The following is a 49,896-nucleotide window of genomic DNA, read 5'->3' on the forward strand; positions in this document are numbered from 1 at the left end:
CCCACAAGCCCCTGTTCGTTATAGGCCGCCTGAAGCGGGCCCTTGCTGATAATCTGATAGCCGAGCCCCGCAGTGTGCGTCAGCAGCTGGCGGATCGTGATCGGCCGGTCTGCGGGCACCGTGTTCTGAAGGTCGCCTGCCGGATCGACCAGCACCCTCATGTCACGGAACGCGGGCAGGATCTCTGCGACCGGCTGATCGAGGCCTAGCTTGCCTTCGTCGATCAGGATCATCGTCGCCATGCCGGTGATCGGCTTCGACATCGAATAGATGCGATAGAGCGAGTTTTCATCCACCGCCCCCGGCTTGGCGAGCGACAGGTTGCCGCCGCCGACGGTGTGGGCGTGATCCTCCTGCCCCCAGCCGAAGGTCAGGAGCAGGTTCGCCAGCTTGCGTTCCGACACATAACGGTTCGCCATCGCCGCGACATTCGGCCAGTTTTCCGCCACATCATGGGCGAGCAGCTGACGGCCAAACGGCAGGCTGGCCAGCGCCGCCCCACCAGCGAGCAGCGCGCTATGACGAAACAGGGCGCGGCGCGAGAGAGCGGTCGAGGCGATGTCGTGAACAGGCATGAAGGAGAATCTCCGAAGCGAGGTTTGGTGCAGTGTCTGCGGCAGGTGGCGGCGCCGGTCAATCGTGGGGTCAATCGGAAGGGTTGCAATCGCAAGGTGTCTTGCGCATATAAGACACATGTTCAATGTTCTTGCCTATCTCATCGGCCTCGTCAGCCTGATCATCGTCATTCCGGCACAGATTCCTCTGCTCGGCTGGGCCAACTGGTTCGCGCTGCCGCTGATCGTGGTCGGGATCATCCTTGGCGCCTTGTCGTCCAAGGATGGTGGTCGCAATTTCTGCCTCGTGGTGCTGCTGATTGCCGCCGTGCGTCTGACGCTGGGCGGCGGCCTCATCTAGGCTGCGGCGAGCGCAAGCTGCGCAGCCTTGGCGAACAGGGTCGCGAGGCCCGCATCGCCAATCTGACTGACCGGCCACCAGACGCCCTCGCCGTCCGGTTCCTGTGCTGTTTCCAGAGCCATCACCGTCAGCGTCAATTGCGCATGGGTGAAACCATGCCTTACCGCGCCAAGGCTGCGCCATTCGCCTGCGAGCGGTCCCGCGCCTGATCCATCCGCGCGCGCGGTCCAGCCATCATCGGGCAGTGCGCGCATCCCGCCAAGCATCCCGGTGCCGGGCCGGGTGACGAGCCACACCTCGGAGCCGCTGGCGCGGGTGATCCAGAACGCCATGCCCTGACGCTCAGGCACAGCCTTTTTCGCAGGCTTGACCGGCAAGCGCTCCGGCTCGCCCGCCTTGCGGCCCGCGCAGGCTTCGGCCAGCGGGCAGAGCAGGCAGCGCGGCGCGCGGCTGGTGCAGATATGAGAACCGAGGTCCATCATCGCTTGCGCAAAGTCGCTCGACCGCGCGTCCGGCATGATCGTGTCGGCGGCGGCGCGAATGGCCTTGCGCGCCTTGGGCAGCGGTTCGTCGATCGCGAACAGTCGCGCCACCACCCGCTCGACATTGGCGTCCACCACCACCGCGCGCCGCCCGAAAGCAATCGCTGCAATGGCGGCGGCGGTATAATCGCCCAATCCGGGGAGCTTCCGCAGTTCCGCCTCGGTGTCCGGGAAGCGGCCCAACTCGGCCACGGCGCGGGCGCATTTGAGCAGGTTGCGGGCGCGCGAATAATACCCCAGCCCGGCCCAAGCCGCCATGACCTCCTCCTCAGAGGCCGATGCCAGCGCCTCGACCGTGGGCCAGGTCGCGGTGAATTTCGCGAAGTACGGCTTTACTGCGGCTACCGTGGTCTGCTGGAGCATCACCTCGGACAGCCACACGCGGTAGGGGAAGGCAGGGTCATTCGGCGCCGCGCTGCCCGGCGGCACGCGCCACGGCAGATCGCGGGCGTGCTTGTCATACCATGCGAGCAGGTTGTCGGAGATGCTGGCAGTCACGCGCGGCCTATGGCATGGGGCAAGCACACATGGGAAGCTCGAAGAAAACCACGCCCAAACCCTACGCCCGCCCGCGCGGGACAGGCGCGCGCGCGATCGGTGATCTGATGCCCGAAATCGGCCGCACCGCCTTCCGCCGCTTCGGCTTTGTGCAAAGCTCGGTCGTCACCCGCTGGCCCGAGATCGTCGGCCCCAATCACGCCCGCGTGTGCAGCCCCGAAGCGATCCGCTTTCCTCCCGGCGAGAAGGCGGAAGGCATCCTCGATCTGGTGGTGGTCCCGGCCCATGCGCCGCTCATCACGCAGGTCATCCCCGAGATTATCGAGCGGGTGAACCGCTTCTTCGGCTACCGCGCCGTCGCCCGCGTCAAGCTGCGCCAGGGCGCGGTCACGCCGCCGCCCGATGGCCGCCCCGCCAAGCCTCCGCCCTCATTGAAGCCGATCCCGCTGGAATTGGGCGACAGCTTGCGCGATATCGGCGATCCCGAACTGCGCACCGTGCTCGAATCGCTCGCCCGCAGTCTCGGCAATAGCGAACCTGCCCCCTCACAGGAAAACGACCCGCAATGATCAAGCCCCTCCTCCTTGCCGCTGCTGCGCTGGCTTTGACGACCGGCCCCGCGCTCGCGCAGCAAGACCTTTCGCGCCCGGACAGCAGCTTCCAGTCAAAGGACAATCCCGGCAACTGGCAAAGCACGATTGCGCGCACGGATCGTGGGCACCTGATCGGCGATCCCAAGGCGGATACGAAGCTGGTCGAATTCATCAGCTATACCTGCCCGCACTGCGCCGATTTTGCCGCGCGCGGCGAACCGGCGCTGGAGCTGGTGCTGCTGATGCCGGGTAAGATCAGCCTGGAAGTGCGCCCGGTGATCCGCAACGCGCTCGACCTGACCGTCACTTTGCTCGCCCAATGCGGCGATCCGTCCGGGTTCAAGGGCCGCCATCAGGCGCTGATGCTGGCGCAGGCCGATTGGCTCGGCAAGGCGCGTGGCGCGCCTGAAAGCCAACGCGCGGCCTGGCTGCGGGGCGACAAGGCGGGCCGGATGAACGCGGCCAGCGCGCTCGGGCTGACGACGATGCTCGTCAACCGCGGCCAGTCGCAATCCGAGCTCGATGCCTGCGTGATGAATGATGCCGCCGCCAAGCAATTGCTCGACAATGGCCGCGCGGATTTCAACGAGCTTGGCGTCAACAGCACGCCCAGTTTCGCGCTCGATGGCAAGCTGCTTAATGAGGTTCACAGCTGGGAAGATCTCTACCCGGTGCTCTCGGCCAAATTCAGCCCCGCGACCGGCTGAGCGAATTGTTCACAGCCTCACTGCTGGGTGCTTGCTGCATCGGGGCGTAAGGGGCTAGGTTCTCCCTCTTAGACATCCCAAGGATTGGTGCCACGATGACTGTCTCCCGCCTGTTTTCGCTCCCCCTGCTTGCGCTTGCACCGCTGATGCTGGCCGCCTGCGACGATGCCGCCACCGCCGACGGCGCCGCGAATGGCGAGCCGCTGCCCGCAATCGCCGCTCCGGCCGGCACCAAGTGGACCGAGACGGTCACCGTCACACCGGAGGGCGGCTTCCTGCTCGGCAACCCCGATGCGCCCTTGAAGCTGGTGGAATATGCCTCGCACACCTGTTCGCACTGCGCCGAATTCGCCAAGACCGGCAAGGAAACGCTCAAGAACCAGTATGTCGCCAGCGGCGTTGTCAGCTTCGAACAGCGCGAGGCGTTTCTCAATCCCTTCGACGTGGTGATCGCCGGCCTCGCCCAGTGCGGAGCCAAGGAGCAGATGCAGCCGCTCTCGGATGAAGTGTGGCAGAACCTCGATGCGGTGTTCGCCAGGCTGCAGGGCAATCCGCAAGCCGTGCAGGCCGCCGGGCAATTGCCGCTCAATCAGCGCTTTGTCGCAATTGCCGAGGCGACCGGGCTGCTCGAATTCTTCGCCGCGCGCGGGCTCTCCGCCGATCAGGGCCGCGCCTGTCTGGCCGATACCGCCAAGATCGAAGCGCTGGTGAAGACCGTCGAAGCCAACAACACCAACGACAAGATCGAGGGCACTCCGACCTTCTTCCTCAACGGCAAGAAGATCGACGGCACGACCTGGGAAGTGGTCGAGCCGCTGCTCAAGAGCGCGGGCGCGCGCTAAGGCCGACGGGCGGGGGCGAACGTCAGCCTGATGCAGATCCACCGGCTCAAGCTCAGCGGTTTCAAGAGCTTCGTCGAGCCGGCGGAATTGCGCATTGAACCCGGCCTGACCGGCGTTGTCGGTCCCAATGGCTGCGGCAAATCCAATCTGCTCGAAGCGATCCGCTGGGTCATGGGGGAAACCTCGGCCAAGTCGATGCGCTCGGGCGGAATGGAGGATGTGATCTTCGCGGGCACCTCGACCCGCCCCCCGCGCGATTTTGCCGAAGTGGTGCTCCACGCGCAGGATGATGCGGGGGAGGAGCTGGTTGTCACCCGCCGGATCGAGCGCGGCGCGGGCTCCGCCTACCGGGTCAACGGCCGCGATGTCCGGGCCAAGGATGTCGCGCTGACCTTCGCCGATGCCGCCACCGGGGCGCATTCCCCCGCGCTGGTCAGTCAGGGCAAAATCGCACAGGTGATCGCCGCCAAGCCGGCCGAACGCCGCGCGATGCTGGAGGAGGCCGCCGGAATTGCGGGCCTCCACGTCCGGCGCAAGGATGCCGAGAGCAAGCTGAGGGCAGCCGAAGCGAACCTCGCCCGCTTGGAAGACCTGATGGCCGGGCTCGACGCGCAGATCGCATCGCTGCGGCGGCAGGCCAAGCAGGCCGAACGCTACACCGAACTCACCCACAAGATCCAGGCCGCCGAAGCCCGTCTGCTGTTCGCCCGCTGGCGCGAGGCAGCGGCCGCGGCAAAAGCGGCGCGCGCTGCGGCCGAGACCGCCACCGCGCAGGTCACCGAGGCGCAGAGCGCGGTCGAAGTGGCTCAGAAAGAACAGGCCGCCGCCGCCCATGCTCTGGCCGAAGCGCGCGATGAGTTGGCCGACCGGCGCGATGATGCCAGTGCGCATGGGCACCGCATGGCAGCACTCGCCGAGAAAATGGAGGCCGCCGAAACGCGCCTCGCCGATCTCGCCCGCCAGCAGAAGCGGCTGGAGGAAGACCGCGCCGATGCCGACCGGCTGACCTCGGCAGCGGTCGAAGCGCTTGGGCGGCTGACAGGTGAACTCGCCGCCAGCCGTGCCGCTGTGAGCGACGCCGAAGCCGCGCGCCCTGCCCTTGCCGAAAAGGCCGAAGACCGCGAACGCGCGCACCGCGCCGCCGAACTCGCCTTGGCGAAAGCCACCGCCGATCACGCGGGGGTCGAGGCCGAATGGCGCGTGGCCGAAGCGGCGGTGGAGCAGGCGGATCAGCGCCTCGCCCGCATCGAAGGGGAAGCGGCGCGCATTGCCCGCGCACGCAGCGATCTTGCCGCCAGCTGCGACCCGGAGGCCGACGTGATCGCCGCGCGCGAAGCTGCTGAGGACGCGGCGAGCGAAGTCGTTCGCCTGCGCGCCCGGCTGACCGCCGATCAGGCGCGCAAGGGCGAATTGCAGGCGCAGCGCGATGACGCCGCCAGCGCGCTCGCTGCGGCCCGCGCTGAACTCGCCGGGATCGAACGAGAGCATACGGCGCTGGCCCGCGACCGCGAAGCCCGCGCCAAGCGCGAAGCCGGGCGGCAGGGCATGGCCACCGCGCTCGACCGGGTGAGCGTCGCGCAGGGCTACGAACGCGCGCTCGCCGCCGTGCTGGGCCGCGATGGCAAGTCGCCGCTGGGCGCGCCTGCCGCTGCGCAGGACGGACGGTTCTGGACGGGGGCCGCCGCGACGCCCCCTGCGGTCGCCGACAGCCTGCTCTCGCACCTCAAGGAATGCCCCGCCGAGCTCGCTGCCCGCCTTGCACTGGTGCATTGCGTCGAGGCGGATGATGGCCGCGCCCTCTCCCGCGGCGAATGGCTGGTGACCCGCGCCGGGCACCTGCGCCGCTGGGACGGCTTCGTCGCGCGCGGTGAAGGGGCTGCTGAAGCCGCACAGCTCGAAGCCGCCAATCGCTTTGCGGAATTGGATGCCGCCCTACCGCCCTTGCGCGAAGCGGCCGCCCGTGCCGAGGCCGAAGACAAGGCGTTGCGCGAGGAACTCAGCCACTTGCAGACCGCGTTGGTCGCGCAGGAGCGCGGCATCGCGGGCGGAATCGAAGCCGAGCGCCACGCGCTTCGCCGGCTCGATCAGGCCGAAGCCGCCAAGGAACGCCTCGCCGCCCGCCTCGCCGAACTGGCCGCCAGCGCCAGCGAGATCGAGGCGCAGATTGCCGCGGCCAAGGCCGACGTGACAGCCGCCCGCAATGCCCGCGAACGTCTGCCCGCCCGCGATGCCGAGCGCGCCGCGCTCGAAGCCGCGCAGGCCAAGAACGCTGCCGCCCGCGCCGCAGTGCAGGCCGCGCTTGCCGAACTCGCCGCGCAGGATCAGGCGCTGGCAGTCGCGCGCGAACGGCTCGCCGCGCAAGCCGCCGATCACGCCGGCTGGCAGGCGCGCTCCTCCGACGCCGAGCGGCGCATGGCCGAGACCACCCGCCGCCTCGCGGAAATCGCCGAGGATCACGCCGTCCACGCGGCCAAGCCCGCCGCGCTCACAGCGGAAATCGAAGCAGGCGAAGAAGCGCGCGCGCGGATCACCGCCGATCTCGCCGCAGCCGAAGCCGTGATGCGCGAGGCCGAAGCCCGTCAGCGCGCCGCCGACATGGCACTGGCCGCGCGAACCGAAACCCTCGCCCAAGCCCGCGAAAGCCGCGCCAGCCTCGCCGCCCGCGCCGAGAACGAGGAACTGCGCCGCGCCGAAATGGCGCGCATCTCGGGCGAGCGCTTCCAATGCCCGCCGCCTTTGCTGGGCGAACGTTTCGGCTTTGCAGAGGGCGATCTCGCCCCCGCAGCGGATGAATCCGCTGAACTGGAAAAGCTGACCGCCGCGCGCGAACGCATCGGGCCGGTCAATCTGGTCGCTGCCGACGAACTCGCCCGGATCGAGACCGAGCACGGCACCAGCGCCGAGGAACAGGCGGAATTGGTCGAAGCCATCGCTCGGCTGCGTGGCTCAATCGGCAGCCTCAACCGCGAAGGCAGAGAACGGCTGCGCGCCGCGTTCGAGGAGGTCGACGGCCATTTCCGCGTGCTGTTCACCCGCCTGTTCGAAGGCGGAGCCGCGCATCTCGCATTGATCGACAGCGACGATCCACTGGAAGCTGGCCTCGAAATCTACGCCCAGCCGCCCGGCAAGCGGTTGCAATCGCTATCCCTGCTGTCCGGCGGCGAGCAGGCGCTGACGGCGACGGCGCTGATCTTCGCGCTGTTCCTCACCAACCCCGCGCCGATCTGCGTCCTCGACGAAGTCGATGCGCCTTTGGATGACGCCAATGTCGAACGCTTCTGCGATCTGCTCGACTCGATGGTCCGCGCTGCCACCACCCGCTACCTGATTGTCACGCACAACGCGGTGACAATGAGCCGGATGCACCGCCTGTTCGGCGTAACAATGGCGGAAAAGGGCGTCTCGCGCCTCGTCAGCGTCGATCTGGGAGAAGCCGCGCTGCTCGCGGCGGAGTAGGGCTCAAGCCTCCAGCGCCGCCGCCAACCGAGCGCGGATCGACTTCAGGGCGGCGATGGTTTCGGCCATATCGGGGCTCTCGGTCACCATCAGCCGTACGCCGAGTGCGCCATCAGGATCACCGTCGACCCTGCGATCCCCGCTGCGGCGGTCATCCCTGCGGCGGTCGAGATCGGATTTGCTCGCTGACCGCAGCACCGCTTCGGCGCCCTTGAGGGTATAGCCTTCGCGGTTGACCAGCCGGTTGATGGTTTCGACCAGCGCGACATCTGTGGGGCGGTAATAGCGCCGCCCTCCGCTGCGCTTCAGCGGCTTGAGCAGCGGGAACTGTGCTTCCCAATAGCGCAGGACGTGAGGTTTGATGCCCAGCGCCTCGCTGACTTCGCCGATGGTGCGCAGGGCGCTATCGTCTTTGCCGTCGTCGAAAGCGGTCATCAAACCTCACCTGTTCGCATGATTCCCTGGCCCGTTAGCCTTTGGAAATGCGTTCCTTGAGCAGCTGGCTAGCGCGGAAGGTCATCACCCGGCGCGGCGTGATCGGCACTTCGATCCCGGTCTTGGGATTGCGGCCGATCCGCTCATTCTTGTCACGCAGCACGAAGCTGCCAAAGCCAGAAATCTTGACGTTCTCTCCCCGCGAGAGCGCATCGCTCATCTTGTCGAGGATCGCTTCAACCATATCGAGCGATTCAGCGCGGCTGAATCCCATCTTGCGATTGATAGTCTCCGCCAGATCGGCGCGAGTCAAAGTGCCAACGGAACGCATCATGCGTATTCTCCTTCGCGGCGCGACCCGAAAGAAGACGTAAAGCTTACAAATTTCCTGCGATTTTGCAACGCGATGCCCCGCGTAATGTAGAGTTTTCAGCAATAGTGTTAGTGAACGGGACAGTGTGCGCCCGCGCAGCTTACATCCGGATCAGGCTCGCACCCCAGGTAAAGCCGCCGCCCATCGCTTCGAGCATCACCAGATCGCCCGCCTTGATCCGCCCGTCCTTGCGGGCGACGTCCAGCGCCAGCGGCACGGATGCGGCCGAGGTGTTGGCGTGGCGGTCGACCGTGATGACCACCTTGTCGGGCGCAATGCCGAGCTTTTTCGCCGTCGCATCAAGGATCCGGGCATTGGCCTGGTGCGGCACGACCCAGTCGATCGCGTCGACAGAAACACCGGCTTCGTCAATCACTTCCCGTAAAACAGCGGCCAGGTTCACCACCGCGTGGCGGAATACTTCGGGGCCTTTCATGCGGACATGGCCCACAGTCTGCGTGGTCGAAGGTCCGCCATCGACATAGAGCAGGTCATGCTGCGCACCATCGGCATGGAGCCGGCTGCACAGGATCCCGGGCGCATCCTTGCCCGCATTGTCGGTGCCGGGCGCGTCGAGCACCACGGCCCCTGCCCCGTCACCGAACAGCACGCAGGTGGTGCGGTCTTCCCAATCGAGGATACGGCTGAAAGTTTCCGCGCCGATCACCAGCGCGCGCTTCGCCATCCCGGTCTTGAGCAGCGAATCGGCGACGCTCAGGGCATAGAGAAAGCCCGAGCAGACCGCGGCGACATCGAAGGCGATCCCGCCATTGCAACCCAGCGAGTCCTGCACCTTGGTGGCGGTGGCGGGGAAGGTGTTGTCGGGCGTCGCGGTGGCGAGCACGATCAGGTCGATGCTGGTCGCGTCCACACCCGCATCGGCGAGCGCCGCCCGGGCGGCGGCTGTCGCCAGCGTGGCGGTGGTCTCATCGGGTCCGGCAACGTGGCGCTGGCGGATGCCGGTGCGCGCAGTGATCCATTCATCCGAGGTGTCGACTCGCTCAGCGAGTTCGGCATTGGTGACCACCCTGCGGGGAAGCGCCGACCCCGTTCCGAGTATCCGCGAACCGTTCACGCAGGAGTCTCGCTGTCCTTGGACGCGGCACCGCGACCGTTCTTGCGCAGGGTTTCCTCGCCCAGTTGCGACAAGTCATGCGCGATCCGCTCGGTCAGCTTGTTTTCGAGCAGGCGCGCGGTCACCGCAACCGCATGGGCCACGCCCTTGGCCGTCGCGCTGCCGTGGCTCTTCACCACCACACCATTGAGGCCGAGGAACACCGCGCCATTGTGGTTGTTCGGATCGAGGTGGTGCTTCAAAAGCTCGGTCGCCGGGCGCGAGACCAAAAAGCCGATCTTGGAGCGCAGCGAGGACGTAAAGGCCTGGCGCAGCAGATCGGTGACGAAGCGCGCCGAACCCTCGATCGCCTTCAGCGCGATATTGCCGGAAAAGCCGTCGGTCACCACCACGTGGGTTTCGCCGCGGTTGATCTTGTCGCTTTCGACAAAGCCGTCGAATTGCAGCGCCAGCGTTCCGCCCAGCGAAGCGGCGGTGAGCATCGCGGCCGCATCGCGCAGTTCTTCGGTGCCCTTGATCTCTTCGGTGCCGATGTTGAGCAGCCGGACGACCGGCTTCTCAAAGCCGGTGACGATCCGCGAATAGGCCGCGCCCATCACGGCATATTGTACGAGGTTGCGGGCATCCGCCTCGGTGTTGGCGCCCAGATCCAGCATCACCACATCATGCGCCTGCAAGGTCGGCATGATCGCGGCGAGCGCGGGGCGATCAATCCCCGGCATGGTGCGCAGCGCGAGCTTGCTCATCGCCATCAGCGCGCCGGTATTGCCTGCGCTGACCGCGGCGCCGGCATCGCCGGTCTTCACCGCATTGACCGCAAGGCCCATGCTGGTCGTTTTGGCGCGGCGAATCGCCTTGCTGGGCAGCTCATCGCCGCCCACCACATCATCGCAATGGAGGATTTCGGAGGCCGCCCGCAGATTGGGGTGGTTTTCCAGCGCCGCCTCGATCCGCTGGCCGTCACCAACCAGCAGGAAATTGAAGCTGTCATGATCGCGGCGGGCGAGCGCCGCACCTTCGATCATCACGCGCACGCCTTCATCGCCCCCCATCGCATCGACAGCGATACGCGGGAGGCTCATGATGCGTTGCTCCGGTCTATGGTTCGGGCCACCGGCAATCAGCCGACGGCGACGACCTGACGCCCGTTGTAGTGGCCGCAGTGGCCGCAGATGTTGTGCGGGCGCTTCAGCTCACCGCAGTTGCCGCATTCATGAAATGCTTCAACCTTGAGTGCGTCGTGCGAACGACGCATGCCGCGACGGGAAGGCGATACTTTTCTCTTGGGGACAGCCATGGTGGCACCAATTCCTCAAATAATACGTGTGTTCGCGCCACCGGCGCCATGATTCTCGAAGGCCGCCCTTAGGGCAAGGAAGCCGCCCGCACAAGCATCAGCACGTGCGCGCATTCCTTGGCCAGCAGTGGCGGGAAGGCGCGCGCTATAGCGGAAAAATCGCACGTTGCAACCCGCGCTGGCGCGCCCTAGCACCGTGGTCACATAAATGAGGGGATCTCAACATGACCGTGCTTCCTGTAACGCTCGCCGCAGCGGCGGCGGCTGCTGTGCTCAACATCTGGCTGGGGATTCGCATCGGCGCGCTGCGCACCGCGCTCCAGATCAGCGTCGGCGACGGCGGGAGCGAGGCGCTGCAACGCCGGATGCGGGCGCAATTGAACTATGTCGAGAACACCGGCTTCGTGCTGGTGCTGATCGCCGCCATCGAGCTGGCCGGCCGCGGCAGCTGGTGGTTGGCCTATGTCGCGGCGGCCTATTTCCTGGGCCGGATCGCGCACGGCTTCGGCATGGACGGCGGCAAGGCGCAGGTTGGCCGGATGATCGGCACGCTGACGACGATGCTGGTGCAGCTTGGCCTTGCGGTGGTCGCGGTGCTGGTGGCAGCGGGGGTGATGTAACTCGCTCGTCCCTCCCCGTTCGCTCGCGAATGGGGAGGTGGCAGCCCGCAGGGCTGACGGAGGGGGAGAAGGCGGCAACGGATTACCCCTCCGTCACCGCTACGCGGCGACACCTCCCCATCCTTTCAGGACGGGGAGGGACTTTCATCAGCTCAGCGCGTAATCGCTGACAAACGCATTCGTCTTCCGCTCGCGCCCGAAGGTGCTCGTCGGGCCGTGGCCGGGGATGAACATCACGTCCTCGCCAAGCGGCCAGAGACGCTGGGTGATCGAGTCGATCAGGTCTTGATGGTTGCCCTTGGGAAAGTCGGTGCGGCCGATGCTCCCCTGGAACAGCACATCGCCCACGATCGCGAAGCGGCTGGGTTCGTGGAAGAACACCACATGGCCGGGCGTGTGGCCGGGGCAGTGGATCACGTCGAGCGTCAACTCGCCCACCGTCACTGTATCGCCGTGTTTGAGCCAGCGGGTCGGGGTAAAGCTTTTCGCGACCATCCCCCAGCGCGGCCCGTCATCGTCCAACTGGTCGATCCAGAAGCGGTCATCTTCATGCGGGCCTTCGATATCGAGGCCCAGCTCCTCCGCCAGCATCCCCGCCTGCCCGCAATGGTCGAGATGCCCGTGGGTGACGAGGATCTTCTCCAGCGTGACACCCGCCTTGGCGACGCCCTCCTTGAGCTTGTCGAGATCCCCGCCCGGATCGACCAACGCGCCTTTCATGGTAGCGGTGCACCAGATCAGCGAGCAGTTCTGCTGAAGCGGCGTCACCGGGATGATCGCGGCGCGCATGGGGGGCGTGGGCTTAGGGGTGTCGGTCATGGGCGAGGGATGGCGAGAGCCGAAGCCAATTGCAAGACCCGCCATCGCTCCCCTGCCTCGGGCCTGACCCAGGATGGGGGAGCGATGGAGAGCGACATCACACCCGCCCCCCTTTCCAAACAACCCGGCCGATAATCGCCACCTCATCCGCCGCCACCTCGACCGGCGGGTAGGCAAAGTTCTGCGAGAGCAGCGCCAGTCGCCCTGCCCCCGCGCTCGCCACGCGCTTTACCATCAGGGTTTCGCCCAGCCGCACCACATGGATGCCGTCACGAAACGGAAGCGGGCTGCAATCGACGAGGATTTCGTCCCCGTCATTCAGCAGCGGCTCCATCGAGTCCCCCTCGACCCGGATCGCGGAGAGCTGCGCGCGGGCGAGGCCCTGTTCTTCCAGCCAGCGGCGCGAGAAGCGGAAGGTGTCGAAGGCGGCCTCACCGCCCGCGATCCGCCCCGGCCCCGCTGACGCGCCGAGATCAAGCCGGGGCACCTCGAGCCAGTCGCCGGCCCCACGGCGCATAGGGGCTTTCGCGTAGGAATTTTCCTGCGCCTCCCGCAGCTCCTCTTCCCCGATGCCGAGGAAGCGGGCCAGCGTCGCCCGGTCCTGCTCCTCCAGCTTTCGGGGGCTACCTTTGCGGATAAACTGCTGAAGATAGCTGGGATTGCGTCCAAGAAGCTCGGACAGAGCTGCCAAGCTCACCCCCCTCGCCTGTGACAATTCGAGCAGCCGCGCACGCGGGCCAGTTATCGCATCACGTGACTTCTGTCGGGTTTCCTGCATGCGATTATCCTACACGAAGGATTTTTCCTAGACAAGTAGGAAATGGGGTGGAACAAATAAAGAACATCAGGCGAATCGCCCGGTGAATGCCAACCCAAACAGCACTATAAAAGGGACGCGACACCATGCTGCTTCGGACCATAGAAACCTTCCTGCGGACCCATGCCATGCCCGCCACCAAGTTCGGGCGGCTCGCGGCCCATGACCCGCGCTTTGTGCTCGACCTGCGGATGGGGCGCATCCCCCGCCCCGATACCGAATTGCGCATTCGCGCATGGATGCAGGGCTATGCCGATCGCGCCACTGCCTGCACGCGGGAGGCTGCATGATGCTGACCGAAAGCTTGCGCGATCCGTTCGCGCACATCTTCGCCGATTGCGATTCCCTTGAGGTCAAATCGGTCGCCGCCCTGCGCCCCCGCCGCACCTTGGCTGACCGCGTCCGGGCCGCGCTGTTGGGCCTCACGGGCGGGAGCGGGACGGTGCTTGCCCATACGGAAACCGCTTGGGCTTCGATCACCTTCGCGGGCACGCGCCACGAGGTGGTGATAGAGTTCTGCGGCGCGGACACCGTCGCAGCGGGAGAGGCGTTGATCGAGCAGCTACCCGATCACGAATTCACCCTCCCCGGCCAACTGGTCGCCGATGCGACAATCAGCGCGGTCGATCACCGCTTCGGCGCGATGGAGCGGTTGGAAGTGACAGCGGTGCTGCTGCTGCTGGAGGAGGGGTGAGTATCCTCCCACACCGGGGGAGGACTAAGTCCGCCGCACCACCAGATTGCGGATCTCGCTCATGTCCTCCATCGCGAAGCGCACACCTTCGCGGCCAAGACCTGAGTCCTTCACCCCGCCATAGGGCATGTTGTCGACCCGGTAGCTCGGCACATCGTTGATCACCACGCCGCCAACCTCAAGCCGGTCCCACGCGTCGAACATCTGGAACAGGTCGCGGGTGAAGATGCCCGCCTGGAGGCCGAACTTCGAATTGTTCACCTCATCCAGCGCTGCATCGAAATGGGTGAAGCGTTGCAGGATGGCGAGCGGGCCGAAAGCTTCCTCGTTCTTGGCCTTGGCATCATCGGGCACGCTTTCGAGCAGGGTCGCTTCGAGCATATTGCCACGGCTCAGCCCGCCGCCGCACAGCAAGGTCGCACCGGCCTCCACCGCCTCGTCGATCCAACCCTTGAGGCGCTTGGCCTCGCCGTCGGAAATCATCGGGCCGATAAAGGTGTCGCGGTCCTTGGGATCGCCCGCGACCAGCGTTTTGGCCTTGGCGACCAACATCGCCTTGAAGGCATCGTAAACCTGATCGTGGATCAGGATGCGCTGCACCCCGATGCACGACTGGCCCGATTGATAGAACGCACCGAAGATCACCCGCTCCAAAGCGTCCGCCAGATCGGCGTCCTTGTCGATGATCACCGCCGCATTGCCGCCGAGTTCGAGCACGACCTTCTTCTTGCCGGCCTTGGCCTTCAGATCCCAGCCCACGCCGGGCGAGCCGGTGAAGCTGAGCAGCTTCAGCCGCTCGTCCTGCGTGAACATATCCGCCCCGTCGCGGCTGGCTGGAAGGATCGAGAACGCACCCTCCGGCAGCACATCGCATTCGGCTAGTACCTCGCCCATGATGATCGCGCCCAGCGGGGTCTTGGACGCGGGCTTCATCACGAAGGGGCAGCCCACGGCAATCGCGGGGGCGATCTTGTGCGCGGCGAGGTTCAGCGGGAAGTTGAACGGCGAGATGAAGCTGCACGGCCCGATCGGCACGCGCTTCCACATCCCCATGTAACCCTTGGCCCGCGCCGAGATATCGAGTGGCTGGACTTCACCGTAGTTCCTGACCGACTCCTCGGCGGCGATGCGGAAGGTGTCGATCAGGCGCGTGACCTCGCCCTCGGCATCCTTGATCGGCTTGCCCGCCTCGACGCACAGCGCATAGGCGAGTTCATCGAAACGTTCCTTGAACCGCGCCACGCAGTGCATCAGCACGCCCTGCTTCTCATACGACGCCAGCCGCGCCATCGGTTCCGCCGCGCGTACGGCCCCGGCGATGGCTTCCTCGATCACATCGGGTGTCGCCAGCGCGGTGCGAAAGGCGACCTCGCCGGTGTATTTGTCGGTCACTGCGAGATCGGTGTTGGGCTGCACCGGCTTGTTGTTGAGGTAGAGCGGGTAGGTGGCTTTGAGCTGGGGCATCACATCCCTCCAATCGTCATTGCGAGCGTAGCGAAGCAATCCAGGGCGGATCGCGCTTGGCTCTGGATTGCCGCGTCGCTGCGCTCGTCGCAATGACGAGGCAAGAGCGGCCTAAAGCTCTTTGCTCAGTCGCTTGATATCGTGGTTCAGGATCTGATCGTTCTCGGTATAGTCAACCGGGCAATCGATCAGATGCACTCCGGGCGTGCTGAGGCAATGCTCGAGCAGGTCCGTGAGGTGTTCGGACGATGTCACCCGATGCCCGATCGCGCCGTAGCTTTCGGCATATTTCACGAAGTCGGGATTGCCATAGGTGAGGCCGAAATCGGCAAAACCCATGTTGGCCTGCTTCCAGCGGATCATCCCGTAGGCATCGTCGCGCAGGATCAGCACGGTGAGATTGAGGCCAAGCCGCACTGCGGTCTCCATCTCCTGCGAGTTCATCATGAACCCGCCATCGCCGCAGATCGCCATGACCTTGCGGTCCGGGTAGAGCATGGACGACATCATTGCGCTCGGCAGCCCCGCGCCCATCGTCGCCAGCGCATTGTCGAGCAGCACGGTGTTGGGCAGGTAGGCGCTGTAGCCGCGCGCGAACCAGATCTTGTACACCCCGTTGTCGAGGCAGATGATCCCGTCCTCGGGCATCGCCCCGCGCACCTGCTGCACGAGATGCGGCGGAAAGATCGGGAAGCGCGTATCAGCGGCGAGCGGCGCGGTGTGGGCGACTTCGGCCGCGCGGTATTCCAGCATCCGGCGGAAGTCCCAGCGGCCTTGCGGGACGATGTCTTCCTTGATCTGCCAGATCGCGTTGGCGATATCGCCGATCACCTCGATCTGCGGGAAGTAGACCGGGTCAACCTCGGCTGTGCGGGTCGACAAGTGGATCACCGTCGGCCCGCCCGCCTGCATGAAGAAGGGCGGCTTTTCGATCACATCGTGGCCGATATTGACGATGCAGTCGGCGTCCTGGATCGCGCGGTGGACGAAGTCGCCGGCGGACAGCGCTGCGCAGCCGAGGAACAGCGGGTGGCGTTCATCGACCACGCCCTTGCCCATCTGGGTGGTAACAAAGGGAATGCCGGTCTTGTCGATCAGCTGGCGCAGCATCCGTCCGGTCATTTTGCGATTCGCGCCCGCGCCGATCACGAGGATCGGGGCCTTCGCCCCCTCGATCGCCAGCACGGCCTGACGCACGGCCTTTTCCTCAGCCGAAGGACGCCGCGCCAAGCTGGCGGGGATTGGTTGGCTGGCGGTCTGTTCCTCGGCAATGTCTTCGGGGAATTCGAGGTGGACCGCACCCGGCTTTTCCTCTTCCGCCAGCCGGATCGCCTCCCGTACGCGGCTCGGGATATTGTCGGCGCTGGCGAGCTGGTGAGCGTATTTGGTGATCGGGCTCATCATCGCGACCACGTCGAGGATCTGGAACCGGCCCTGTTTCGATTTCTTGATCGGCTTCTGCCCGGTGATCGCCAGAGTCGGCATCCCGCCGAGCTGCGAATAGGCGACCGCGGTCACCATGTTGGTCGCCCCCGGCCCCAATGTGGCGAGGAACACCCCGGTCTTGCCGGTGTGGCGGCCATAGGTCGCGGCCATGAAGCCCGCGCCCTGTTCATGGCGGGTGAGGATCAGCTTGATTTTGTCGGACTTCGAGAGGCTTTCGAGGAAATCGAGGTTCTCTTCACCCGGCACCCCGAAGATGTACTCGACGCCCTCGGCCTCAAGACACTTGATGAACAGGTCCGAAGCTTTCTGTGTGTCGCTCATGTTCGCAAATCCCCCCTATGCTGCGATCATTCCCCCGGCTGATATTCCGCCGCGCTACCCGCCCCCAAGATGGATAGCGCGCGTCTGTGACTGCTGCGTGATGGCGCAGCGACTGCAACAGGTATTGCAGAAAAGCGCCAAAGCGCACAGCCGCAATGTCGGGTGGAGGCGATCAGTAACCGAGGCGCGGATCGAACACCGGTGCGACCGGCTCCCCGCGCAGATAATTCCCGAGATTGTCGAGGAAACGGTCGCCGCTGCGCAGGAACATCTTGCTCTGCGCGCGGCCCGACAGGTGCATCGAGATATGCGCGTTATCGAGCGCCCACAGCGGGTGATCGGCGGGCAGCGGCTCGGGCGAGGTGACGTCGAGGAACGCCCCACCGATGGCCTTCTTTTCAAGCGCTTCGACCAGCGCGGGCTGATCGATCACACTGCCGCGGGCAATGTTAACGATGACGGCATCGGACTTCATCGCCGCCAGCTCCGCAGCCCCGATCATGCCTTCGGTTTCGGGCGTGGCGGGGACGGCGAGGATGATCCAGTCGAACTCACCCAGCCGCGCGCGCCATTCATCGGGCCCGAGTGTGTTTTCCCCCGGCGTGCGCCGCACGACGCTGACATCAACGTCAAACGCCGCCAAACGCGGCTCAATCAGCTTGCCGATCGCGCCATAGCCCAGCAGCAGCGCCTTCGATCCCGCAAGCTCGCGCTTGCCGGGCGAATCGAGCAGCCATTCGCGGCGCTCCTGCGCGCGCACCACATCGCGGTACCCCTTGGCGATGTTGAGCATCCCCATCGCCACATATTCGGCGATGGTGATCGCGTTGATCCCCGCCCCGTTGGTGACGGTGATCCCGCGCTCGATCAGCACGTCCATGGGAAGGAAATCGAGCCCGGCGTAGATCGAATTGAGCCACTTGAGCTTTTTCGCCGCGCGCAGGGTCTCGGCCATCGCGTCTTTGTCGTTCATGTCGAACCAACCGATTTCCGCGTCGGCCACGGCTTCGCGGGCTTCTTCCGCCGACATGAACCAGCGCACGTCGAGGCCTTCGGGCAAGCGGTGTTCGAGCATGGGGCGGATCAGGCCGGAGATTGCGAGAATTGTCATATGGTCTTTCTTTTCGTCATTGCGAGCGAAGCGAAGCAATCCAGTGAGGATCGCGTGACGCTCTGGATTGCTTCGTCGCTGCGCTCCTCGCAATGACGAATTAGACCAGCTTCCACTCCCAACCGAGCGGATCGCCGTCCATGACCTCGACGCCCTGCGCAGCGAGCTCATCGCGGATTGCGTCCGAGGCGGCGAAGTCCTTGGCCGCACGCGCCTCCTTGCGGCGGGCGAGCGCGGCTTCGATGTCGTCCTCGGCGATGGTGGCGGATTTGGGGCGGATGCGCAGGTCGGCGCGGGTGAGGCCAAATAGGCCGAGGCCGAGGACAGAGTCCATCGCCGCCACCAGCGCCGCCTTCTGCTCCTCATCGACCTTCTTGGCCGCCAGCACATCGTCGAGCGCCGTCAGCGCGACCGCGGTGTTCAGGTCGTCGGCAATTGCCGCATCGAACTTGTCGAGCGCAGGTTGCAATTTGCCCCACTCGTCACCCCGGCGCAGGCCGGGGCCCAATGCGGCTGGATCCCGGCCTGCGCCGGGAAGACGGGCTTTGAGGCTTTCGGCTGCCATGACCATCCGCTTGAACCGCGTCAACGCCGCGCCCAAACCCTCCCACGAGAATTCCAACTCAGACCGATAATGCGCCTGCAAGCACATCAGCCGATAGGCCAGCGGGTGATACCCCCGGTCGATCAGCAATTGCAGCCGCAGGAACTCGCCCGAGGACTTCGACATCTTCCCCGACCGTTCGACGAGGAAGTTGTTGTGCATCCAGATCCGCGCGCCCGAATTCCTCGGATCGTCCAACCCGTTCGTGCAACAATGCGCCTGGTTCTGGGCGATCTCGTTGGGGTGGTGGATTTCGCGGTGATCAATGCCGCCGGTGTGGATGTCGAAGGGGAAGCCGAGCACCTCGCCGCTCATCACCGAGCATTCGAGATGCCAGCCGGGGGCGCCCCGGCCCCAGGGCGAGTCCCACTCCATCTGCCGCGTCTCGCCTGCCGGAGTCTTGCGCCAGATCGCGAAGTCGGCGGCGTTGCGTTTGCCTTCGACCGCCTCGATCCGCCCTTCGCCCTCTTCCGTGTTCGCACGCGCCAACCGACCGTAATCGGCCACCGTCGAGACGTCGAAATAGAGCCCGCTTTCCAGTTCGTAGCAGTGCTTCTCCGCTATGCCCTTCGCAAACTCGATCATCTGCGGGACATAATCGGTCGCGACCGTCCACTGCGCCGGCTGGCGAATATTCAGCGCGCGCACATCGGCCCAGTAAGCCTGCTTGTAATGCTCGGCGATGTCCCAGATCGACTGCGCTTGGCTCGCGGCCATCTTCTCCATCTTGTCCTCGCCCGCGTCAGCATCATCGGTGAGGTGGCCCACATCGGTGATGTTGATGACGTGGGTGAGCTTGAGCCCCTTCCACGAGAGTGTGCGACCGAGGACATCGGCGAACACATAGGCGCGCATATTGCCGATGTGGGGGTAGTTATAGACCGTCGGCCCGCAGGTATAGACGCGTGCCTCGCCCGGATGGACGGGCTCGAACACCTCGGCTTGGCGGGTGAGCGAGTTGAACAGCTTGAGCGGCGCGTCAGTCATGGGGCGGGCCTTTGCCCTATTCCGTCATCCCGGCGCAAGTCGGGATCGTGCGCTGCCAAGTGGGAGCCTGCGGCCAGCGACCCCGGCTTGCGCCGGGGTGACGGGATTCATTCAAACCCGATGAACTTCACATGCTCTTCCAGCGGCACGCGCTGGCGCTCAAAATTGTTCACCGGCGCGTCGGGATCGCGGTAGCCGATCGCCATGCCGCAGAAGAACATGTAGCGCTCGTGATCTAGGCCGAGGAAGTCGCGGATCGTGTTGGCGAAAATCGCCATATATTCCTGGAAGCAGCTATCCAGCCCCTCCTCGCGCAGCAGCAGCGCGATGGTCTGGAGCCACATGCCGACATCCGACCACTGCGGCTCCTTCATCAGGCGCGGGAAATAGACGAACAGCACGGCGGGGGCATCGAAGCTGGTGGTGTTGCGCGCCATCGCGGCCATGCGTCCCGCACCGTCATCGCGGGCAATGCCCATCGCGCCGAACATGCCCGCCGAAACCGCATCGAGCCGCTTCTTGTAAGCTTCCTCGGTGCCCGGCGCCGCCCAGTCATACTCGGCGGCCTTGGGGCCCTCGGCGATCATCTTCGCCTGAAGGTCCTTCAAAGGCTGGCCGGTGACGATGCTCGCTTCCCACGGCTGGTAATTGCACCCCGAGGCCGCCCAGCGCGCTGTGTCCATCACGCGGGTGAGGGTTTCGAGATCAACCGGCTTGTCGAGAAAGGTGCGGATCGAGCGGCGACTGGTGACAGCTTCGGTGACGTTCATTTGCGTTTTGTGCCCTTCTCATCCTCAAACAATTCCGCGAGCTGTTCCATGATCGTGCCGCCGAGTTGTTCGACGTCCATGATCGTCACGGCGCGGCGATAGTATCGCGTCACATCATGCCCGATGCCGATCGCGACCAGCTGCACGGGCGAGACCTTCTCGATCCATTCGATCACGGAGCGCAGGTGCGCTTCGAGATAGCCCGCCGAGTTCACGCTCAGGGTCGAATCGTCCACCGGCGCGCCGTCGGAGATCACCATCAGGATGCGGCGTTCCTCGGGGCGGTAGAGCAGGCGGCTGTGCGCCCAGATCAGCGCCTCGCCGTCGATGTTCTCTTTCAGCAGCCCCTCGCGCATCATCAGCCCGAGATTGCGGCGCGCGCGGCGCCAGGGTTCGTCGGCCTGCTTGTAGATGATGTGGCGCAGGTCGTTGAGGCGACCGGGGTTCTGCGGCTTGCCATCGGCGAGCCAGGCTTCGCGGCTCTGCCCGCCCTTCCATGCGCGGGTGGTGAAGCCGAGGATCTCGGTCTTCACCCCGCAGCGCTCCAGGGTGCGCGCCAGAATGTCCGCGCTGATCGCGGCAATCGAGATGGGCCGCCCGCGCATCGAGCCTGAATTGTCGATCAGCAGCGTGACGATCGTGTCCTTGAACTCGACGTCGCGTTCGACCTTGTAGCTCAAGGCCGTGCCGGGCGAGATCACCACGCGGGCGAGGCGCGCGGCATCGAGCACGCCTTCCTCCATGTCGAAATCCCAGCTGCGATTCTGCTGCGCCATCAGGCGCCGCTGGAGTCGATTGGCGAGGCGCGTCACCACGCCCTGCAATCCCGTCAGCTGGCTATCGAGATAGGCGCGCAGGCGGTCGAGTTCCTCGGCATCGCACAGATCGGGCGCGGCAACTTCCTCGTCGAAGCGGGTGGTGAAGGCCTTGTAATCGATGCTGGCGGGGACTTCGGCCTGCGGGCGGTTGGGCCGCACGGGCGCGTTGGAGGCATCGCCATCGTCACTCGGCTCGCCGTCAGCCATGTCGCTGTCGGTTTCGCTGTCGGAGCTTTCCTCGCCATCGCCGTCGCCTTCGGCCATCTCGCCGGCCATTTCGGCCGCCTGCGGATCGCCCTCGCTCTGGCTGTCGTCCTCGCCCTGGCTGTCATCTTCCGGGCCGTCCTCATCATCAGGCGAATCGCTGTCGCTTTCGTCAGGGGCGTCGGTCGGGCGGGTAAGGTCGAGTTCGCGCAGCATGTCGAGCGCGAGCTTCTGGAAGGCTTCCTGATCGCCCAGCTTTTCCGCCAGCGCGCCAAAATCCTTGCCAACCTTCTCTTCAAGGAAATCGCGCACCAGCTCGATCCCGCCTTGCGCGCGCGCGGGCACCGCCTCACCAGTCAGCGCCTCGCGCACCAGCAGCGCGAGCGCAGTCTGGAGTGGCACTTCGGCAGAATTCTGCGCGCGGACGATCTTGTCGGAAGCGGTGCGCATCTCGGTCGCCGCGTCGAGATTGGCCTTGATCCCGCCAAAGCGGTTCGCGCCCAAGGCTTCATATCGCACCTGTTCAATCGCGTCGTAACACGCGCGCGCAATGGGTTCAGGCGGCGCGGACTTGGCGTGGAGCGCGGCGTTGTGGTGACGCAGCTTCAGCGCGAAGGAATCCGCAAAACCGCGCGCCTCGGTCACCTGATCCTTGGGCAGATCGCGCCCCGGCAGCGGTACACGGAAGCGATTGCCCGCAGCGCCGGGGACGTCCGCGCTCCACGCAACCTCGACCTCCGCATCGCGCGCAATCGCCCGCGATGCGCCGGTGAGCGCTAGCTTGAACAGATCGAGCGGGGACTGGTCAGCCATTATCCGTTTTCTTTAGCAACTAACTTCGCGCCCGGAAGCCCAAAAGCGCCCCCGCTCGCAAAAGTCACAGGATCGACTGACCCGTCTTGGCCCAATCGGCCATGAAGCCTTCGATGCCCTTGTCGGTCAGCACGTGCTTGAACAGATCGTGGATTACCTTCGGCGGCGCGGTCATCACATCAGCGCCGATCTTGGCGGCCTGCAAGACGTGGGTGGTGTGGCGCACCGAAGCGACGAGGATTTCGGTGGCGAAGTTGTAGTTGTCATAGATCAGGCGGATGTCCTCGATCAGGTCCATCCCGTCGAACCCGTTATCGTCATGGCGGCCCACGAAGGGCGAGATGAAGCTGGCCCCGGCCTTCGCCGCCAGCAGCGCCTGATTGGCCGAGAAGCACAGCGTGACATTGACCATCGTGCCGTCGCTGGTCAGCGCCTTGCAGGTCTTGAGGCCATCGACCGTCAGCGGCACCTTGATGCAGACATTGTCCGCGATCTTGCGCAGCACCTCGGCCTCTTTCATCATCGTGGCGTGGTCCAGTGCAACCACTTCGGCGCTGACCGGGCCATCGACGATGCCGCAGATTTCACGGGTGACTTCCATGAAGTCCCGCCCCGACTTGGCGATCAGCGAGGGGTTGGTGGTCACCCCGTCCAGCAAGCCGGTGGCGGCGAGTTCGCGGATCGGTTCGATCTCGGCGGTGTCGACGAAGAATTTCATGGGTTCACTCCGGCAGATTACGATAGCCAGCGCCATATGGCGGGCCTAGGGGGCGCGCATGACACGATGGTCGATGCGTTTCGGGATGCTGCTTGCCGCCACACTGTCGGCTTGGCAACCGTCGAAAGCACAAGCCAACCCGGAAGACACGCAATTCTGGGTGGTCGGCTTCGCCCGCGCCAAGCTGGCCGATGATCTCTACCTGACAGTCGACAGCTCCTACCGCTGGCGCGATCCGGAATTCGGCGCGGATCAGCAGACCTTCAGGGTGAGCGTTGAAAAAGCACTCGACGAGGAGGTGCGAATCGGCGGCGGGATGTCGCTGTTCCAGACCGGCGGCGTGAGCGAATATCGCCCGCACCAGCAGTTCCGCTACGCCAGTGGCGGCCTTGATCTGCGGACCCGCTTCGAACAGCGCTGGTTCGACGGGGCGGACCGGGTCGAACTTCGCATCCGCCAGCGCGTGCAGTATACCCAGCCTGTCGCGCCGCGGCTCGAAGTCTTTGGCTCGGCGGAGTGGTTCGGGATCATTCAGTCACGCCGGGATGAGGGGCAGCGCGGTACCGAGCAGGTGCGCAATATCGTGGGGTTGTCCTATCAGGTGAACGACCGGCTCGACATCGCGCCCAGTTATATGCTCCAGATCACGCCGCGCGCGGGCAGTCCTGACGCGATCAGCCACGTCCCGCAACTGACGCTCAACTGGCAGTTCTAAATCCGGCCTCCCAGCCCGAACACCCCGATCAGCAGCGGATCGCGCGTGCTTTCCGGATTGGCGCGGATTGCGGCTTCCTCGCGTGCAATTTCGCCCCAGATGGCGTTGTCCACTTCCCGGCCCAGCCGGTCGGCGACGCCAGCAGCATCGACGCCGGTAAGCGCACTCAGCGCCTGGCCGATCAGCGGATCGCGGCTCAGCCGGATCGCCTCGCCCAGTTCCGGCACCACGGCATCGATCAGCGCCGGGCCGACTTCGCCGCGCAGATAGCTGCTCGCGGCATCCGGCCCGCCGCGCACCAGCGCGATGGCATTGTCGAAGCCGATCATCTGGATCGCGTCAGTCACCACCGGCGCCGCGCGGAAGCTGGCGTCGATCGCGAAGCTGGCAAAGCGCTCCTCCAGCCGGTCCTTGACCAGCGCCGAGGTGAGGATGCGCGACAGCACATCGCCGCGCGTGCCCATCAGGTTGGCAAGGCCAAGCTGCGCCACCTGCTCGTCCCAGAAGCCGCCGGGGGCGGTCAGGCGCGCAAAGGCGTTCTCGGACGCGAGCAGCAAGAGCCGCCGCACCGCTTCGACCATCGAAAAGCCGCCGGTGCTTGCGCAGCCGGGGAGCAGGAGCAAAGTCGCGCCGCCCGCGGCTCCGGCGAGCAGGCTGCGGCGGGTCGGGGTGAAGTTCGCTCTTGTCATTTTCTCGGGTCTCCCAGCTTGCCCTTGTCCTTTGCCAAGCCCCATATGGCGGCAAGATGAACCGGGTTCGCCTCCTCATTTTGAACGCCGCGCTCGGCCCGCTGGATTACCGGCTGCCCGAAGGCGTCAGCGCGCCTGCGGGGAGCGTGGTGATTGCACCACTGGGGCCGCGCAAGGTGACGGGGATCGTGTGGGACGAAGGACGCTTACCCGGAGACGAAATCGCTTTCGAACGGCTGCGCCCGATCCTCGAAGTGCTGCCCGTCCCGCCCCTGCCCGCGCCGCTCAGGCGGCTGATCGAGTGGACGGCGGATTACTATTGCGCTCCTCTCGCCAGCGTCGCGCGCATGGCGCTGTCGACGGGCGGGGCGCTGGGCGGGCCTGCGACGATGACCGAATACCGGCTAACGGGGGCTGAGGCGTCCGGGCGGCTGACAGCGCAGCGCAAGACCGCTCTGGAGAAGCTCGCTGGCCAGCAGGGCACGATGCGTGAACTCGCGGTGATGGCGGGCGTTTCGGAAGGCGTGCTGCGCGGCATGGCGGGGGCCGGCCTGCTGGAGCCGGTGGTGGTGAATGTCGACCGGCCCTATTCGCCCGCCGATCCCGATCATCACCAACCCGACCTTTCGCCCGATCAGCAGGCGGTCGCGGCGATCTTCACCGATGCCGTCAAAGCGCGGGCCTTTGCCCCCTTCCTGCTCGATGGAGTCACAGGTTCGGGCAAGACAGAGACCTATTTCGAGCCCGTGGCCGAGGCGATCAGGCAAGGTCGGCAAGTGCTCGTCCTGCTCCCCGAAATCGCGCTGACCGAGAACTTCCTCAGCCGCTTTACCGCAAGATTCGGCGCGGCGCCGGTGCTGTGGCATTCCTCGCTGAAATCGACCGAGCGGCGGCGGGCGTGGCGGGCGATTGCGGATGGCAGCGCTCAGGTGGTGGTCGGCGCGCGTTCGGCGCTGTTCCTGCCCTATGCCAACCTCGGGCTGATTGTGGTCGATGAAGCACACGAGATCAGCTTCAAGCAGGATGACGGGGTGCGTTACAACGCCCGCGATGTGTCCGTGATGCGCGCCCGGTTTGAAGGCGTGCCGGTGATCCTTGCCAGCGCCACCCCGGCGCTGGAAAGCCTGCACATGGCCGACATCGGGGTTTACACGAAGCTCGACCTGCCCGCCCGCTTCGGCGGCGCGAGCCTTCCGACAGTGAAGCTGGTCAACCTCACGGAAGAAAAGCCCGGCAGTCAGCGCTGGCTCGCCGGACCCCTGGTTGAGGGACTGCGCGACCGGCTGGCCAAGGGCGAACAATCGCTGCTTTTCCTCAACCGTCGCGGCTATGCCCCGCTGACCCTGTGCCGCAATTGTGGGCACCGCTTCAAATGCCCGTCGTGCAGCGCATGGCTGGTCGAGCACCGCCTCTCCGCCCGCCTCGCCTGCCACCATTGCGGGTTCGAGACGCGGGTGCCAGATGTCTGCCCCGAATGCGGCGAGAGTGACTGCCTCGTCGCCTGCGGCCCGGGGGTAGAGCGGATCGCTGCCGAAGTCGCCGACCTGTTCCCCGAAGCGCGGGTGGCGGTGGCGACCTCCGACACGCTCAACACCCCAGAGCGGGCGGCAGAGTTCATCGCGATGGCCGAAGGGCGCGCGATCGACATCATCATCGGCACGCAGCTGGTCACCAAGGGGTTCCACTTCCCCGAACTGACACTGGTGGGCGTGGTCGATGCCGACTTGGGGCTCGAAGGCGGAGACCTGCGCGCAGGCGAACGCACCTTCAGCCAGATCGCACAGGTCGCGGGCCGCGCCGGGCGCGGGGCCAAGCCGGGCGAGGTGCTGATCCAGACCCGCCACCCCGATGCCCCCGTGATCGCCGCACTGGCCGGTGGCGACCGCGATGCCTTCTATGCTGCCGAGACCGCCGGGCGGCGCGATGCAGGTGCACCGCCCTTCGGGCGCTGGGCGGCGATCATCCTGTCCTCCGAAGACGAGAAAGAAGCCCGCGAGGCTGCGGTGCGGCTGGGCGATATCCGGCCCCGGCTGTCGGACGTGCAAATCCTCGGCCCCGCCCCTGCCCCGCTGGCCCTGCTGCGCGGACGCTATCGCTACCGCTTTCTCGTCAACGCCAAGCGCAGCGCCAATATTCAGGCCGTCCTGCGCGACTGGATCGGCGCGGTGAACTTCGCCCCCGGCGTGCGAGTGGGCGTCGACATCGATCCTTACAGCTTCGTTTGAACTCATATTTACAGGCGTTTGTCCCATGATATGATGTGACACATGGTGTCGCGCCTGTTCCTGCTGCTGGCTTTGTGCCTCGGCCTTTCTGTCCCCGCTGATGCAAACTCATGGCTGCGCGCCGAAAGCGAGCATTACATCGTCCATGCGCAGATGGATGAGGGCGAATTGCGCGCCCTGATGCAGACGATCGAGGACTTCGACCGCGTTCTGAATGGACTGCTGCCGGGCGAGACATGGCATGGCCGCAAGCCCGAATTCTTCCTGACCCCCAATTCCCGCCGCATCGCGCGGGTGGTCGATTTCGGTGCGACTGCGGTGTGCGAGAACCATGCCGAGCTCCCGGTCGCCTATGCGCTCTATGTGCCCGACGCGGCAGGGCAGCCCGATCCAGGCGAGATCTTCTACTGTCTGACGCAGTTCCACCTGGGCAATGCCTTCTTTCGGCCCAAGCCGATGTGGACATCGGCGGGCCTGTCGCATTACTTCGCCACCGCCATCCGCTCGGACAGGCCGGAAAGCGAAGGCGTCTTCGTCATCGGCCAGCCGCGCCGCCTGACACGAGTCAACGGCATCACCCACAAGGCGCTGGCCGAAGCGCTGGCCGTAAAGTTCCGCCACAGCACGGAGGAGGAATATGCCCGCTTCCTCGAAGTGAGCCGCGCGCTGGCCAGTCCGCTGCTGCTCGAACAGCGTTACGCAGGGGTGCTTGATCGCTATGTCGATGCCTATTCGAGAGGGCGCGACATGGAGGATGCCGCACGCGAGCTGGGCGATCTCGATGCGCTGGCGCAGGAACTGGCGCGGCGGCGGGTCGTGGCGCCGGTGCGGCGAGTGAAGGTCGATCCGCCCGCAACCATCCGGGTCACAATCCGCCCGATGCACCGCGACGAGATTGACCTGATCGACCTGCGATTGGAACGCCTGCTCGAAACCCGCCTCAAATCCACCGCCAAGGAGCTGCGCGAAGTGACCGCCGACCACCCCGATAGTGCGCTGGTGTGGTACGAATATGCCGCGGCCGAGTATGCCCGCGTCCAGCACAGCGATTTCAGCGGCCGGCCGGTGTTCCGCGGCTTCGGCTTTTCCAACGGCGAGTTGATCGTCATGTCCAACCCCTATTCCGACGCCGAAGCGTGGCGCGCGGTCAATCGCGCGCTGGCAATGGACCCCGATCTGGAAAGCGCCCAGCGGCTCAAGGCCGAGATCATGCTCTCCCGACTGGTGCGAGAGGGCAACCCGGACGATCCGCCCTCTTACGATGAAGTGCGGGCGCTGCTCAAAAGGCAGGCGCGCGATCCCGAGCGTAAGCCGCTCGCCGCAGCGCTCTATCACCAGACCTATATCGAGCAGGGCCGCACGCCGCCGGTCGCCGCGCAAAGGCAGCTCGAACGCGCATTCCTGCACAATGCCGGGGTGGGCGATTTCCGCTATGCACAGGCGACCGCGCTGAGCCGGCGGGGGGAGAAAGGGAAGGCGCGCGGGTTGCTGATCTCGATGCTCAACGATCCGGCCTTCTCCGCCGCCGCATGGCGGGCGCTGGAGATCACGCAGTAGCGCTTGCGCGAAACCAAAGCAGGTGCGGGCGCGTATCCCCTGCATGACCCGCCCTATTCTCGTGCCGATCCTCGGCGACCAGCTGTCGCGCAATCTCTCCAGCCTTGACGGCCTCACGCCCGAAAACGCCGTGATCCTGATGATGGAGGTGTGGGACGAGGCGACCTATGTGAAGCACCACAAGCAGAAGATCGTGCTCATCTTTTCAGCGATGCGCCACTTCGCCGCAGAGCTTCGTGCCGAGGGCTGGTCAGTCGATTATGTCGCGCTGGATGATGCCGCCAATATCGGCAGCTTCACTGGCGAAGTCGCCCGCGCCTGCGAGCGCCACGGCGCATCCGAAGTGCGGATCACCGAAGCGAGCGAGTGGCGCGTCCAGCAAGCAATCCTCGAATGGGAAGACCGCCTGCCCTGCCCGGTCAGCATCCTCCCCGACACCCGCTTCATTGCCACCCAGGCCGAATTCCGCGCCTTCGCTGACGGACGCAAGCACCTCACGATGGAATATTTCTATCGCGAGATGCGCCGCAAGACCGGATTGCTCATGCGCGACGACGGCAAGCCAGAGGGGGACCAGTGGAATCTCGACGCCGACAATCGCGAGCCGCCCAAGGGTGACATGAAAGCGCCCCCCGCGCCCAAGTTCGCGCCCGATACCATCACTGAGGAGGTGATCGCGCTGGTCGGCCAGCGCTTTGCCGATCACTTCGGTGACCTCGAACCCTTCGGCTGGCCCGTTACCCGCGCCGAGGCGTTGAAAGCCGCCGAAGCCTTCTTCGCTCAGCGCCTCAACCTGTTCGGCCCCTATCAGGACGCGATGGTCCACGGGAAGGACGACCTGTATCACTCGATGCTCTCGACCAGCCTCAACATCGGGCTGCTCGATCCGCTCGAACTGTGCCGCGCCGCCGAGGCTGCCTATAAATCGGGCAAGGCTCCGTTGAACTCCGTAGAGGGCTTCATCCGCCAGATCATCGGGTGGCGCGAATATGTGCGCGGGTTCTATTGGTACACGATGCCGGGGCTGGCAGACGCGAACGAACTCGCCGCCGACCGCCCGCTCCCCGAGTTTTTCTGGACCGGCACAACCGACATGCGCTGCCTGTCAGACTGCATCCGCACCACGCGGGAAGATGCCCATGCACATCACATCCAGCGGCTGATGGTGCTCGGCAATTTCTGCCTGATCGCGGGGATCGACCCTAGGCAAGTGCAGGACTGGTATCTCGCGGTCTATGCCGATGCCTTCGACTGGGTCGAGCTGCCCAACGTCTCCGGCATGGTGCTCTATGCCGATGGCGGCAGACTCGCGACCAAGCCCTATGCGGCAAGCGGCAATTACATCAACAAGATGTCCGATTACTGCGGCAAGTGCCGTTACAAGGTCGCGCAGAAGATCGGGCCGAATGCTTGTCCGTTCAACCCGCTCTACTGGCACTTCATGGACCGGAACCGCAGCCGCCTTGAAAGCAATCACCGCATCGGCCGCATCTTTGCCACCTGGGATCGGATGGGCGAGCTCAAGCAGGCGGAATATCTGCAAAGCGCCGAAAAATTCCTCGACTCTCTCGAACCCGCCCGCAAAGGCTGGGCGCGAGTTGAATAAGGGAGAGAGCCATGCTGACCATCCACCACCTGCGCCTGTCGCAATCCGAACGCATCGTCTGGCTGGCCGAGGAGCTGGGGCTGGATTACGAATGCAAGCTCTACACCCGCCGCACCGATAACCGCCTCGCGCCCGATGAATACAAGGCGCTGCACCCGATGGGGATTGCCCCGGTGATCACCGATGGCGATCTGGTGCTGGGCGAAAGCGGCGCGATCATGGACTACGTCATCGCCAAGTACGCACCCGATACGGCGCTGGTGCCGGGGGTGGACCACCCCGATTTTGCCGACCACTTGTTCTACCTCCACTGGGCCAACGCGACCTTCATGACCAACGGCATGATGGCGCTGGTGGCGCAGTTCATGGGCGCCAAGGAATTGCCGCCATTCGTAGCGGACCGGGTGCATAAGGGTTGGGCCATCGTCGAGAAGCGGCTGGGCGAGGCGGACTATTTCGGCGGCTCGCAGCTGACCACCGCCGACATCATGATGGGCTTCCAGCTCACCACCAGCCGCGCGATGAGCGGGATGAGCATCGAGGGAATGCCGAACCTGCAAGCCTACCTGAAGCGTATCGGCGAGCGGCCTGCGTATCAGCGCGCGATGGCGAAATGTGAGCCGGGGATGCCGCCGAAGCTGGATTGATTCCCCTCGTCATTGCGAGGGCCCCGGCCTTGAGCCGGGGGACGCGGCAATCCATGGACAAACGGTGCCGCTGGCTGAACTATCGGGCAATGGATTGCCGCGCCTACGGCTCGCAATGACGAAGATAACTAAGCGCCCATCCCGTCACCCCAGCAAAAGCTGGGGCCTAAGGCCGCTAGGTGCAGCGCTTGCCGCCCTAGGTCCCAGCTTTCGCTGGGATGACGTCGTCGGCGAAACGCAAAACTTCACGACTACCCGGCCCCCGAGCCGGGGCCCCGCTGCTTCATTCGCGGACCTTGTCGTTGCCGAAGAAGCCGAATTCGGTGCGATCACGCGCGGTGGCGTGAAAGACCACCATGAGCATGGTCTCCTGCGTCTTTTCGAAGGATTTGAGGGTGTCGATGGTAAGCGCGTCGATTGGCGGCGTGAAGATAATCCGGCCCTCGCCCTCGGCTTTCAGCCATGTGCCCGGCGCAACGCCGGCGTGGGCTTCCAGCGCCTCGAGGTAGGCGGCGAAAGAGCCATAGGCTTCGCGGGCGGGAAAGCCTGCCCACAACCTGCGCGCCTTCAGCTGCTCCTCGGCCTGCGCCAGAAGTTCTGGGCGCATCGCTTCGCGGACATAGGCGTTATAAGGCCCGGCAAGGTCGGGCGGATCGAACCGGACGAAATCGAAACCGGCGGCTTCGTGGATGCACGGGAAATGTTCAGCGCTCACGCCCGAGGCAGGCATGATCGTAATGTAGAAGATGTAGCTGTCCTCGTCATATTCGTACGTGAGCCCGGCTGGATCGAGCCCGCAGGCCGCGAAGGAAGCCTGGATTGCCTGCTGGCGCTGTTCGGGTGAGGGAGGATCGGCGGGAAAGTCCATCATTTCCAAGCTTGTGCCCCCTGTGCCCCTGATTGCCAAGCCCTCAAACCCCCTCCCGCCTGAGCAACTCCGCCTTGATCGCCAGCCCATAGGCATAGCCCCCGAGCGACCCATCCGCCGCGATCACGCGGTGGCAGGGGATCAGCACGGCGACATTGTTCGCCCCATTCGCCCCGCCGACCGCGCGGCTGGCTTTGGGGTTGCCGAGCGCTGCCGCCAACTCGCCATACGACCGCGTCTCGCCGTGGGGGATGCGGCGCAATTCTGCCCAGACGCGTTGCTGGAAGGCGGTGCCCTTCACATCGAGCGGGATCGCGGCCGAGCCCGGGCCCGGCTGCTCGACCGCCGCGACCACCTGCGCGAACAGATCGCGGAAATCCTCACCTGCTGCGACCAGCTCCGCGCGCGGGAACCTTGCCCGCAACTCCGCCTCACCCTCTCCGAAGGCGAGACAGCACACGCCCTTTTCGGTCGCCGCAACCAGCATCGGGCCGAGCGAGGTCGCCAAAACCGCCCAATGCACCACGCGGCCCGCGCCGCCTTTGCTCCAGTCACTCGGCGCCATGCCCAGCCTGCCTTTCGTCTCTGCGTAGAACTGTTTGGACCCGGCATATCCGGCATTTGAGAGGGCTTGGGTCACGGTTTGCCCCATGCTGAGCCCGGCGCGCACCCGCTCCTCGCGGATCGCGCGGGCAAAGGCGGCGGGTGACATGCCGACCGTGCGTTTGAACAGGCGTTGGAAATGCGTGGGGGTGTATCCGGTGAGACCGGCCAGCGCCTCCAGCGTCATCGCGCCTTCTGCGCGGATCGCGGCAATCGCGGCCAAGACGCAGGCCTCCTCGGCGCTCTGGGTCTTTGGAGAGCAGCGTTTGCAAGGCCTGAGACCCGCTTTCTCGGCATCGGCGGGGGTGGCATAGAAACGCACATTCTTGCGCAAGGGCGCCCGCGCCGGGCAGGACGGACGACAATAGATGCCGGTCGAATGGACGCCGGCGACGAAAGCTCCGTCAAACCGGCGGTCCTTGGCCAGAGCGATCTGCCAGCGCTCGTCGTCAGTAATGTTCTCATTATGTTTCACGTGAAACATTCCCCGTCCGTACCGCCCGCGCGGCGAAACAACCGCGCACCGCGTTATGCACATCGACTTCGACGATCGCCGGATCGGCAAACAGGTGACAGAGACCTGTGGCTGCCTCGCCGGGCTGCGTCAGCATGGCCTCGACCATCATGCCCGCGGCGTCAAACCCCCGCAAGGAAAGGATACGCGGACCAAACACGGGCGGAACCGCGTTGCTAAAGCGGGCCGCAGTCTCCACGCCTTCGCGCACGAAGATCGCGTGGCTGGTGCGGTAAGGACCGGCACCGGCACGGCTGACGTGGTTGAGCAGCAGCACGCTTTCTCCCGGCACCGCATCCTCCAGCGTCACCCGGCACGGAAAGCCCGGATGCGCATCGACCTGCATTCGCACCACCCCGCGCTGCGCAAGCGCGGCATCGTCCAGCCCGAACAGCGGCGCGAAATCAGCCGGGTCGAGCCCTTGTATCACATAGTCCATGGGGTTCTCCTGGATCGCTTCCGCCAGATAGCTGCCGCCGGCCCTCGGCCGCATCCCCAAGCCTTGCGTTCAATGTCGCGCGCCGTGAAAAAATGGCTATAGCTGCGCGCTATGCTTCGCTGTCTGCTCGCCCTCGCCTTGCTCGCCCTTGCCCTGCACCAGCCTGCTGCTGCCGACCCCGGCGATGTCGATGCAGCGGCGCGCGGCGTGGTGCGGGTGGTGATCATCGGCGAGGAGAACGGCGAGCCTGTCCCGGTGAGCCACGGCACCGGCTTTGCGGTCTCGGCCACGCGGATCATCACCAATGCCCACGTGGTGAGCGAGGCCGCGCAGGACGATACCTTGCGGATCGGAATCGTCCCGCCCGAGGGCGCAGGCGGAGCCTTTGCGCGCGTGGTTGCGATCAGTCCGCGCAATGATCTGGCGCTGCTGGAGATTGCGCCGAACAGCCTGCGCCTGCCGCCGCTGGCCCTGGCGGGCGGGGCTGGCGGGAATCTGGGTGAGGTCGCCGCAGTCGGCTATCCGATGAACGTCGATCTGGCCCAAGGGCTCGATATGGCCGACATCTTCCGCGCTCAGCCGCCGGTCAAATCCCGCGGGTTTCTGTCGGGCGAGCGGCCGTCGCGCCAGTTCGATACGATCCTCCACACCGCGCCGATTGCGCGCGGCAATTCGGGCGGGCCGCTGCTCGACCCCTGCGGGCGGGTGATCGGGGTGAACAGCTTCAGCGCGGATTCGGACAGCGGCGAGGCGGAGTTCTACTTCGCGGTATCCTTGCGCGAGTTGGTGCCGTTCCTGCGCAAGAACGGGGTCGAGCCGGTGACCAACACCCTTCCCTGCCGCTCGATCGACGAGTTGAACGCCGAGGAACGCCAACGGCTTGAGGCCGCACAATCCCTGGCCCGCGAAAAGCTGGCCGACCGCGCGGAAACCTTGCGCGAAGTGCGTGAGACCGCGCGGCTAACAGCGCAGATGGAAGTGCTCGAAGCGCGCGAGAACCGCATGGCGCTGGCGCTGATCGCGCTGCTGGCTGCGATCGGGATCGGCTACGCCGCCGCCGTGTGGCGCGGTGATGAGGCGCGGCGCAAGCACGCCATGATCGCAGCAGGCACAGCCGCCGCCGCGCTGGTCGTCGCGCTGCTGCTGTGGTTCACCCGCCCCGGACTCGCCGAGATCGAAGGACGGGTCGCGGCCGCCGTCGCCAAGGCGGAAGGCGGCCCGGCGAGCAATGGTCAGGTTGCGGGCGACGCAGCCGAGGGCGCCTTGATCTGCACGCTGGTGCCGGATCGCAGCCGGGTGACGGCGGCGAAGACCGATGATGTCGCCTTCAACTGGTCCGCCGATGGGTGTGTCAATGCGCGCACGCAATATGGTCTTGGCAAGGGCGGCGAATGGCAGCGGGTCTTCGCCGCGCAGGATGATGCCGCGGTCGCGGTCAACACCTATGACCCCGACACTCGCACCCTGCGCACCGACCGCTATCTGTTGGGGCAGGAGGCGCTCGCCGCCGCGCGCGAGGCCCGCGCGGCCTACGCGCCCCCCGCCTGCGGTGTGAGCGATGCGGCGCGCACTCTGGGCGAACAGCAATCGGCGCTGATCGCCAAACTGCCCGAGCGGCCGAACGAGCGGCTGGTCTATTCCTGTACCGCCAAGACAGGCGCGAAGTGAACCGCCGAAGGAAGTGGCTCTTGCTGATCGCGGGCGCGATTGTTTTGCTGGTGGGCGGGCGCATGGGGCTGCGCTATCGCGACTGGCACCTGTCCGAAGCGGCGCGAGCGGACGTCGCGCAATTGCAGACTCTCGCCACGTCGGCCTGCCGCTGCACGCGCGAAAAGGGGGAAGCGAGCGAGGCAACGTGCTGGAGTGAATACCGGGCCGCCATTGCAGATCGCAACGTGAGTAGCTTCGCAACCGCCTGCTTTCCCATCTCCACTGAACTCGATTGCATCGCCACTCATGCGGGCGACGAATGCATCGTCACCAGCTATGGCAACGGCATCTGCACAGAAGACGAAGCGCAGGCTGTCGAAGCTGCCTATAGCGCTGCATGGAATGCTGAGGGCGATCCTGACACCCTCGACGAAGCCGCCCGGCAGCGTGCCAACCTAAGGGCAAATGCCGCTCTCGAGGCCATTCTCGACCGGATCAAGCGTGGCGAGACAGTCATGGCAAGCGGGCGATCGGGAGGCTGCGCGGGATAGTCCTCGTCGCCCCATCGCTTCGCACCTGCACAATTCACACCCCTCCCGGCTTGCACCATCGGGAATCAATTGCTAGGCGCGCGCCAACCTTGAGGGCAGCCCTTGCGCACGCCCCGTTCCCAAGGCCCAAGCAAATTACCCTTTTGAAGCTTCCGAGAGGATTGCACGCGCGTGGATATTTCCGCCGGTATCAAGGCTAGCCTGGCTGGACGCTATGCCTCGGCCCTGTTCGATCTCGCCGCCGAAGGTGGCAAGGTGACAGCTGTCGAGAGCGATCTCGAAACGCTGGGCGCTGCCCTGGCCGAATCGGGCGATCTGGCGGCGCTGACCACCAATCCCGAACTTGCCCGCGATGTGCAGGGCAAAGCGATGGCGGCCGTGGCGAAGAAGCTGAAGCTCAGCCCGCTCACCACCAATTTCATCGGCGTGCTCGCCGCCAACCGCCGTCTGGGCAAGCTGCCTGCGATCATCACGGCGTTTAAGGCGATTGCCGCGGCCCAGCGCGGTGAAGTGACCGCGACCGTCACCAGCGCGCACCCGCTGTCGGACGAACAGCTCGCCACCCTGAAGACCAAGCTGACGGCGCGCGAAGGGCGCACCGTCATGCTCACCGCCTCGGTCGATCCCGACCTTCTGGGCGGCCTCGTCGTCACCATCGGCTCGCAGCGCATTGATGCCTCGATCCGCACCCGTCTCAACTCGCTTGCCAAAGCCATGCAGGCTTAAAGGACACTACCCATGCAAATCCGCGCCGCAGAAATCTCGAAGGTCATCAAGGACCAGATCGCCAATTTCGGCACCGAGGCTGAAGTCAGCGAAACCGGCACCGTGCTGTCGGTGGGTGACGGGATCGCCCGTATCCATGGTCTCGATCAGGTGCAGGCCGGCGAGATGGTCGAATTCGCCAATGGCGTCCAGGGCATGGCCTTGAACCTCGAAGCCGATAACGTCGGCGTCGTGATCTTCGGCTCGGACGCCGAAATCAAGGAAGGCGATGTCGTCAAGCGCACCGGCACCATCGTCGACGTGCCAGTCGGCAAGGGCCTGCTCGGCCGCGTGGTCGATGCACTCGGCAACCCGATCGACGGCAAGGGCCCGATCGAAACCACGCAGCGCAGCCGCGTCGAAGTGAAGGCACCGGGCATCATCCCGCGCGAATCCGTGTCGGAGCCGGTGCAGACCGGTCTCAAGGCGATTGACGCGCTGGTCCCCGTCGGCCGCGGTCAGCGCGAGCTGATCATCGGTGACCGTCAGACTGGCAAGACCGCTGTCGCCATCGACACCTTCATCAACCAGAAGGAAGCCAATCAGGGCGACGACGAAGGCAAGAAGCTGTATTGCGTCTATGTCGCCGTCGGCCAGAAGCGCTCGACTGTGGCGCAGATCGTCAAGCAGCTCGAAGAAAACGGCGCGATGGAATATTCCATCGTGGTCGCTGCGACCGCTTCGGAGCCCGCCCCGCTCCAGTACCTCGCGCCCTACACCGGCTGCGCGATGGGCGAGTTCTTCCGCGACAACGGCATGCACGCCGTGATCGTCTATGACGACCTTTCCAAGCAGGCCGTGGCTTACCGCCAGATGTCGCTGCTGCTGCGTCGTCCTCCGGGCCGTGAAGCCTATCCGGGTGACGTGTTCTATCTCCACAGCCGCCTGCTCGAGCGCGCCGCGAAGATGAACGAAGAAAACGGCCACGGTTCGCTGACCGCGCTGCCGATCATCGAAACCCAGGCGGGCGACGTGTCGGCCTACATCCCGACCAACGTGATCTCGATCACCGACGGCCAGATCTTCCTTGAAACCGGCCTGTTCTATCAGGGCATCCGTCCGGCGATTAACGTCGGTCTCTCGGTGAGCCGCGTCGGCGGTGCCGCTCAGACCAAGGCGATGAAGAAGGTCTCGGGCTCGATGAAGCTCGACCTTGCGCAGTACCGCGAAATGGCGGCCTTCGCGCAGTTCGGCTCGGACCTCGATGCCGCGACGCAGAAGCTGCTGAACCGCGGCGCGCGCCTGACCGAGCTCCTGAAGCAGAAGCAGTTCTCGCCGATGCCCTTCGAAGAGCAGACCGTGTCGATCTACGCCGGCACCAACGGCTTCCTCGATGCGATCCCGGTGAACCGCGTGAACGAGTACGAGACCCAGATGCTCGACTACATGCGCCGTGAGCACGGTTCGGTTCTGACCGAGATCCGCACCAGCAAGAAGTTCGAAGGCGAAGTCGCGGACAAGACCAAGGCCGCACTGCAAGCTTTCGCCAAGCAGTTCGCGTAAGGACACCCTGAAGTGCCCTCACTCAAGGAACTCAAGGGCCGGATCAACTCGGTCAAATCGACCCAGAAGATCACCAAGGCCAAGCAGATGGTCGCGGCGGCCAAGCTGCGCCGTGCCCAGGCTGCGGCTGAGGCCGGCCGGCCCTATGCCACGCGCCTTGCGGCGGTGATGGCATCGCTGGCGGGCAAGGTTGCGGGCGATAGCGCCCCCAAGCTGCTCGGCGGCACCGGGTCGGACCAGCGCCACCTGCTTGTGGTGGTCAACACCGACAAGGGCCTGTGCGGCGGTCTGAACTCGAACTTGGTCAAGGCGGCCAAGATCAAGGCGCGCGAATTGCAGGCCGCTGGCAAGACGGTGGAGTTCTACCTCGTCGGCAAGAAGGGCCGCGCGCCGCTGAAGCGCGAATTCCCGACCCTGATCGGCGGCGGCTTTGACACCAGCACGGTCAAGACCCCCGGTTTCGCCGAAGCCGAGGCCATCGCCAACGAACTGATCGCGCTGTTCGACGCAGGCCATTTCGATGTCGCGCACCTCGTCTACCCGACATTCAAGTCGGCATTGGCGCAGGACCCCACCATCAACCAGCTGATCCCCGTCCCCGCGCCGACCAATGCGGTCGTGCTGGACTCGGTGGTGGAATACGAGCCGAGCGAGGAGGAAATCCTCGAAGAACTGCTGCCGCGTTATGTGCGCACCCAGCTGTTCGGCGCGCTGCTTGAGCGCGAAGCCTCGGAACAGGGCGCCTCGATGACCGCGATGGACAACGCCACGCGCAACGCGGGCGAGCTGATCCAGAAGCTGACCATCCAGTACAACCGCAGCCGCCAGGCCGCGATCACCACCGAACTCATCGAAATTATCGCGGGCGCAGAAGCGCTCTAATCGAAAGCCAAGGAAACAATCATGGCCACCGCCCCCGCTCTCAACCAGACCACCAACGGCACGATCAGCCAGGTCATCGGCGCTGTCGTCGACGTGCAGTTCCCCGGTGAACTGCCCGCGATCCTCACCGCGCTGGAAACCAAGAACAACGGCAAGACGCTGGTGCTCGAAGTCGCCCAGCACCTTGGTGAAAACACCGTGCGCACCATCGCGATGGACGCGACCGAAGGCCTCGTGCGCGGCAGCGAAGTCGTGAACACCGGCGCGCAGATCTCGGTGCCGGTTGGCCCCAAGGTCCTCGGCCGCATCATGAACGTCATCGGCGAAGCGATCGATGAGCGCGGCCCGATTGGCGCGGACAGCACCATGCCGATCCACGCCGAAGCCCCGCTGTTCGTTGACCAGTCGACCGAAGCGGCGATCCTTGTCACCGGCATCAAGGTGATCGACCTGCTCGCCCCCTATGCGCGCGGCGGCAAGATCGGCCTGTTCGGCGGCGCAGGCGTCGGCAAGACCGTGCTGATTCAGGAACTGATCAACAACATCGCCAAGGGCCACGGCGGCGTGTCGGTGTTCGCGGGCGTGGGTGAACGTACCCGCGAGGGCAACGACCTCTACCACGAATTCCTCGACGCCGGCGTCATCGCCAAGGACGCCGAGGGCAATGCGACCTCGGAAGGCTCCAAGGTGGCGCTGGTGTTCGGCCAGATGAACGAGCCCCCGGGCGCCCGCGCACGCGTCGCGCTGTCGGGCCTGACGATGGCGGAATATTTCCGCGACGTTGAAGGCCAGGACGTGCTGTTCTTCGTCGACAACATCTTCCGCTTCACGCAGGCCGGTTCGGAAGTGTCGGCGCTGCTCGGCCGTATTCCCTCGGCGGTGGGCTACCAGCCGACGCTGGCGACCGACATGGGCAAGCTGCAGGAGCGCATCACCTCGACCACCAAGGGTTCGATCACCTCGGTGCAGGCGATCTACGTTCCCGCGGACGACTTGACCGACCCGGCGCCTGCCGCTTCGTTCGCTCACTTGGATGCGACCACGACGCTGAACCGCGCGATTTCGGAACTCGGCATCTACCCGGCGGTTGACCCGCTCGACTCGACCAGCCGCGTGCTCGAACCGCGCGTTGTCGGTGCCGAGCATTACGAAACCGCCCGCCGCGTTCAGGAAACCTTGCAGAAGTACAAGAGCCTGCAGGACATCATCGCCATTCTCGGGATGGATGAACTGTCGGAAGAGGACAAGACGATCGTCGCCCGCGCGCGCAAGATCCAGAAGTTCCTGTCGCAGCCTTTCCACGTCGCGGAAGTCTTCACCGGCATCCCGGGCGTGTTCGTGCAGATCGAAGACACCGTGAAGAGCTTCAAGGCGGTGGTCGACGGCGAATATGACCACCTGCCTGAGCAGGCGTTCTACATGGTCGGCGGGATCGAGGATGTGGTCGCCAAGGCCAAGAAGATGGCCGAAGAGGTCTAAGGCATCATGCCCCTCCACTTCGAGCTCGTCACCCCTGCCAAGCTTGTCCGGTCGGAAGACGTCCACATGGTGGTCGTCCCCGGCACCGAGGGCGAATTCGGCGTGCTGGAGGGCCATGCGCCTTTCATGAGCACGATCCGCGACGGCGCGGTGCAGATCTTCGCCAAGGACGGCGCGGCGCCCGAGATCATTCAGGTGCGTGGCGGCTTTGCCGAGGTGAACGAAAAGGGCCTCACGGTTCTTGCCGAACACGTCGAGGGCTGAGCCTCACCATCATCGCAAGTCATGAGGGCGGCCCCGCAGGGTCGCCCTTTTGCTTTGGCCTCCCCCCGCGCGTAGCCAGAAAATTAACCATGTCCGTGGCAAGGCTGGCGCCATGTTCGCTTCGCCTGTCAGTCGTGCCGCGCCCGCCGCGATCAGAGCCGATCTGTGGGTGGGTGGCGTCTTGCTGCTGTTCACGCTGTTGGTGCGCGGGGCGTGGTTTGGCGATGCCAATGCCGATACCGACGAGCAGCTCTATTCGCTGATCGGGAATGCCATGCTGGACGGCAAGGTCGTGTTCGTCGACCTGTGGGATCGCAAGCCCTTCGGCCTGTTCGCGCTCTATGCCCTCGCCCATGCCATCGGCGGGCCGGGGCCGGAAGCCTATCAGGGTCTGGCCGCCGCCTTCACCGTGGCGGGCGCATGGCTCACGTTTGTTCTGGCGCGCGATCTGACCGACCGGGGGACGGCGACCGCTGCCGGGCTGCTCTATGTGGTGCTGACCGCGATCTACGGCGCGTTCTCGGGCAATTCCGAGGCGTTCTTCATCCCGATGATGCTGGGTATGGCGGTGCTGGTGCGCAATCCCGACCACCCTCACGCGGTGCTGCGGATGCTGAGCGCCATGCTGATCGGCGGGCTGGCGTTGCAAGTGAAGTACACCGTGCTGCCGCAATGCCTGTTCTTCGGGCTGTGGGCGCTGTGGGGTCAACATCGGCGCGGCGCGGGCCCTGCGCGGCTGGCGTTGCTAGCCACCGCGTCTGGGGTGCTTGGCGTGCTGCCGACCGCGCTGGTGGCAGCGGGCTATGCGCTGGCGGGGCATTGGGACGCGTTCATCTTCGCCAATTTTATGTCCTTCTTCGACCGCCTGCCTGCAGGCGCAGGGCGGCTGCACAAGGACATCATCCTGTTCCTCCTGCCGCTCGGCGGGCTGGCGCTGTTCGGCCTCAACGCCGCGCGCCGCGCCGCGCCTCTGCCCCAGACCTATGTCTTCGTGCTGTTGTGGCTGGCGGCGGCGCTCGCGACAGTCTTCCTGCCCTCGACCGTCTACCGCTATTACCTCGCCGCGCTGGTCCCGGCCTGCATTCTGCTGAGCCTGCCGCTGTTCCCGGCCAAGCCGGATGCGCGGCTCAACCTGCCGATGTTGGTCCCGGCCGCGCTCTACCTTGCACTGGTCCCGTTCCAGTACGGTCTCACCCACGACAACCGCACCGCGACCGAGCGGCTGGCGAGCGCCATTGCCCCGCAGATCGATGCTGCCGCCGGGCGCTGTCTGTTCGTGTTCGACGGGCCGACCGCGCTTTACCGGATGACGGGAAGCTGCCTGCCCACCCGCTTCATCTATCCCGATCACCTCAACAATGCGCTGGAGCAAAACGCGCTCGGCACCTCGCAGGTCGGCGAGGTCGCGCGCATCCTCGCGACGCGCCCGCCGGTGATTGTCACTGCCGACCGCCCCGTCACACCGCAGAGCCGTGAAGCCAAGCGCATGGTCGCCGCCGCAATCGCGCGTGACTACCGCGAGATCGCGCACGAGACGCTGGCAACCCGCGACATTCGTGCCTTCGCCCTGCGCGAGTAATTTCCCCCAAGCGCGGCCTTGCAATCCGTGCGACCTCCGGCCACCTTCGCGCCGCCCTGCTGCCGAGACGCCGCAGCCGCTGCAACCGTGAATGGGAGAGTCGCACTTGAAACTCGTATCGAGGCTGGCCATTGCGCTGGCTATGACCACATCAAGCATTGCTGTCGCGCAGGACGGCGTCCCCGGCCCCGAGCAGGATCCCTATATCTGGCTGGAGGAAGCCCGCAGCCCCGAGGCGCTGGAATGGGTCGCCAAGGAGAACGAGCGGACGCTGGCCGCCTTTGAGGCCGATCCCCGCTATGCGCAATTGAAGGCCGAAGCGCTGGCGATCTTCGACAGCGAAGACCGCATCCCGTTCGTCAGCTTCCGCCCCGATGGGCTCTACAATTTCTGGCAGGACAAGGCGAACCCCAAGGGCCTGCTGCGCCGCACGACGCTGGAAAGCTACCGCACCGCCAAGCCGGAGTGGGAAATCGTCCTCGATGTCGATGCGCTCGCCAAGGCTGAAGGCAAGGAATGGGTCTATCAGGGCATGACCTGCCTGCCGCCCGCGCTGACCAAGTGCATGGTCGCGCTGAGCGACGGCGGCGAGGACGCCACCATTATGCGCGAGTTCGACACCGCGACGAAGCAGTTCGTTGCAGACGGCTTTGTGCTCGACACCAAGAGCCAGGGCGGCGTGCAGTGGATTGACGCTGACACGCTGCTGGTCGGTCGCGGCTTTGGCGAAGGCACGCTGACGGAAAGCGAATATCCCTTCACCAGCCGCGTCTGGAAGCGCGGCACGGCGATTACCGATGCACCTGAAATCTTCCGCGGCGAACCGACCGATGTATGGGCCGGCGCGACCCTGCTGCGCGACAACAAGGGCACCATCCACGCCCGCACCGCCTATCGCGGCGTCAGCTTCCATGAGAGCATCAACTATGTCGAGCACAACGGAACGTGGCTCGAACTCGACATTCCCAAGAAGGCCGGTCTGTTCGGGATCGTCGACGGCCACATCTTGCTGTCGACCGATGTCGACTGGACCACAGACGGCCAGACCTTCCCCGCTGACAGCCTGATTGCGGTCAACCTTGAGGAATGGAAAGCCAATCCGAACGGTGCGAAGAAGACCCTCGTCTGGGCGCCGGGTGAGCGCCAGACCAAGCAAGGCGGCGCAATCACCGGCAATGCGCTGTTCGTGACGCTGCTCGACAATGTCGTGGGCAAGGTGCTGGAATTTAACTTTGACGGCGGCAAGTGGGTCAGCAAGGAAGTGCCCCTGCCCGATAACGCGACGCTCGGCATCGCGGCATCGTCGGACGAGACCGACCAGATCATGTACACGGTCAGCGATTTCCTCAATCCGACCACGCTCTACTACACCGATGGCAGCACGCCGCCCGCCGTGCTCAAGACCAGCCCGGCCTATTTCGATCCGGCCGGGATGGATGTTGAACAGCATGAGGCGACCAGCAAGGACGGGACCAAGATCCCCTACTTCATCGTCAAGCCCAAGGGCATGGCGCTGGACGGCACCACTGCGACCCTGCTGACCGGCTACGGCGGGTTCCAGGTGCCGCGCCTGCCCGGCTACCTCGGCTCGACCGGCAAGCTGTGGGTCGAAAAGGGCGGCGCCTATGTGCTCGCCAACCTGCGTGGCGGTGGCGAGTTCGGGCCGAACTGGCACCAGACGGCGATCCGCGAGAACAAGCAGCGCACCTGGGACGATTTCATCGCCGTGGGTGAGGATCTGGTGAAGCGCGGCTTCACCTCGCCGGAGCATCTCGGCATCCAGGGCGGCTCGCAGGGCGGGCTGCTGGTCGGCACCTTCTTCACCCAGCGCCCAGACCTGCTCAACGCGGCGATCGTGCAGATCCCGCTGTTCGATATGCTGCGCTATCACGTGATCGGGCGCGGGGCTTCGTGGATCGGCGAATATGGCGATCCGCGCATCCCCGAACAGCGCGCCTGGATCGAGGGCTATTCGCCCTACCAGAAGATCGTGGCAGGCGTGGATTACCCAGCGCCGTTCCTGTGGGCTTCGACCGCGGATGACCGCACCCACCCCGCCCACGCGCGCAAGGGTGCAGCCAAACTGAAGGCGCTCGGCCAGCCCTATTACTACTTCGAGGATACGACCGGAGGCCACTCCGGCGGGGTCGACAATGACCAGCGTGCGAAGCTTCAGGCGCTGCAATTCATCTACCTGATGCAGCGGCTCATGGCGCCCGTGTCCGGCGGGTAAGCTTGCGCTGACAGGCGATTTGCGAGGGGGCGGTTCCGGTAAGGAGCCGCCCCTTTTGCGTTAGGTCCGCAAGGCAACTCAACTGCCTGTAAAACAAGCCGACACTTTGCGCTCGGTTCGTCGCACCCACGGAACGGGACGCTTCCTCAACGCAAAATTAACCCTGTTTCGAAAGGTCTGGTTAGGTCTTCCCGTCAACACTCAGGCCATCGGGGGCGATGAGCACAAGCGATGAGGAGCAAATTGATGGCCTACCCCAGAGAGATTTCGATCGCCGATGCGATCAAGAGCTACAACGCCCTGCCCAAGACGCACCGCGTTCACTGGTCAAAGGCGCGCAAGGACGAGGTTGTCCGCGCCGTTCACGAGAAGGCGATCAGCTTCCACGAAGCACGCGAACGCTATCTGCTGAGCCGCAGCGAGTTCGAACAATGGGAAGCCGATTATCTCGCCGATGCGCCCGCTGGTACGGGGCGGATGCAGGACGCATGACGCCCCGCGCCGCCGGTCACTTCGCCGCGACGGGGATCAGCACCTCGTTGCGGCGTAGCGGCCCCGGCACCATCGGCGCATCGTAGAAGGCAAACTCGGCCTCGCCGGCAGGCATCAGCCCTTGCCCCATCATCCAGTCCCGCAGACGCGCCTCCATCAGCGCGAGATCGCGGGCCCCGCCATTGCCCGAGAACCGGATAGCCGCCATCCGCCGCGCGGGCATCTGGGTGAGCGCAATATCGGCCGGCGCAGGCGGCAGGGTTTCGAGCGTATATTTCGAAGGCATCACAAACCGCATCCGCCATTCGCCCGGCTGGGTTTCATCCTGAAGAACCGGCGCGGTCATGGCGATTTTCTCGCCGCCTGCCGGGCGATCCTGCGCGAAGATATAGGCGGCGAGGCGCCGGAAACTTGCCCCGCTGGCGCGTTCACGGCTGCCCGAATGGCTGACTTCGGCGACCACCAGTGAAGGGTAATCGCGCAGTTCGAAGTCTTCATCCGCGCTGACGAGCGCAAAGTCGGGCTGTTCGGTCTGGCGGTATTGGGCATACACGGCGGCAGCTCCCACAGCGGCAAGGCCGATCCCGGCAGCGATCCAGCGTCCGGCGTTCATGGTGTTTCTCCTGATGGCATGCACCACAAGTGGGCAGGCCAGCCGAAAGTTCCACCCCTACCGCGTCGGCGCGTCGAAATCGGCGGGCTTGTTGGCGATCCAGGCGACGAACTTCGCAATAGCGGGATTGTCGCGGATCACGCTGGCGCTATCGCCGATGCGGGCGAGCTCGTTGTTCGTGAAGTTGGCGTGGATCGTCTTGTGGCAGATCGGGTGGATCGGCACTTTTACCTTGCCCTTCTTCGCCTTGGGCACGGGGTGATGCCATTGGACGATGTCGCCGAGCGGGCGGCCGCAGAGCCAGCAGTTGGGTGTATCGCTCACCCCTTTTTCTCCGCTGCCTTTTTCTTCTTCATCGCATCGTGGAAGCGGTCGGCCCAGCCGTCCTTCACCAGCTGCTCGGCGCGCACCATCCTGAGTTCGCCCGGCGCGACATCGCGGCTGACCGCCGATCCTGCCGCGACAATCGCATCAGCGCCGATGGTCACAGGGGCGATGAGGGACGAGTTGGAACCGATAAAGGCCCCCGGCCCAATTACGGTCTTGTACTTGAAGTAGCCATCATAATTGCAGGTAATGGTGCCAGCGCCGATATTCGCGCCCGCGCCAATGGTAGCGTCGCCCAGATAGGTGAGGTGGCTCGCCTTTGCCCCTTCGCCGAGCACCGCGTTCTTCACTTCGACGAAGTTGCCGATGAAGCTGTTCTCGCCCAGCACTGTGCCCGGGCGCAGGCGCGCAAAGGGCCCGACCTTGACCCCACTGGCGAGGCTGGCGCCTTCGATATGGGAATTGGCGCGCACCAAGACGTTGTCGGCAATCACCACGCCGGGGCCGAAGAACACGTTGGGTTCAATGGTGACATCGCGGCCCACCTCAGTGTCCCAGCTGAAGAACACCGTCTCAGGCGCAATCAGGGTCGCGCCGTCGTCCATCGCCTGAAGTCGGCGCGCGGCCTGCCACCGCGCTTCGGCGGCGGCCAGTTCGGCGCGGGAGTTGATCCCGGCCACTTCGTCCGCGCTTTCGGCGGTGATGACCGCGCAGGTGCGCCCATCCGCGATGGCAATATTGACGATGTCGGGGAGGTAATATTCACCCTGCGCATTGTCATTGCCGACCCGCGCGAGCAGGGCGAACAGGTCTTCAGAACGCGCGGCCAGCAGGCCGGAATTGCAGAGCCGCGTGGCACGCTCGCCCTCGTCCGCGTCCTTGTATTCGACCATCTTGAGGATGGTCCCCGCATCATCCGCAATTACCCGGCCATAGGCGAGCGGATCGGCAGGTTCAAAGCCCAGCACCACGGCAGCGGGACTATCGTCACCATGCAGCCGTTCGAGCATGGCGCGCATTGTCGCCGCTTTCACGAAGGGCACATCGCCGTAAAGCACCAACACATCGCCCGCAAAATCCGCCAGCGCACCCTCGGCCTGTTGCACCGCATGGGCTGTGCCGAGCTGCGGCTCCTGAAGGCAGGTCGTTGCCCGCGCGCCGACAGCTGCCTCGATCTGGTCACGCCCCGCGCCCACCACGACCGCAGTCCGCTCTGGCTGGAGTTCCGCCACACTCGCCATGAGGTGTTCAAGCATGGCTCGGCCCGCGATGGGGTGCAGCACCTTGTGCGTGTCGCTTTTCATGCGGGTGCCCTTGCCCGCGGCAAGGATGATGGCAGCGAAAGGATGTGTCGTCGTGATCATGGTGCCTGTCTTTAGGGAATGCCGCGCCTGCCAGCAATTGCTTGCGGTTTGAAGAACCATCCGCCACCGCGCACACCATGACGACGATCCCTTTTGACGCCATCGGCTTCGACCTTGATGGCACCCTGCTCGATACCTTTCGCGATCTTGGCGCGGCGGTGAACCATGCGCTGGCGTTGGGAGGCTTTGCGGAAGTCTCGGTCGAGACCAGCAAGGACCTCATCGGCGGCGGGGCCAAGATCATGCTCGCCCGCGCGGTCGAGGCGCAGGGCGGTGTCCCCGAGGACGAGTTCAAGCGGCTCTACAAGGCGATGCTCGGCTTTTACGAACAGAACAACGCCGTCCACACCGCCCCCTACCCCGGCGTGCGCGAGGCGCTGGCGGACTTAGCCGCGCAGGGCGTGCGAATGGCGGTCGTCACCAACAAATTCGAAGCCTTCGCCCGCAACGTGCTGACCCAGCTCGATCTGATCGGCACGTTCGAGACGGTGATCGGCGGCGATTCCATGGGGAAAGGCCCGGACGGCCAGTTCCTCGCCAAGCCCCACCCCGCTCCCGTCCTCGCCGCGCGCGAGGCATTGGGAGGCGGCCGCTTCGTGTTCATCGGCGATTCCACCTATGACGTGCGCGCCGCCAAATCGGCGGGCGTGCCGGTGATCGCGGCGGCCTACGGCTATTGCGACAGGCCGCCGCATGAACTCGGCGCAGATGCGGTGATCGATTCGTTTGCAGCGCTGATTCCCGCCCTCAGAGCCTTCAACACCGCGGCCTGACCTTACGGCATCGCACCCTGTCAGTTCGGATGTTGCAAGCCGGGCGCGAAAGTGCCACGCAGCGCCCGCATTTTGCTTTACGCAGGCGTAAACCGCGCCGCATGTTTGGACAGGAGAACCCACATGACCATCAGCTTCAAGGACAAGGTCGCCATCGTCACCGGTGCAGGCGGCGGGCTCGGCAAGGCCTATGCGCTCGAACTCGCCCGGCGCGGGGCGAAGGTTGTCGTCAACGACCTCGGCGGTTCGCGTGACGGGACCGGCACCTCGGACGCCGCGGCGCAGGTCGTCGCCGAAATCGAAGCGATGGGCGGCGAAGCGGTCGCCAATGGCGGCTCGGTCACCGAATTCGAGCAGATGGAAAAGATGGTTGCCGACGCCAAGCAGAAGTGGGGCGGCGTGCATGTGCTGATCAACAACGCGGGCGTGCTGCGCGACAAGACCTTCGCCAAGATGGAACCGGCCGACTTCGAATTCGTGGTCAAGGTCCACCTCACCGGCTCGGCCTTCGCCACCAAGGCGTGCTGGGAAACCTTCCGCGAACAGGGCTATGGCCGCATCCTGATGACCGCGTCCTCGACTGGCCTGTTCGGCAATTTCGGCCAGGCGAACTATGGCGCGGCCAAGCTGGGTCTCGCGGGTCTGACCAAGACGCTGGCCCTCGAAGGCGCGAAGTATAACGTGCGCTGCAACACCCTGTCGCCGGTCGCGGGCACCCGCATGACCGAAGACCTGTTCCCTGAGGAAGCCTTCAAGCTGTTCGCGCCGGAAAACGTGGTCCCGGCCGCGCTGTTCCTCGTGAGCGAAGACGCGCCGACCAACGCCATCGTCGGCGCTGGCGCGGGCGGCTACCACTCCTCGTGGACTGTCATGAACGACGCCGTGTGGCTGCCGGAAGGCGAGCGCACGCTCGAAGGCTTCGCCGCGCGCTGGGAGGAGATCAACTCCTTCACCAACCTCATCGCCCCGCAGTCCGGCTCCGAGCAGTCGGGCAACATCCTGCGCGCGATGCAGAAGGTCACCGGCACCGGCCCCGCCAGCGCGCGCGGTTAAAGGCGGTTAGACCGCAAACAAAAGGCCCGTCCCTGCGAGGGGGCGGGCCTTTGCTGTTTGTGGTTCAGTCTTCGACCGCCTTCAGCAACTTGCGCTCCATCGGTGCGAGCACATTGGCAAGATCATGCCCGCGTTTCAGCACCTGCCCGTGTTCGCCGAACAAAGTCCACATCCCCTGCTTCGATCGCAAGGCCGGGCGTTTCTCCAGCCGCGCCTGTGGCCGCTCGGCCGTGCGGCGGAAGGCGGCGAAGGTTGCAGCATGGGCATCGAAATCCATCGCATAATCGCGCCATTGCCCGGCCGCGACCATCCGCCCGTAAAGATCGAGGATCCGCGTGAGTTCGGCCCGTTCAAACCCGACCTGATCTGCGCTCCGTCCGGGAAAGGGGACCACCTGACCATGGCCACCCGGGCTCTGCATTCCTGAGGTCAACCGGCTAGTCCTTGGCCGCGCTCTTGCGGATGCGCACCGGCGCAGGCGGCGCAGCGCGTTCGGCGAGCATCGCCTTCATCAGCGCCATTTCCTCGCGCATCGACGTAATCTCGGCCTCAAGCTTTTCGATGCAATCGCGGCGCTGGCCGCCCTGCTCGTCGCACGGCGGATCATCGCAGGGCGTGCCATAGGGAATGAATTCGCGCAGCCACTCCTCGGCGGGCACCAGCGTCGAGCGGGCCTTCAGTCCGATCATGGTCGCGCCCGCGGGCACATCCTCGGTCACGACCGCATTCGCGCCGACCCGCGCCCGCTCGCCCACCACGATCGGCCCGATGATCTGCGCGCCCGAACCGATGATGACATTGTCCATCAAAGTCGGGTGACGCTTGCCACCCTTGCCATTGGTCGGGTTTGAGCCGCCCAGCGTGACGCATTGGTAGATCGTGACATTATCGCCGATCTGCGCCGTCTCGCCGATCACGGTGAAGCCGTGGTCGATGAAGAAATTCTTGCCGATGGTGGCGCCCGGATGAATGTCGATCGCGGTCAGAGCGCGGGAGAAATGGTTCACAAACCGCGCGAGGAAATACAGCCGCGCCTCAAACAGCCAATGCGCCACGCGGTGGAGCCCGAGCGCGAGCACGCCCGGGTAAAGCAGGATTTCCCAACGCGAACGCGGCGCAGGATCGCGCGCCCGCACCGAGTCGAGATAGCTGATCAGCCGTTCAAACATCGCCCGTCACATTCCCACCAAAGCCTGCGCGATGCAACTCGCAGGGCCTAGAACAGGCGCTGCTGTTCGGGGCCGTGAAGGGCCTCGAGCGCGGCGCGCCACACAGACATGGTGGCAGGCGTCTGACGTTCAAGAGATATCCGGTCGATTGCCGCCACCAGCGCCTCGATCGCGGCAAAGCTGCGGGTGGTGCGCGGCACCAGATAGTCGCTCGCCCCCTCCGCCAGAGCGAGCCCGCGCTGCTGGGCATGGGCGAGAATGAGCTCTCCCGCCATTTCGTCGTCAGGCGCGCGGATTTCGAGCTGCACGGAGCCGCCGATGCGCGAGGCGAGGTCAGGCAAAGCGATGCGCCAGCCGCCGTGGTCAGGATCGGCATTGGCGATCAGCAGCAGCGCCC

The 49,896-nt window shown here is 65.2% G+C and carries 51 protein-coding genes; 25 read left to right on the forward strand and 26 right to left on the reverse strand.

The window, feature by feature from the left end:
• Nucleotides 1-575 (reverse strand): serine hydrolase domain-containing protein (locus tag GVM20_RS14320; protein WP_166547871.1); only part of this gene is annotated, 575 nt, incomplete at its 3' end.
• 118 nt (nt 576-693) lie between these two features.
• On the opposite strand from GVM20_RS14320, the gene GVM20_RS14325 reads away from it, so the two are divergent.
• Nucleotides 694-915: a hypothetical protein gene (locus GVM20_RS14325; RefSeq protein ID WP_166547872.1), complete on the forward strand. Its 222-nt coding sequence runs from the start codon at nt 694-696 to the stop codon at nt 913-915.
• On the opposite strand, the gene GVM20_RS14330 is transcribed toward GVM20_RS14325, so the two are convergent.
• The gene (locus GVM20_RS14330) at nt 912-1,955 is read right to left on the reverse strand and encodes an A/G-specific adenine glycosylase (RefSeq protein ID WP_166547873.1); all 1,044 of its coding nucleotides are present in this window, start codon (nt 1,953-1,955) and stop codon (nt 912-914) included. The genes GVM20_RS14325 and GVM20_RS14330 overlap by 4 nt on opposite strands.
• A gap of 14 nt (nt 1,956-1,969) precedes the next feature.
• Here GVM20_RS14330 and GVM20_RS14335 point away from each other — a divergent pair, with 14 nt between their 5' ends.
• The 4 genes from GVM20_RS14335 to smc all read left to right on the forward strand — a co-directional run bounded on the left by GVM20_RS14335 (nt 1,970) and on the right by smc (nt 7,553).
• Entirely contained in the window at nt 1,970-2,524 is a 555-nt protein-coding gene (locus GVM20_RS14335; RefSeq protein ID WP_166547874.1) for a DUF721 domain-containing protein, read from the forward strand.
• Nucleotides 2,521-3,255, forward strand: coding sequence for a DsbA family protein (locus tag GVM20_RS14340; protein ID WP_166547875.1), 735 nt, complete (start codon nt 2,521-2,523; stop codon nt 3,253-3,255). Before GVM20_RS14335 ends, GVM20_RS14340 begins: the two co-directional genes overlap by 4 nt.
• Before the next feature lie 95 nt (nt 3,256-3,350).
• Nucleotides 3,351-4,097 (forward strand): thioredoxin domain-containing protein, encoded by a 747-nt coding sequence (locus GVM20_RS14345; RefSeq protein ID WP_166547876.1) that lies wholly within the window; start codon nt 3,351-3,353, stop codon nt 4,095-4,097.
• 30 nt (nt 4,098-4,127) lie between these two features.
• The gene (gene smc / locus GVM20_RS14350) at nt 4,128-7,553 is read left to right on the forward strand and encodes a chromosome segregation protein SMC (RefSeq protein WP_166547877.1); all 3,426 of its coding nucleotides are present in this window, start codon (nt 4,128-4,130) and stop codon (nt 7,551-7,553) included.
• 3 nt (nt 7,554-7,556) lie between these two features.
• Here smc and GVM20_RS14355 read toward each other — a convergent pair whose 3' ends face one another.
• From GVM20_RS14355 to rpmF, 5 genes are all read right to left on the reverse strand, one after another.
• Nucleotides 7,557-7,988: a MerR family transcriptional regulator gene (locus GVM20_RS14355; protein WP_166547878.1), complete on the reverse strand. Its 432-nt coding sequence runs from the start codon at nt 7,986-7,988 to the stop codon at nt 7,557-7,559.
• A gap of 34 nt (nt 7,989-8,022) precedes the next feature.
• The gene (locus GVM20_RS14360; RefSeq protein WP_199799634.1) at nt 8,023-8,322 is read right to left on the reverse strand and encodes an integration host factor subunit alpha; all 300 of its coding nucleotides are present in this window, start codon (nt 8,320-8,322) and stop codon (nt 8,023-8,025) included.
• Nucleotides 8,323-8,461: 139 nt separating this feature from the next.
• Nucleotides 8,462-9,436, reverse strand: a complete 975-nt coding sequence (locus tag GVM20_RS14365) for a beta-ketoacyl-ACP synthase III (protein WP_166547879.1) — start codon at nt 9,434-9,436, stop codon at nt 8,462-8,464.
• The gene (plsX, locus tag GVM20_RS14370) at nt 9,433-10,518 is read right to left on the reverse strand and encodes a phosphate acyltransferase PlsX (protein ID WP_166547880.1); all 1,086 of its coding nucleotides are present in this window, start codon (nt 10,516-10,518) and stop codon (nt 9,433-9,435) included. The genes GVM20_RS14365 and plsX overlap by 4 nt, the downstream gene beginning before the upstream one ends.
• A 38-nt stretch (nt 10,519-10,556) precedes the next feature.
• On the reverse strand, nt 10,557-10,733 hold the full coding sequence (rpmF, locus tag GVM20_RS14375) for a 50S ribosomal protein L32 (RefSeq protein ID WP_160761386.1): 177 nt from the start codon (nt 10,731-10,733) through the stop codon (nt 10,557-10,559).
• A gap of 224 nt (nt 10,734-10,957) precedes the next feature.
• Between rpmF and GVM20_RS14380 the strand changes: the two genes are divergently transcribed.
• Entirely contained in the window at nt 10,958-11,353 is a 396-nt protein-coding gene (locus GVM20_RS14380) for an MAPEG family protein (RefSeq protein WP_166547881.1), read from the forward strand.
• 147 nt (nt 11,354-11,500) lie between these two features.
• On the opposite strand, the gene GVM20_RS14385 is transcribed toward GVM20_RS14380, so the two are convergent.
• On the reverse strand, nt 11,501-12,142 hold the full coding sequence (locus GVM20_RS14385) for an MBL fold metallo-hydrolase (protein WP_166547916.1): 642 nt from the start codon (nt 12,140-12,142) through the stop codon (nt 11,501-11,503).
• 127 nt (nt 12,143-12,269) lie between these two features.
• Nucleotides 12,270-12,950 (reverse strand): S24 family peptidase, encoded by a 681-nt coding sequence (locus tag GVM20_RS14390; RefSeq protein ID WP_166547882.1) that lies wholly within the window; start codon nt 12,948-12,950, stop codon nt 12,270-12,272.
• Nucleotides 12,951-13,075: 125 nt separating this feature from the next.
• Here GVM20_RS14390 and GVM20_RS14395 point away from each other — a divergent pair, with 125 nt between their 5' ends.
• Together GVM20_RS14395 and GVM20_RS14400 are read left to right on the forward strand one after the other, a co-directional pair.
• Nucleotides 13,076-13,279 carry a hypothetical protein gene (locus GVM20_RS14395; RefSeq protein WP_166547883.1) on the forward strand — a complete coding sequence of 68 codons (204 nt, stop codon included), beginning with the start codon at nt 13,076-13,078 and terminating at the stop codon, nt 13,277-13,279.
• Nucleotides 13,276-13,683, forward strand: coding sequence for a hypothetical protein (locus GVM20_RS14400; protein ID WP_166547884.1), 408 nt, complete (start codon nt 13,276-13,278; stop codon nt 13,681-13,683). The genes GVM20_RS14395 and GVM20_RS14400 overlap by 4 nt, the downstream gene beginning before the upstream one ends.
• A 24-nt stretch (nt 13,684-13,707) precedes the next feature.
• Here the strand turns inward: GVM20_RS14400 and GVM20_RS14405 are convergent, their stop codons facing one another.
• From GVM20_RS14405 to fsa, 7 genes are all read right to left on the reverse strand, one after another.
• A complete protein-coding gene (locus GVM20_RS14405) occupies nt 13,708-15,147 on the reverse strand; it encodes an aldehyde dehydrogenase family protein (protein WP_166547885.1) in 1,440 nt (479 codons plus the stop codon).
• Between the two features lie 111 nt (nt 15,148-15,258).
• Nucleotides 15,259-16,914: an acetolactate synthase large subunit gene (locus tag GVM20_RS14410; protein ID WP_166547886.1), complete on the reverse strand. Its 1,656-nt coding sequence runs from the start codon at nt 16,912-16,914 to the stop codon at nt 15,259-15,261.
• 172 nt (nt 16,915-17,086) lie between these two features.
• Nucleotides 17,087-18,025, reverse strand: coding sequence for a D-2-hydroxyacid dehydrogenase (locus GVM20_RS14415; protein WP_166547887.1), 939 nt, complete (start codon nt 18,023-18,025; stop codon nt 17,087-17,089).
• Nucleotides 18,026-18,125: 100 nt separating this feature from the next.
• Entirely contained in the window at nt 18,126-19,616 is a 1,491-nt protein-coding gene (gene cysS, locus GVM20_RS14420) for a cysteine--tRNA ligase (protein ID WP_166547888.1), read from the reverse strand.
• Between the two features lie 107 nt (nt 19,617-19,723).
• A complete protein-coding gene (locus GVM20_RS14425; RefSeq protein ID WP_166547889.1) occupies nt 19,724-20,386 on the reverse strand; it encodes a nitroreductase in 663 nt (220 codons plus the stop codon).
• The gene (gene cobT, locus GVM20_RS14430; RefSeq protein ID WP_166547890.1) at nt 20,383-22,221 is read right to left on the reverse strand and encodes a cobaltochelatase subunit CobT; all 1,839 of its coding nucleotides are present in this window, start codon (nt 22,219-22,221) and stop codon (nt 20,383-20,385) included. The genes GVM20_RS14425 and cobT overlap by 4 nt, the downstream gene beginning before the upstream one ends.
• A 64-nt stretch (nt 22,222-22,285) precedes the next feature.
• Nucleotides 22,286-22,939, reverse strand: coding sequence for a fructose-6-phosphate aldolase (gene fsa / locus GVM20_RS14435; RefSeq protein WP_166547891.1), 654 nt, complete (start codon nt 22,937-22,939; stop codon nt 22,286-22,288).
• 58 nt (nt 22,940-22,997) lie between these two features.
• On the opposite strand from fsa, the gene GVM20_RS14440 reads away from it, so the two are divergent.
• Nucleotides 22,998-23,654, forward strand: a complete 657-nt coding sequence (locus tag GVM20_RS14440) for a DUF2490 domain-containing protein (protein ID WP_166547892.1) — start codon at nt 22,998-23,000, stop codon at nt 23,652-23,654.
• On the opposite strand, the gene GVM20_RS14445 is transcribed toward GVM20_RS14440, so the two are convergent.
• A complete protein-coding gene (locus tag GVM20_RS14445; protein WP_166547893.1) occupies nt 23,651-24,343 on the reverse strand; it encodes a DUF4197 domain-containing protein in 693 nt (230 codons plus the stop codon). The two genes, GVM20_RS14440 and GVM20_RS14445, sit on opposite strands and share 4 nt — an antisense overlap.
• Before the next feature lie 56 nt (nt 24,344-24,399).
• On the opposite strand from GVM20_RS14445, the gene GVM20_RS14450 reads away from it, so the two are divergent.
• Genes GVM20_RS14450 through GVM20_RS14465 form a run of 4 tightly spaced genes read left to right on the forward strand, consistent with a single transcriptional unit; the run spans nt 24,400 to nt 30,378 of the window.
• A complete protein-coding gene (locus tag GVM20_RS14450; protein ID WP_166547894.1) occupies nt 24,400-26,568 on the forward strand; it encodes a primosomal protein N' in 2,169 nt (722 codons plus the stop codon).
• Between the two features lie 42 nt (nt 26,569-26,610).
• Nucleotides 26,611-28,125, forward strand: a complete 1,515-nt coding sequence (locus tag GVM20_RS14455; protein ID WP_166547895.1) for a tetratricopeptide repeat protein — start codon at nt 26,611-26,613, stop codon at nt 28,123-28,125.
• A gap of 43 nt (nt 28,126-28,168) precedes the next feature.
• Nucleotides 28,169-29,731, forward strand: coding sequence for a cryptochrome/photolyase family protein (locus tag GVM20_RS14460; RefSeq protein ID WP_166547896.1), 1,563 nt, complete (start codon nt 28,169-28,171; stop codon nt 29,729-29,731).
• A gap of 11 nt (nt 29,732-29,742) precedes the next feature.
• Nucleotides 29,743-30,378: a glutathione S-transferase family protein gene (locus GVM20_RS14465; RefSeq protein ID WP_166547897.1), complete on the forward strand. Its 636-nt coding sequence runs from the start codon at nt 29,743-29,745 to the stop codon at nt 30,376-30,378.
• Between the two features lie 283 nt (nt 30,379-30,661).
• Here GVM20_RS14465 and GVM20_RS14470 read toward each other — a convergent pair whose 3' ends face one another.
• From GVM20_RS14470 to GVM20_RS14480, 3 genes are read right to left on the reverse strand one after another with little or no spacing between them, the layout of a single operon-like run.
• Nucleotides 30,662-31,249, reverse strand: coding sequence for a hypothetical protein (locus GVM20_RS14470; RefSeq protein WP_166547898.1), 588 nt, complete (start codon nt 31,247-31,249; stop codon nt 30,662-30,664).
• Between the two features lie 40 nt (nt 31,250-31,289).
• The gene (gene ada / locus GVM20_RS14475) at nt 31,290-32,333 is read right to left on the reverse strand and encodes a bifunctional DNA-binding transcriptional regulator/O6-methylguanine-DNA methyltransferase Ada (protein WP_166547899.1); all 1,044 of its coding nucleotides are present in this window, start codon (nt 32,331-32,333) and stop codon (nt 31,290-31,292) included.
• Nucleotides 32,314-32,856 carry a DUF1203 domain-containing protein gene (locus GVM20_RS14480; RefSeq protein ID WP_234032037.1) on the reverse strand — a complete coding sequence of 181 codons (543 nt, stop codon included), beginning with the start codon at nt 32,854-32,856 and terminating at the stop codon, nt 32,314-32,316. The genes ada and GVM20_RS14480 overlap by 20 nt, the downstream gene beginning before the upstream one ends.
• A gap of 57 nt (nt 32,857-32,913) precedes the next feature.
• Here GVM20_RS14480 and GVM20_RS14485 point away from each other — a divergent pair, with 57 nt between their 5' ends.
• The 10 genes from GVM20_RS14485 to GVM20_RS14530 all read left to right on the forward strand — a co-directional run bounded on the left by GVM20_RS14485 (nt 32,914) and on the right by GVM20_RS14530 (nt 44,200).
• Nucleotides 32,914-34,470, forward strand: coding sequence for a S1 family peptidase (locus GVM20_RS14485; RefSeq protein WP_166547900.1), 1,557 nt, complete (start codon nt 32,914-32,916; stop codon nt 34,468-34,470).
• Nucleotides 34,471-34,490: 20 nt separating this feature from the next.
• Entirely contained in the window at nt 34,491-35,003 is a 513-nt protein-coding gene (locus GVM20_RS14490; protein WP_166547901.1) for a hypothetical protein, read from the forward strand.
• A 171-nt stretch (nt 35,004-35,174) separates the two neighbouring features.
• Complete coding sequence (locus GVM20_RS14495) at nt 35,175-35,729, forward strand: F0F1 ATP synthase subunit delta (protein ID WP_166547902.1); 555 nt, start codon at nt 35,175-35,177, stop codon at nt 35,727-35,729.
• A gap of 12 nt (nt 35,730-35,741) precedes the next feature.
• On the forward strand, nt 35,742-37,271 hold the full coding sequence (atpA, locus tag GVM20_RS14500; RefSeq protein ID WP_166547903.1) for a F0F1 ATP synthase subunit alpha: 1,530 nt from the start codon (nt 35,742-35,744) through the stop codon (nt 37,269-37,271).
• Between the two features lie 12 nt (nt 37,272-37,283).
• Nucleotides 37,284-38,153, forward strand: coding sequence for a F0F1 ATP synthase subunit gamma (locus GVM20_RS14505; RefSeq protein ID WP_166547904.1), 870 nt, complete (start codon nt 37,284-37,286; stop codon nt 38,151-38,153).
• Between the two features lie 21 nt (nt 38,154-38,174).
• Nucleotides 38,175-39,632 (forward strand): F0F1 ATP synthase subunit beta, encoded by a 1,458-nt coding sequence (atpD, locus tag GVM20_RS14510; RefSeq protein WP_166547905.1) that lies wholly within the window; start codon nt 38,175-38,177, stop codon nt 39,630-39,632.
• Between the two features lie 6 nt (nt 39,633-39,638).
• The gene (locus GVM20_RS14515; protein WP_166547906.1) at nt 39,639-39,896 is read left to right on the forward strand and encodes an ATP synthase F1 subunit epsilon; all 258 of its coding nucleotides are present in this window, start codon (nt 39,639-39,641) and stop codon (nt 39,894-39,896) included.
• Between the two features lie 112 nt (nt 39,897-40,008).
• Nucleotides 40,009-41,475 (forward strand): ArnT family glycosyltransferase, encoded by a 1,467-nt coding sequence (locus GVM20_RS14520; RefSeq protein ID WP_166547907.1) that lies wholly within the window; start codon nt 40,009-40,011, stop codon nt 41,473-41,475.
• A gap of 142 nt (nt 41,476-41,617) precedes the next feature.
• Nucleotides 41,618-43,708 carry a prolyl oligopeptidase family serine peptidase gene (locus GVM20_RS14525; RefSeq protein ID WP_166547908.1) on the forward strand — a complete coding sequence of 697 codons (2,091 nt, stop codon included), beginning with the start codon at nt 41,618-41,620 and terminating at the stop codon, nt 43,706-43,708.
• A gap of 246 nt (nt 43,709-43,954) precedes the next feature.
• Nucleotides 43,955-44,200, forward strand: coding sequence for a DUF1153 domain-containing protein (locus GVM20_RS14530; protein WP_160761416.1), 246 nt, complete (start codon nt 43,955-43,957; stop codon nt 44,198-44,200).
• Nucleotides 44,201-44,216: 16 nt separating this feature from the next.
• Here GVM20_RS14530 and GVM20_RS14535 read toward each other — a convergent pair whose 3' ends face one another.
• The 3 genes from GVM20_RS14535 to glmU are packed head-to-tail and all read right to left on the reverse strand — an operon-like array spanning nt 44,217 to nt 46,504.
• On the reverse strand, nt 44,217-44,813 hold the full coding sequence (locus GVM20_RS14535) for an SOUL family heme-binding protein (protein WP_166547909.1): 597 nt from the start codon (nt 44,811-44,813) through the stop codon (nt 44,217-44,219).
• A gap of 57 nt (nt 44,814-44,870) precedes the next feature.
• Nucleotides 44,871-45,137, reverse strand: coding sequence for an HNH endonuclease (locus GVM20_RS14540; RefSeq protein ID WP_166547910.1), 267 nt, complete (start codon nt 45,135-45,137; stop codon nt 44,871-44,873).
• The gene (gene glmU / locus GVM20_RS14545; RefSeq protein ID WP_166547911.1) at nt 45,134-46,504 is read right to left on the reverse strand and encodes a bifunctional UDP-N-acetylglucosamine diphosphorylase/glucosamine-1-phosphate N-acetyltransferase GlmU; all 1,371 of its coding nucleotides are present in this window, start codon (nt 46,502-46,504) and stop codon (nt 45,134-45,136) included. The genes GVM20_RS14540 and glmU overlap by 4 nt, the downstream gene beginning before the upstream one ends.
• A gap of 77 nt (nt 46,505-46,581) precedes the next feature.
• On the opposite strand from glmU, the gene GVM20_RS14550 reads away from it, so the two are divergent.
• The gene (locus tag GVM20_RS14550) at nt 46,582-47,277 is read left to right on the forward strand and encodes an HAD-IA family hydrolase (RefSeq protein WP_166547912.1); all 696 of its coding nucleotides are present in this window, start codon (nt 46,582-46,584) and stop codon (nt 47,275-47,277) included.
• Between the two features lie 123 nt (nt 47,278-47,400).
• Nucleotides 47,401-48,330 carry an SDR family NAD(P)-dependent oxidoreductase gene (locus GVM20_RS14555; RefSeq protein ID WP_166547913.1) on the forward strand — a complete coding sequence of 310 codons (930 nt, stop codon included), beginning with the start codon at nt 47,401-47,403 and terminating at the stop codon, nt 48,328-48,330.
• A gap of 64 nt (nt 48,331-48,394) precedes the next feature.
• Here the strand turns inward: GVM20_RS14555 and GVM20_RS14560 are convergent, their stop codons facing one another.
• From GVM20_RS14560 to GVM20_RS14570, 3 genes are all read right to left on the reverse strand, one after another.
• Nucleotides 48,395-48,751 carry a DUF2794 domain-containing protein gene (locus GVM20_RS14560; RefSeq protein WP_166547918.1) on the reverse strand — a complete coding sequence of 119 codons (357 nt, stop codon included), beginning with the start codon at nt 48,749-48,751 and terminating at the stop codon, nt 48,395-48,397.
• A 16-nt stretch (nt 48,752-48,767) separates the two neighbouring features.
• Complete coding sequence (gene epsC / locus GVM20_RS14565; protein WP_166547914.1) at nt 48,768-49,499, reverse strand: serine O-acetyltransferase EpsC; 732 nt, start codon at nt 49,497-49,499, stop codon at nt 48,768-48,770.
• Between the two features lie 47 nt (nt 49,500-49,546).
• The coding region (locus tag GVM20_RS14570) for an HdaA/DnaA family protein (protein WP_502706199.1) at nt 49,547-49,896 on the reverse strand (350 nt) is incomplete at its 5' end.

This window comes from Porphyrobacter sp. SLTP (assembly GCF_009905735.1).
In the GTDB taxonomy this organism is placed as follows: domain Bacteria; phylum Pseudomonadota; class Alphaproteobacteria; order Sphingomonadales; family Sphingomonadaceae; genus Erythrobacter.

Bases quoted from the DNA above. Each gene is read 5' to 3' on its own strand.
- GVM20_RS14325 (WP_166547872.1), top strand. From the start codon at position 694: ATGTTCAATGTTCTTGCCTATCTCATCGGCCTCGTCAGCCTGATCATC.
- GVM20_RS14335 (WP_166547874.1), top strand. From the start codon at position 1,970: ATGGGGCAAGCACACATGGGAAGCTCGAAGAAAACCACGCCCAAACCC.
- GVM20_RS14340 (WP_166547875.1), top strand. From the start codon at position 2,521: ATGATCAAGCCCCTCCTCCTTGCCGCTGCTGCGCTGGCTTTGACGACC.
- GVM20_RS14345 (WP_166547876.1), top strand. From the start codon at position 3,351: ATGACTGTCTCCCGCCTGTTTTCGCTCCCCCTGCTTGCGCTTGCACCG.
- smc (WP_166547877.1), top strand. From the start codon at position 4,128: ATGCAGATCCACCGGCTCAAGCTCAGCGGTTTCAAGAGCTTCGTCGAG.
- GVM20_RS14355 (WP_166547878.1), bottom strand. From the start codon at position 7,988: ATGACCGCTTTCGACGACGGCAAAGACGATAGCGCCCTGCGCACCATC.
- GVM20_RS14360 (WP_199799634.1), bottom strand. From the start codon at position 8,322: ATGATGCGTTCCGTTGGCACTTTGACTCGCGCCGATCTGGCGGAGACT.
- plsX (WP_166547880.1), bottom strand. From the start codon at position 10,518: ATGAGCCTCCCGCGTATCGCTGTCGATGCGATGGGGGGCGATGAAGGC.
- rpmF (WP_160761386.1), bottom strand. From the start codon at position 10,733: ATGGCTGTCCCCAAGAGAAAAGTATCGCCTTCCCGTCGCGGCATGCGT.
- GVM20_RS14380 (WP_166547881.1), top strand. From the start codon at position 10,958: ATGACCGTGCTTCCTGTAACGCTCGCCGCAGCGGCGGCGGCTGCTGTG.
- GVM20_RS14385 (WP_166547916.1), bottom strand. From the start codon at position 12,142: ATGCGCGCCGCGATCATCCCGGTGACGCCGCTTCAGCAGAACTGCTCG.
- GVM20_RS14390 (WP_166547882.1), bottom strand. From the start codon at position 12,950: ATGCAGGAAACCCGACAGAAGTCACGTGATGCGATAACTGGCCCGCGT.
- GVM20_RS14395 (WP_166547883.1), top strand. From the start codon at position 13,076: ATGCTGCTTCGGACCATAGAAACCTTCCTGCGGACCCATGCCATGCCC.
- GVM20_RS14400 (WP_166547884.1), top strand. From the start codon at position 13,276: ATGATGCTGACCGAAAGCTTGCGCGATCCGTTCGCGCACATCTTCGCC.
- GVM20_RS14405 (WP_166547885.1), bottom strand. From the start codon at position 15,147: ATGCCCCAGCTCAAAGCCACCTACCCGCTCTACCTCAACAACAAGCCG.
- GVM20_RS14410 (WP_166547886.1), bottom strand. From the start codon at position 16,914: ATGAGCGACACACAGAAAGCTTCGGACCTGTTCATCAAGTGTCTTGAG.
- GVM20_RS14415 (WP_166547887.1), bottom strand. From the start codon at position 18,025: ATGACAATTCTCGCAATCTCCGGCCTGATCCGCCCCATGCTCGAACAC.
- cysS (WP_166547888.1), bottom strand. From the start codon at position 19,616: ATGACTGACGCGCCGCTCAAGCTGTTCAACTCGCTCACCCGCCAAGCC.
- GVM20_RS14425 (WP_166547889.1), bottom strand. From the start codon at position 20,386: ATGAACGTCACCGAAGCTGTCACCAGTCGCCGCTCGATCCGCACCTTT.
- cobT (WP_166547890.1), bottom strand. From the start codon at position 22,221: ATGGCTGACCAGTCCCCGCTCGATCTGTTCAAGCTAGCGCTCACCGGC.
- fsa (WP_166547891.1), bottom strand. From the start codon at position 22,939: ATGAAATTCTTCGTCGACACCGCCGAGATCGAACCGATCCGCGAACTC.
- GVM20_RS14440 (WP_166547892.1), top strand. From the start codon at position 22,998: ATGACACGATGGTCGATGCGTTTCGGGATGCTGCTTGCCGCCACACTG.
- GVM20_RS14445 (WP_166547893.1), bottom strand. From the start codon at position 24,343: ATGACAAGAGCGAACTTCACCCCGACCCGCCGCAGCCTGCTCGCCGGA.
- GVM20_RS14450 (WP_166547894.1), top strand. From the start codon at position 24,400: ATGAACCGGGTTCGCCTCCTCATTTTGAACGCCGCGCTCGGCCCGCTG.
- GVM20_RS14455 (WP_166547895.1), top strand. From the start codon at position 26,611: ATGGTGTCGCGCCTGTTCCTGCTGCTGGCTTTGTGCCTCGGCCTTTCT.
- GVM20_RS14460 (WP_166547896.1), top strand. From the start codon at position 28,169: ATGACCCGCCCTATTCTCGTGCCGATCCTCGGCGACCAGCTGTCGCGC.
- GVM20_RS14465 (WP_166547897.1), top strand. From the start codon at position 29,743: ATGCTGACCATCCACCACCTGCGCCTGTCGCAATCCGAACGCATCGTC.
- GVM20_RS14470 (WP_166547898.1), bottom strand. From the start codon at position 31,249: ATGATGGACTTTCCCGCCGATCCTCCCTCACCCGAACAGCGCCAGCAG.
- ada (WP_166547899.1), bottom strand. From the start codon at position 32,333: ATGTTTCACGTGAAACATAATGAGAACATTACTGACGACGAGCGCTGG.
- GVM20_RS14480 (WP_234032037.1), bottom strand. From the start codon at position 32,856: ATGCGGCCGAGGGCCGGCGGCAGCTATCTGGCGGAAGCGATCCAGGAG.
- GVM20_RS14485 (WP_166547900.1), top strand. From the start codon at position 32,914: ATGCTTCGCTGTCTGCTCGCCCTCGCCTTGCTCGCCCTTGCCCTGCAC.
- atpA (WP_166547903.1), top strand. From the start codon at position 35,742: ATGCAAATCCGCGCCGCAGAAATCTCGAAGGTCATCAAGGACCAGATC.
- atpD (WP_166547905.1), top strand. From the start codon at position 38,175: ATGGCCACCGCCCCCGCTCTCAACCAGACCACCAACGGCACGATCAGC.
- GVM20_RS14515 (WP_166547906.1), top strand. From the start codon at position 39,639: ATGCCCCTCCACTTCGAGCTCGTCACCCCTGCCAAGCTTGTCCGGTCG.
- GVM20_RS14520 (WP_166547907.1), top strand. From the start codon at position 40,009: ATGTTCGCTTCGCCTGTCAGTCGTGCCGCGCCCGCCGCGATCAGAGCC.
- GVM20_RS14525 (WP_166547908.1), top strand. From the start codon at position 41,618: ATGACCACATCAAGCATTGCTGTCGCGCAGGACGGCGTCCCCGGCCCC.
- GVM20_RS14530 (WP_160761416.1), top strand. From the start codon at position 43,955: ATGGCCTACCCCAGAGAGATTTCGATCGCCGATGCGATCAAGAGCTAC.
- GVM20_RS14535 (WP_166547909.1), bottom strand. From the start codon at position 44,813: ATGAACGCCGGACGCTGGATCGCTGCCGGGATCGGCCTTGCCGCTGTG.
- glmU (WP_166547911.1), bottom strand. From the start codon at position 46,504: ATGATCACGACGACACATCCTTTCGCTGCCATCATCCTTGCCGCGGGC.
- GVM20_RS14550 (WP_166547912.1), top strand. From the start codon at position 46,582: ATGACGACGATCCCTTTTGACGCCATCGGCTTCGACCTTGATGGCACC.
- GVM20_RS14555 (WP_166547913.1), top strand. From the start codon at position 47,401: ATGACCATCAGCTTCAAGGACAAGGTCGCCATCGTCACCGGTGCAGGC.
- GVM20_RS14560 (WP_166547918.1), bottom strand. From the start codon at position 48,751: ATGCAGAGCCCGGGTGGCCATGGTCAGGTGGTCCCCTTTCCCGGACGG.
- epsC (WP_166547914.1), bottom strand. From the start codon at position 49,499: ATGTTTGAACGGCTGATCAGCTATCTCGACTCGGTGCGGGCGCGCGAT.